This is a genomic window from Dermacoccus sp. PAMC28757, from assembly GCF_014302635.1.
GTDB lineage: Bacteria > Actinomycetota > Actinomycetes > Actinomycetales > Dermatophilaceae > Dermacoccus > Dermacoccus abyssi.
Window position 1 is genome coordinate 677,595 of the sequence record NZ_CP060292.1, and the last position, 56,921, is coordinate 734,515.

The 56,921-nt window shown below is 65.1% G+C and carries 53 protein-coding genes, 3 pseudogenes and 1 other annotated feature (2 of these 57 cut by a window edge); of the genes and pseudogenes, 39 read left to right on the forward strand and 17 right to left on the reverse strand.

Annotated features, from left to right (window positions below):
* The 4 genes from H7F30_RS03270 to H7F30_RS03285 all read left to right on the forward strand — a co-directional run.
* Positions 1–38, forward strand: the 3' portion of a protein-coding gene (locus H7F30_RS03270) for a VOC family protein (RefSeq protein ID WP_255464938.1). 442 nt of this gene lie to the left of the window's left edge; the window shows 38 of its 480 coding nt (coding positions 443–480); the start codon falls outside the window, past its left edge; its stop codon occupies positions 36–38.
* 426 nt (positions 39–464) lie between these two features.
* Positions 465–665 carry a hypothetical protein gene (locus H7F30_RS03275; protein ID WP_047310884.1) on the forward strand — a complete coding sequence of 67 codons (201 nt, stop codon included), beginning with the start codon at positions 465–467 and terminating at the stop codon, positions 663–665.
* Positions 662–1,054, forward strand: a complete 393-nt coding sequence (locus tag H7F30_RS03280; protein ID WP_241510981.1) for a type II toxin-antitoxin system death-on-curing family toxin — start codon at positions 662–664, stop codon at positions 1,052–1,054. The genes H7F30_RS03275 and H7F30_RS03280 overlap by 4 nt, the downstream gene beginning before the upstream one ends.
* 159 nt (positions 1,055–1,213) lie before the next feature.
* A complete protein-coding gene (locus H7F30_RS03285) occupies positions 1,214–2,260 on the forward strand; it encodes an NAD(P)-dependent alcohol dehydrogenase (protein ID WP_187036679.1) in 1,047 nt (348 codons plus the stop codon).
* Between the two features lie 301 nt (positions 2,261–2,561).
* On the opposite strand, the gene H7F30_RS03290 is transcribed toward H7F30_RS03285, so the two are convergent.
* Positions 2,562–3,542 (reverse strand): GTP pyrophosphokinase family protein, encoded by a 981-nt coding sequence (locus H7F30_RS03290; RefSeq protein ID WP_118913975.1) that lies wholly within the window; start codon positions 3,540–3,542, stop codon positions 2,562–2,564.
* A 108-nt stretch (positions 3,543–3,650) separates the two neighbouring features.
* On the opposite strand from H7F30_RS03290, the gene H7F30_RS03295 reads away from it, so the two are divergent.
* The 6 genes from H7F30_RS03295 to rplI all read left to right on the forward strand — a co-directional run bounded on the left by H7F30_RS03295 (position 3,651) and on the right by rplI (position 9,391).
* Entirely contained in the window at positions 3,651–6,020 is a 2,370-nt protein-coding gene (locus H7F30_RS03295) for a transglycosylase domain-containing protein (protein WP_187036681.1), read from the forward strand.
* Positions 6,021–6,076: 56 nt separating this feature from the next.
* Positions 6,077–7,357: a hypothetical protein gene (locus tag H7F30_RS03300; protein WP_187036683.1), complete on the forward strand. Its 1,281-nt coding sequence runs from the start codon at positions 6,077–6,079 to the stop codon at positions 7,355–7,357.
* 244 nt (positions 7,358–7,601) lie between these two features.
* Positions 7,602–7,889 carry a 30S ribosomal protein S6 gene (gene rpsF / locus H7F30_RS03305; RefSeq protein WP_187036685.1) on the forward strand — a complete coding sequence of 96 codons (288 nt, stop codon included), beginning with the start codon at positions 7,602–7,604 and terminating at the stop codon, positions 7,887–7,889.
* A 33-nt stretch (positions 7,890–7,922) separates the two neighbouring features.
* The gene (locus tag H7F30_RS03310; protein ID WP_047310888.1) at positions 7,923–8,558 is read left to right on the forward strand and encodes a single-stranded DNA-binding protein; all 636 of its coding nucleotides are present in this window, start codon (positions 7,923–7,925) and stop codon (positions 8,556–8,558) included.
* Between the two features lie 127 nt (positions 8,559–8,685).
* On the forward strand, positions 8,686–8,922 hold the full coding sequence (rpsR, locus tag H7F30_RS03315; RefSeq protein ID WP_006944621.1) for a 30S ribosomal protein S18: 237 nt from the start codon (positions 8,686–8,688) through the stop codon (positions 8,920–8,922).
* 22 nt (positions 8,923–8,944) lie between these two features.
* Positions 8,945–9,391 (forward strand): 50S ribosomal protein L9, encoded by a 447-nt coding sequence (rplI, locus tag H7F30_RS03320; protein ID WP_187036686.1) that lies wholly within the window; start codon positions 8,945–8,947, stop codon positions 9,389–9,391.
* 174 nt (positions 9,392–9,565) lie between these two features.
* On the opposite strand, the gene H7F30_RS03325 is transcribed toward rplI, so the two are convergent.
* Together H7F30_RS03325 and H7F30_RS03330 are read right to left on the reverse strand one after the other, a co-directional pair.
* Complete coding sequence (locus H7F30_RS03325; protein ID WP_187036688.1) at positions 9,566–10,390, reverse strand: serine hydrolase; 825 nt, start codon at positions 10,388–10,390, stop codon at positions 9,566–9,568.
* Between the two features lie 83 nt (positions 10,391–10,473).
* Positions 10,474–11,793, reverse strand: a complete 1,320-nt coding sequence (locus tag H7F30_RS03330) for an MATE family efflux transporter (RefSeq protein ID WP_047310890.1) — start codon at positions 11,791–11,793, stop codon at positions 10,474–10,476.
* Positions 11,794–12,148: 355 nt separating this feature from the next.
* On the opposite strand from H7F30_RS03330, the gene H7F30_RS03335 reads away from it, so the two are divergent.
* The 4 genes from H7F30_RS03335 (at position 12,149) to dnaB (ending at position 17,227) form a co-directional block, all read left to right on the forward strand.
* On the forward strand, positions 12,149–13,231 hold the full coding sequence (locus H7F30_RS03335; RefSeq protein ID WP_222617840.1) for a peptidoglycan-binding protein: 1,083 nt from the start codon (positions 12,149–12,151) through the stop codon (positions 13,229–13,231).
* A 391-nt stretch (positions 13,232–13,622) separates the two neighbouring features.
* On the forward strand, positions 13,623–14,768 hold the full coding sequence (locus H7F30_RS03340) for a peptidoglycan DD-metalloendopeptidase family protein (RefSeq protein ID WP_052946857.1): 1,146 nt from the start codon (positions 13,623–13,625) through the stop codon (positions 14,766–14,768).
* Positions 14,769–14,848: 80 nt separating this feature from the next.
* On the forward strand, positions 14,849–15,160 hold the full coding sequence (locus H7F30_RS03345; RefSeq protein ID WP_187036692.1) for a DUF2316 family protein: 312 nt from the start codon (positions 14,849–14,851) through the stop codon (positions 15,158–15,160).
* A 681-nt stretch (positions 15,161–15,841) separates the two neighbouring features.
* Positions 15,842–17,227: a replicative DNA helicase gene (gene dnaB, locus H7F30_RS03350; RefSeq protein WP_187036694.1), complete on the forward strand. Its 1,386-nt coding sequence runs from the start codon at positions 15,842–15,844 to the stop codon at positions 17,225–17,227.
* A gap of 402 nt (positions 17,228–17,629) precedes the next feature.
* On the opposite strand, the gene H7F30_RS03355 is transcribed toward dnaB, so the two are convergent.
* Positions 17,630–18,415, reverse strand: a complete 786-nt coding sequence (locus H7F30_RS03355; protein WP_187036696.1) for a helix-turn-helix domain-containing protein — start codon at positions 18,413–18,415, stop codon at positions 17,630–17,632.
* 50 nt (positions 18,416–18,465) lie between these two features.
* Here H7F30_RS03355 and H7F30_RS03360 point away from each other — a divergent pair, with 50 nt between their 5' ends.
* The 3 genes from H7F30_RS03360 to H7F30_RS03370 all read left to right on the forward strand — a co-directional run bounded on the left by H7F30_RS03360 (position 18,466) and on the right by H7F30_RS03370 (position 20,458).
* Positions 18,466–18,981 (forward strand): glyoxalase/bleomycin resistance/extradiol dioxygenase family protein, encoded by a 516-nt coding sequence (locus H7F30_RS03360; RefSeq protein ID WP_144933180.1) that lies wholly within the window; start codon positions 18,466–18,468, stop codon positions 18,979–18,981.
* 86 nt (positions 18,982–19,067) lie between these two features.
* Complete coding sequence (locus H7F30_RS03365; RefSeq protein ID WP_187036698.1) at positions 19,068–20,054, forward strand: IS481 family transposase; 987 nt, start codon at positions 19,068–19,070, stop codon at positions 20,052–20,054.
* A 173-nt stretch (positions 20,055–20,227) separates the two neighbouring features.
* The gene (locus tag H7F30_RS03370; protein ID WP_187036700.1) at positions 20,228–20,458 is read left to right on the forward strand and encodes a hypothetical protein; all 231 of its coding nucleotides are present in this window, start codon (positions 20,228–20,230) and stop codon (positions 20,456–20,458) included.
* Here the strand turns inward: H7F30_RS03370 and H7F30_RS03375 are convergent.
* Positions 20,455–20,760: a hypothetical protein gene (locus tag H7F30_RS03375; protein ID WP_187036702.1), complete on the reverse strand. Its 306-nt coding sequence runs from the start codon at positions 20,758–20,760 to the stop codon at positions 20,455–20,457. The genes H7F30_RS03370 and H7F30_RS03375 overlap by 4 nt on opposite strands.
* A gap of 545 nt (positions 20,761–21,305) precedes the next feature.
* Here H7F30_RS03375 and H7F30_RS15065 point away from each other — a divergent pair.
* The 5 genes and pseudogenes from H7F30_RS15065 to H7F30_RS15070 all read left to right on the forward strand — a co-directional run.
* Positions 21,306–22,049 carry a TnsA-like heteromeric transposase endonuclease subunit gene (locus tag H7F30_RS15065; RefSeq protein ID WP_370562911.1) on the forward strand — a complete coding sequence of 248 codons (744 nt, stop codon included), beginning with the start codon at positions 21,306–21,308 and terminating at the stop codon, positions 22,047–22,049.
* On the forward strand, positions 22,042–24,318 hold the full coding sequence (locus H7F30_RS03385; RefSeq protein ID WP_187036707.1) for a Mu transposase C-terminal domain-containing protein: 2,277 nt from the start codon (positions 22,042–22,044) through the stop codon (positions 24,316–24,318). Before H7F30_RS15065 ends, H7F30_RS03385 begins: the two co-directional genes overlap by 8 nt.
* Before the next feature lie 87 nt (positions 24,319–24,405).
* On the forward strand, positions 24,406–25,329 hold the full coding sequence (locus H7F30_RS03390; protein WP_187036710.1) for a TniB family NTP-binding protein: 924 nt from the start codon (positions 24,406–24,408) through the stop codon (positions 25,327–25,329).
* Positions 25,326–26,789, forward strand: coding sequence for a hypothetical protein (locus H7F30_RS03395; RefSeq protein WP_187036711.1), 1,464 nt, complete (start codon positions 25,326–25,328; stop codon positions 26,787–26,789). The genes H7F30_RS03390 and H7F30_RS03395 overlap by 4 nt, the downstream gene beginning before the upstream one ends.
* Positions 26,786–27,205, forward strand: a pseudogene (locus tag H7F30_RS15070) (TniQ family protein); the annotation flags it as partial. The gene H7F30_RS03395 and the pseudogene H7F30_RS15070, both read left to right, overlap by 4 nt.
* A gap of 369 nt (positions 27,206–27,574) precedes the next feature.
* Here the strand turns inward: H7F30_RS15070 and H7F30_RS14855 are convergent.
* Entirely contained in the window at positions 27,575–27,736 is a 162-nt protein-coding gene (locus H7F30_RS14855) for a hypothetical protein (protein ID WP_255464939.1), read from the reverse strand.
* Between the two features lie 686 nt (positions 27,737–28,422).
* Positions 28,423–28,689 (reverse strand): helix-turn-helix domain-containing protein, encoded by a 267-nt coding sequence (locus tag H7F30_RS15075; RefSeq protein WP_370562914.1) that lies wholly within the window; start codon positions 28,687–28,689, stop codon positions 28,423–28,425.
* A gap of 1,252 nt (positions 28,690–29,941) precedes the next feature.
* Here H7F30_RS15075 and H7F30_RS03410 point away from each other — a divergent pair.
* The 6 genes from H7F30_RS03410 to H7F30_RS03435 all read left to right on the forward strand — a co-directional run bounded on the left by H7F30_RS03410 (position 29,942) and on the right by H7F30_RS03435 (position 39,831).
* On the forward strand, positions 29,942–31,888 hold the full coding sequence (locus H7F30_RS03410; RefSeq protein ID WP_187036717.1) for a class I SAM-dependent DNA methyltransferase: 1,947 nt from the start codon (positions 29,942–29,944) through the stop codon (positions 31,886–31,888).
* Positions 31,885–33,111: a hypothetical protein gene (locus H7F30_RS14765; protein WP_222617841.1), complete on the forward strand. Its 1,227-nt coding sequence runs from the start codon at positions 31,885–31,887 to the stop codon at positions 33,109–33,111. The genes H7F30_RS03410 and H7F30_RS14765 overlap by 4 nt, the downstream gene beginning before the upstream one ends.
* Positions 33,108–36,611 (forward strand): type I restriction endonuclease subunit R, encoded by a 3,504-nt coding sequence (locus tag H7F30_RS03420; protein ID WP_187036719.1) that lies wholly within the window; start codon positions 33,108–33,110, stop codon positions 36,609–36,611. Before H7F30_RS14765 ends, H7F30_RS03420 begins: the two co-directional genes overlap by 4 nt.
* Positions 36,604–37,113 carry an endo-1,4-beta-xylanase gene (locus H7F30_RS03425; RefSeq protein ID WP_187036721.1) on the forward strand — a complete coding sequence of 170 codons (510 nt, stop codon included), beginning with the start codon at positions 36,604–36,606 and terminating at the stop codon, positions 37,111–37,113. The genes H7F30_RS03420 and H7F30_RS03425 overlap by 8 nt, the downstream gene beginning before the upstream one ends.
* A 414-nt stretch (positions 37,114–37,527) precedes the next feature.
* A complete protein-coding gene (locus H7F30_RS03430) occupies positions 37,528–38,835 on the forward strand; it encodes an ISL3 family transposase (RefSeq protein ID WP_074045819.1) in 1,308 nt (435 codons plus the stop codon).
* Between the two features lie 285 nt (positions 38,836–39,120).
* Positions 39,121–39,831, forward strand: a complete 711-nt coding sequence (locus H7F30_RS03435; protein ID WP_187036723.1) for a hypothetical protein — start codon at positions 39,121–39,123, stop codon at positions 39,829–39,831.
* A 152-nt stretch (positions 39,832–39,983) separates the two neighbouring features.
* Here the strand turns inward: H7F30_RS03435 and H7F30_RS03440 are convergent.
* From H7F30_RS03440 to H7F30_RS03450, 3 genes and pseudogenes are all read right to left on the reverse strand, one after another.
* Positions 39,984–40,192 (reverse strand): annotated as a pseudogene (locus H7F30_RS03440) (leucine zipper domain-containing protein); the annotation flags it as partial.
* Positions 40,193–40,505: 313 nt separating this feature from the next.
* Positions 40,506–41,045: a TIGR03086 family protein gene (locus H7F30_RS03445; RefSeq protein WP_187036725.1), complete on the reverse strand. Its 540-nt coding sequence runs from the start codon at positions 41,043–41,045 to the stop codon at positions 40,506–40,508.
* Positions 41,046–41,056: 11 nt separating this feature from the next.
* A complete protein-coding gene (locus tag H7F30_RS03450; protein WP_187036727.1) occupies positions 41,057–41,635 on the reverse strand; it encodes a dihydrofolate reductase family protein in 579 nt (192 codons plus the stop codon).
* 93 nt (positions 41,636–41,728) lie between these two features.
* Here H7F30_RS03450 and H7F30_RS03455 point away from each other — a divergent pair, with 93 nt between their 5' ends.
* Positions 41,729–42,142, forward strand: coding sequence for a helix-turn-helix domain-containing protein (locus H7F30_RS03455; protein ID WP_187036729.1), 414 nt, complete (start codon positions 41,729–41,731; stop codon positions 42,140–42,142).
* 460 nt (positions 42,143–42,602) lie between these two features.
* Here the strand turns inward: H7F30_RS03455 and H7F30_RS03460 are convergent, their stop codons facing one another.
* The gene (locus H7F30_RS03460) at positions 42,603–42,854 is read right to left on the reverse strand and encodes a hypothetical protein (protein ID WP_187036731.1); all 252 of its coding nucleotides are present in this window, start codon (positions 42,852–42,854) and stop codon (positions 42,603–42,605) included.
* Positions 42,855–43,077: 223 nt separating this feature from the next.
* On the opposite strand from H7F30_RS03460, the gene H7F30_RS03465 reads away from it, so the two are divergent.
* Positions 43,078–43,629 (forward strand): TetR/AcrR family transcriptional regulator, encoded by a 552-nt coding sequence (locus H7F30_RS03465; RefSeq protein WP_255464940.1) that lies wholly within the window; start codon positions 43,078–43,080, stop codon positions 43,627–43,629.
* Here H7F30_RS03465 and H7F30_RS03470 read toward each other — a convergent pair.
* Positions 43,626–44,294: a helix-turn-helix domain-containing protein gene (locus H7F30_RS03470; protein WP_255464941.1), complete on the reverse strand. Its 669-nt coding sequence runs from the start codon at positions 44,292–44,294 to the stop codon at positions 43,626–43,628. The genes H7F30_RS03465 and H7F30_RS03470 overlap by 4 nt on opposite strands.
* 71 nt (positions 44,295–44,365) lie before the next feature.
* Here H7F30_RS03470 and H7F30_RS03475 point away from each other — a divergent pair, with 71 nt between their 5' ends.
* From H7F30_RS03475 to H7F30_RS03485, 3 genes are all read left to right on the forward strand, one after another.
* The gene (locus H7F30_RS03475) at positions 44,366–44,752 is read left to right on the forward strand and encodes a hypothetical protein (protein ID WP_187036741.1); all 387 of its coding nucleotides are present in this window, start codon (positions 44,366–44,368) and stop codon (positions 44,750–44,752) included.
* A complete protein-coding gene (locus H7F30_RS03480; RefSeq protein WP_187036743.1) occupies positions 44,749–45,081 on the forward strand; it encodes a TfoX/Sxy family protein in 333 nt (110 codons plus the stop codon). Before H7F30_RS03475 ends, H7F30_RS03480 begins: the two co-directional genes overlap by 4 nt.
* 63 nt (positions 45,082–45,144) lie before the next feature.
* A complete protein-coding gene (locus H7F30_RS03485; RefSeq protein ID WP_255464942.1) occupies positions 45,145–46,209 on the forward strand; it encodes an IS481 family transposase in 1,065 nt (354 codons plus the stop codon).
* Here the strand turns inward: H7F30_RS03485 and H7F30_RS15080 are convergent.
* A complete protein-coding gene (locus tag H7F30_RS15080) occupies positions 46,101–47,024 on the reverse strand; it encodes an NAD-dependent epimerase/dehydratase family protein (RefSeq protein WP_187036746.1) in 924 nt (307 codons plus the stop codon). The genes H7F30_RS03485 and H7F30_RS15080 overlap by 109 nt on opposite strands.
* Positions 47,025–47,134: 110 nt before the next feature.
* On the opposite strand from H7F30_RS15080, the gene H7F30_RS03495 reads away from it, so the two are divergent.
* Positions 47,135–47,833 carry a TetR/AcrR family transcriptional regulator gene (locus H7F30_RS03495; RefSeq protein ID WP_187036748.1) on the forward strand — a complete coding sequence of 233 codons (699 nt, stop codon included), beginning with the start codon at positions 47,135–47,137 and terminating at the stop codon, positions 47,831–47,833.
* Between the two features lie 471 nt (positions 47,834–48,304).
* Here the strand turns inward: H7F30_RS03495 and H7F30_RS03500 are convergent, their stop codons facing one another.
* A complete protein-coding gene (locus H7F30_RS03500; RefSeq protein ID WP_187036129.1) occupies positions 48,305–49,447 on the reverse strand; it encodes an IS30 family transposase in 1,143 nt (380 codons plus the stop codon).
* A 492-nt stretch (positions 49,448–49,939) separates the two neighbouring features.
* Here H7F30_RS03500 and H7F30_RS15085 point away from each other — a divergent pair, with 492 nt between their 5' ends.
* The gene (locus H7F30_RS15085) at positions 49,940–50,425 is read left to right on the forward strand and encodes a DUF1203 domain-containing protein (RefSeq protein ID WP_187036750.1); all 486 of its coding nucleotides are present in this window, start codon (positions 49,940–49,942) and stop codon (positions 50,423–50,425) included.
* Positions 50,426–50,431: 6 nt separating this feature from the next.
* Here H7F30_RS15085 and H7F30_RS03510 read toward each other — a convergent pair.
* Together H7F30_RS03510 and H7F30_RS03515 are read right to left on the reverse strand one after the other, a co-directional pair.
* Positions 50,432–51,364: pseudogene (locus H7F30_RS03510) on the reverse strand (transposase); the annotation flags it as partial.
* 74 nt (positions 51,365–51,438) lie between these two features.
* Positions 51,439–52,715 (reverse strand): IS3 family transposase gene (locus tag H7F30_RS03515; RefSeq protein ID WP_255464944.1). Its coding sequence is split into 2 segments (ribosomal slippage): positions 51,439–52,433 and positions 52,433–52,715, totalling 1,278 coding nucleotides; the frame shifts between segments, so codons are not numbered across the junction.
* Positions 52,303–52,434: a sequence feature (AL1L pseudoknot), on the reverse strand. (Overlaps the previous gene by 132 nt.)
* A gap of 75 nt (positions 52,716–52,790) precedes the next feature.
* Here H7F30_RS03515 and H7F30_RS03520 point away from each other — a divergent pair.
* A complete protein-coding gene (locus tag H7F30_RS03520; RefSeq protein ID WP_187036751.1) occupies positions 52,791–53,195 on the forward strand; it encodes a VOC family protein in 405 nt (134 codons plus the stop codon).
* 313 nt (positions 53,196–53,508) lie between these two features.
* On the opposite strand, the gene H7F30_RS03525 is transcribed toward H7F30_RS03520, so the two are convergent.
* A complete protein-coding gene (locus tag H7F30_RS03525) occupies positions 53,509–54,609 on the reverse strand; it encodes a YafY family protein (protein WP_304511094.1) in 1,101 nt (366 codons plus the stop codon).
* On the opposite strand from H7F30_RS03525, the gene H7F30_RS03530 reads away from it, so the two are divergent.
* The 3 genes from H7F30_RS03530 to H7F30_RS03540 form a co-directional block, all read left to right on the forward strand.
* The gene (locus H7F30_RS03530) at positions 54,599–54,994 is read left to right on the forward strand and encodes a RidA family protein (protein ID WP_012832594.1); all 396 of its coding nucleotides are present in this window, start codon (positions 54,599–54,601) and stop codon (positions 54,992–54,994) included. The genes H7F30_RS03525 and H7F30_RS03530 overlap by 11 nt on opposite strands.
* A gap of 79 nt (positions 54,995–55,073) precedes the next feature.
* The gene (locus H7F30_RS03535; protein ID WP_187036753.1) at positions 55,074–56,060 is read left to right on the forward strand and encodes an IS481 family transposase; all 987 of its coding nucleotides are present in this window, start codon (positions 55,074–55,076) and stop codon (positions 56,058–56,060) included.
* A gap of 79 nt (positions 56,061–56,139) precedes the next feature.
* Positions 56,140–56,921, forward strand: partial view of an SDR family NAD(P)-dependent oxidoreductase gene (locus H7F30_RS03540; protein WP_187036755.1) — the 5' portion only. 7 nt of this gene lie beyond the right edge of the window; only the first 782 of its 789 coding nucleotides appear in the window; its start codon is at positions 56,140–56,142; the stop codon falls past the right edge of the window.

Sequence of the window (56,921 nt, forward strand, 5' to 3'; positions counted from 1 at the left end):
GCAACGAGTTCTGCATCGTGAGCTATGCCGAACGGTGACGTGAGTCGGTCGACCCCGACAGCGGAAAGTGCTTCGACGAGGAGGTGCCTCGGGGATCGTTTCAGAAGTGGGCGCCGCCGAGTTCATGCGGATGAGGTACGGCGGCTACTCGCGCTGCCGGATCCGTGGTCGGCAGCACTCCCGCAGGAAGCGAGTTCCGGGGCCAGGGCGAGCCGGTGACGACCGGACCTGCTTTCCCAGGGCTTGGGGGCATGGCAGATGGCTGTGAATCGACTGAACCACTGGCCGCGCTGACGGTCCGCAAGCGGCACGAGCGCTGACCAACCCTCTCAACCGCCAGAAGGTGTGAGATCCTCCCTTCCGGCGCCCAAGCCCCGTGCTTGCGTGCAAGCGGAATCCTTCCGTTGAAGCGGCCATGGCGGCGCACTCTTCTCAGCGTGGTATCACGGCGATACCATCAGGACATGGCTATGACACTGCGGTTGACCGATGAACAGACCGAGGCTCTTCGTGCTGCCGCGGACCAGGACGGTCTCTCGATGCAGGCCGCCGCTGTGCGGGCGGTCGAGGAGTACTCCTTGCGTCGTCGCGAGCAGCGCGATCGTTTGCTGGAGCAGTTCTCCCGCGAGAACCGTGCCGTGCTCGACCGTCTGCGCGACTCGTGAGCGGCTTTCGCTTCCTCTCGATGGACGACTTCCTCGCCGCCAGCGAGGTAGCTCTCGAAGCCGTGCCTCAGATCCGCGACTGGGGGCTGGTGGACTCAGCGTTGAATCGACCGCGGGCCATTGTCTTCGGTGAAGACGTCTACCCCGGCCTGTTCTCGAAGGCCGCTGCGCTCTTGCACTCCCTCGTGACGAACCACGCGCTGGTCGACGGAAACAAGCGTTCGTCGCTCGGTGCGGTGTGGTTGTTCCTTGCCTTCAACGGTCAGCATCTCCAAGGAACCGACGACGACAGGTATCGACTCATCCTCGACGTCGCCGAGGGGCACCTGCGCGAGCTTGCCGACATCGCCGAGCGCCTCCAAGGCCTCTGTTCCCCTCTGAACGAGTAGAACTCCCGACGTCGGGAGTTCTGCCGCTGATCCCCTCCCACGGGGCTGCAAAACTCCCGACGTCGGGACTTCCGGCCGGAACCCCACGCCTGACCGCGCGAGGAACACGCACCGCTGATGGGAATGCTTCTCACCCCCGGTCGGCGTAGCGTAGCAAGCATGACGAACACCGTTGCCTGCTACCAGGCCGTTGCCGCCGACGCTCCTCTCGAGAAGGGCTCGCTCGAGCGCCGAGACCTGCGTCCCGACGACGTCCGCATCGAAATCGAGTTCGCCGGAATCTGCCACTCCGACATCCACACCGTGCGCGAGGAGTGGGGCAAGATCACCTTCCCGATGGTGACCGGCCACGAGATCATCGGTCGCGTCACCGAGGTCGGCTCCGACGTCACGAAGTTCACCGTCGGCGAGCGCGCCGGCGTCGGCTGCCTCGTCGACTCCTGCCGCGAGTGCGAGTGGTGCCTCGCCGGCGAGGAGAACAACTGCCCGAACTCCGTCGGCACCTACAACGGCATCGACCGCTTCGACGGCACGCCCACCGCCGGCGGCTACTCGACGCAGATCGTCGTCTCCGAAGCCTTCGCCATCCACATCCCCGAAAGCCTCGACGCCGCAGCCGCCACCCCGCTGCTGTGCGCCGGCATCACCACCTATTCGCCGCTTCGCACCTGGGGCGTCAAGGAAGGCTCCAAGGTCGCCGTCGTCGGGATGGGCGGGCTCGGCCACGTCGCCGTCAAGCTCGCCAAGGCCATGGGCGCCGACGTCACCGTCATCTCCCAGACCCGCTCCAAGGAAGAGGACGGACGCCGCTACGGCGCCACCGACTGGATCGCGACGACCGAAGACCCCGACGCCGTCAAGAAGCGTCGCGGCGAATTCGATGTCATCCTCAACACCGTGTCCGCACCCATCAACGTGCGCCACTACCTCGCCGCGCTGCGCCCCCACGGCGCCCTCGTCATGCTCGGCCTGCCCATGCACAACCTCGAGTTCAACGCGGCCAACGTCATCCTCGGCCGCAAGTCCGTGACCGGCTCCAACATCGGCGGCATCCGCGAAACGCAGGAAATGATCGACTTCTGCGCCGAGCACGACGTCACCGCCGAAATCGAACTCATCAACGCCGACACCATCAACGAGGCCTACGACCGCGTCGTCGGCTCCGACGTGAAGTACCGGTTCGTGATCGACGCCAAGACGTTTTGATTCTCCCTTGCCCCGTGTTCCGGCGGGCTCACTGACGGCGCTCGTAGGCTCGCGCCGTCAGTGAGCCCGCTCGGTTCGACAGGGCTTCGGGTCGCACGTTCCTCGTCGGTGCGGAGTCCGCTTCCAGCGTGGTGCCGTTGAGGGGGAGTGTTTCGGCTTCTTGACGTGGCCAGGGCGGCTCGGGGTCGGCAAATGGGGCTCCGGCGCCTTATCCGGTTCACTTATGGCGATCTGGCCGCGATATATCGCCGCCAGATCGAGATAACTGCACCGGAAGCGTCGCGGGCCTTCGCCCTCGCCTTTACGACAGGTTGCCCAGGCGCTGCAGGCGGCCGCGCAGCGAATCCTGACGCTCGGCGTTGCCCGGCAGCTCGACGAAGCGCTCCCGGAACCGAGCCAGCAGGTCGTCCTCGAGTCGGCGCACCGCACCGGGCGGGAAGCTGTAGCCCATCGCGCGGGACACCCGCTCGGACGAGACACCCTGCAACTCCACGCGCAGGTCGTGGATCGACTCGACACCGAGTTCCGTCAGCAAGTCGGCCGTGTCGACGTAGTGATCGACACGGGAGAAGCGCGAATCGGCATAGCGGCCCGCGAGGAACGACGCGAGCTCGCGCGGGTCGATGCGCCCACCGGCATCGTCGAAGTCGCGCTCACGCACCCCCGACGCCAAGGTGTCGCGGATGACCGAGAACTCCCGGTCGGCCAACTCGATGAGCCCTGCCGCCAGTGTGAAGCGGCGGTCCAGCTCCGAAGCGTGCTCGCTCGGCACCTCACCCTTGTACCGCGCGTCGTGCTCGAACTCGGCCCACGCGTGCTGCAGCACCGTGCGCAACTGCACCGAGACGCACTTCGACGCCTCGTACCCCGTCGCGTCGGTGTCGGTCGAGATCAGCATGTGACGACTCGCGTACCCGAACCGTCCCTCGCTCGCGGTTTCGCGTCCCATGTCGCGATCTTCGAGGACGGTGTAGTGGTCGCCGAGCAACTGGGCGACCGGCTCGATGTCGCTGAGCGTGTACGTCACGATGCGCACGCCCACCTGGTCGGTGATCTCGACGAGCGGGTCGAAATCGGTGTGACCCAGCTGCTCCGCGCGGCGAACCACCTTGGCGGAGAAGGACGCAGGAGATTTCGCGCGACCCGTCACCGACAGGTAGTTGATGCCGGCGTCGTCGACGATCGCGCGGATGCGGCGCACCGTTTCGTCGGTGCGCCGCACGGTACGAGGGTGACGGGACGCGTACGTCGCGTTCGCTCGCTGCAGTGACTTGCGGCTCATGGGGGAATCCAAACAGAAACGACCGACGGCTGTCGGGAGGTGCGGGTTTCGAATCGGTGGGAAGGCGATGTCGGAGACGGTCGGTACCCTGGAAGGTAATATCCGCGCGTGCTCCGAGGCTCGCGCCGCACGAAGCGAGGCAAGTACGTGGTCAATGAGTCGGGCCAGGGGCGCGGTAACGCGGGTGGTCGCCCCGCCGCCGGAGGCAGGAAGCCGCAGGCTTCTTCGAAGGGTTCCTCGAAGAGCGCTGCGGCCGGGTGGATCGCCTCCCGCCGCGCCAAGGCGTCCAAGCGCTCGATGCCGGTGCGCATCCTGCGCGGCGCTCTCATCGGCTTCGCCAGCCTGTTCCTGCTCGCCGTCCTGGCTTTCGTCGTTCTCTACATGGCCATCGACATTCCCAAGGCCAACGCGCAGGCCACCCAGTCCGTCTCTGTCGTCTACTACGCCGACGGCAAGACGGAGATGGGTCGTTTCACCACGACGAACCGCGATCCCGTTGCCATCGAGAAGGTGCCCGAGCACGTCCAGCGCGCCTTCATCGCTGCGGAGGACCGCAGCTTCTATTCGAACCGAGGCATCTCACCGAAGGGCATCGCCCGAGCGTTCATCAACAACTTCAAGGGTGAGGGAAGCGGCAGTCAGGGTGGTTCGACCCTGACGCAGCAGTACGTCAAGAACTACTTCCTCACCCAGGACAAGACGATTACCCGCAAGGTCAAAGAGGTCGTCATCAGCCTCAAGGTCGACCAGGAGATGAGCAAGAACCAGATCCTGGAGGCCTACCTCAACAACGTCTACTTCGGACGTGGCGCGTACGGCGTCCAGGCTGCGGCCAAGTCCTACTTCCACAAGGACGTCTCGAAGCTGACGCCGGTCGAGGGCGCCTTCCTCGCGTCGGTGGTCAACAACCCGGAGAACATGGATCCGACGGTCGGTCCCAACTCCGAGAAGCGCGCCAACGCGCGTATGGCGTACACGCTCAACGGCATGGTGAGCATGGGGTGGCTCTCGGAGGCGGAGCGCTCCAAGGCGACGATGCCCACGTTCTACAAGCGTGAGCCCGTCAAGTACGCCGACGGACCCGAGGGGTACGTCGTCGCATCGGTGCGTCAGGAGCTGTCGCGCAAGCTCAAGCTCTCGACCACCGACATCGACCGTGGCGGTCTGCGCATCACGACGACGATCGACAAGCGCACCCAGGACGCCGCCGTCCGCGCCGTCGAGGCCCACACGCCTGTCGTGTTGCAGGGCAAGTTGCACACGGGTCTCGTCGCGGAGAAGGCGAACAACGGTGCCGTCGTCGCCATGTACGGCGGAGCCGACTACGACCCCGTCAAGGCGCCCTACTCCGACGCCGACCGCTCGATGCTGCAGAGTGCCTCGACGATGAAGATCTACGCAGCCATCGCTGCGCTGCGCGACGGCAAGACCATCGACACGCGGTACAACGGCAACAACTACATGCGGCTCGGGCCGAACTCGTTCGTGCAGAACGACCACAACAAGTCGTACGGCTTCCAGCCGATCACGAACATGCTCGCGTACTCGATCAACACGGCGTTCGTGCGGCTCAACCAGGACATCGGCCCGGAGAAGACCCTCAAGGCCGCACAGGATTCGGGCATGCCTAAGACCCTCGGTGGCATGAACGACACCAAGGAGATCCTCAACGTCCTCGGTACCGGTGACAGCCGCGTCGTCGACCAGGCCACGGGCTACAACACGCTCAACTCCGGCGGAAAGCGCTACGACCGCTACCTCATCTCGAAGGTGCGTACGTACGACGAGAGCTACAGCTACGACGTGAAGGTCGAGGGCGAGCAGGCCTATGACAAGGGCATCGCCGACGACGTCACGTGGGCTCTGGGCAAGACCGGCGTCTACGGAACGGCCGCCGGCACGCAGTACCAGCTGAACCGTCCGTTGGCCGCGAAGACGGGTACCGCGACGGGTAACAAGTACATCTGGTTCAACGGATTCACGCCGGGCCAGCTCACGACCTCCGTCGGGATGTACTACAGCGAGGACGGACGCACGGCGAAGCCGATGCAGAACCTGCCCGGCATCCCGTCGGCGGACGTCTACGGCGCCGGCCTGCCTCGCAAGGTGTGGGTCGACTTCATGAAGGCCGCGCTCCAGGGCCAGGAGGTCACGAAGCTGCCGGAGCGCTCGTACTACAACCAAAACAAGCCGCAGACCCAGGATCCTCTGCCGAGCAGCACCTACGTGCCCCCGTCAACGGCACCGACGCCCTACCCGGAGCGCAGCACGTCCTCGACGTCGTCGCCCTCGCCGGAGACGAGCGACTCCCCGGAGTCGTCCTCGAGCAGCTCGAGCAAGCTGCCCAGTTCGTCGAGTTCGTCCCCGAGCCGTTCCTCGAGTACGTCGAGTCCCAGGCCGTCGACGCCGCGGCCAACGTCGAGTTCTCCGCCGAGCCCGACGCCGACACCGAGTGGTTCCCTCACCTCGGCTCCGTGACCTAGCGGCCACGCTCTAGGGTTGGGCCCATGAGTTCAGGTGCGCAGAGGAAGAGCATGCGTCCTCAGCGTGTGCCGCGGCGCGCCGCGATGCCCTCGCGCACCGACTCCGTCGTCGCAGCGGCTTCGCACGTCATCGGAGGCCCGCTCGGGCGTCACGCCGTGCCGGGGGTGCGCGGATGGCGGCCCGCTGCGGCGGTTCTGTCGGCCCTCAGCTCGGTCTTCGTCGCGCTGGGCGTGCTCCAGAAGAACCACTGTGTCTCGACGGGCTGGGCCACGCCCGGATCGTTGTGGCGCGCCTGTTACTCGGATCTCCCCGTGGCCGTTGCGGGTGACGCAGGCAGCACGCCGTGGTCGTCACCGGGGAGTGCGGGGCAGCCACCGCTGACCGCGGCCATCACCTGGATCGTGAGGATCCTCGTGCCCGGTGGTTCGCAGCTGCGTCTGCAGCAGGGCATGTTCGCCTGGGGCGCAGCGCTCATCGCCCTGCTCATCGCCCTCGCCGTCTGCTTCACCGCGGCGTCGCTGCCGAAGGGACCGTGGGCTGCTGCGCACGTTGCCCTCTCGCCCGTCCTCATCACGACGGCTCTCATCTCGTTCGACGCGTTCGCCGTGCTGCTCGTTGCGGCCGGGCTGTGGGCCTGGAGCCGCAACCGGGCGGCGCTGAGTGGCGGGTTGCTCGCCGCAGCGCTTCTCACCAGGCCCGCGTTGGGCACCGTGTTGCTCGCCGTCATCCTCGTGGCTCTGGCTCGTCGGCGCACCCGCGATCTGGCCGGCGTTGCTCTCGGCGCAGCCGTGACGTTCGCCGTCGTCGGGGGTCTCATGCTGATCTCCGGAGCCAACCCGTTCGCGTCCTTCACGACGTGGAAGGCGCAGGGCGCGTCGTACGGCTCGCTGTGGCAGATCTTCTCGTTCGCAGGCTTCACACTCTCGCCCACGTCCCTGACGGCGCTCGCTGTCACCGGCTGGATCCTCGCCATCGGTCTCGGCTGGCTTCTCGCGAGCCGCGACGAGACGATGACGCCCGCGGCCGTCGCGCTGCTCATGCTCGTCGTCGTCATGCTCACCTCGCGGGCGCTGCCGGTGCAGGCTGCTCTGTGGGTGCTTCCGCTCGTCGCCCTGTGCGCGATTCGTTGGCGCGACCACCTCGCGTGGGCGGGAGCAGAGTTCGCCTACTTCGTCGTCGTGTGGGGTTTCATCGCGCGTTCCTCGAACTCGGCCAAGGCGCTGCCGCAGGAGTGGTTCGCGGTCTTCGTCGCCGTGCGGCTCATCGCCGTTCTCTTCCTCGTGCGAGCCTGCATCGACTCCGTGGCCGGCCCCGCCCGCCGGGCGAAGTGATCGCCGCCCGAGCCGACGCACCGACTCATGGGCAGTCGTCCACAGATTTCGTCCGTCGTGACGGCAACGGGTAGTCTTGAGAGGCTTACGCCCTCTTGTCCACAACCCGTGGACGCCACTTTCTTCCCGAAAGCGCTCACGACGAGCACGATCGGGCCAGGAGGCGGTGAGGGCGAGCAACGCTGCAACCCTCCTGTCACGGAGAGACCGTGACCGCTTTAGACCAAAGGAGGTGGGTTACCGCATGCGTCACTACGAGATGATGATCATCCTCGACGGCGAGCTCGACGAGCGTACGGTCCAGCCCTCGCTGGAGAAGTTCCTCACCGTCGTCACGAAGGACGGTGGCACCGTCGACAACGTCGACACCTGGGGCCGTCGTCGCATGGCGTACGACATCAAGAAGAAGTCCGAAGGCATCTACGTCGTGGTCGACTTCACGTCCACCCCGGCCACCGCCGCAGAGCTTGACCGCCAGCTGGGCCTCAACGAGTCCATCCTGCGCACCAAGGTCCTGCGCAAGGACGCCTGAGAACTCCCCACACTTAAGTAGGAGGAACCACCCATGGCTGCAGGCGACGTCAACATCACCGTGATCGGCAACCTCACCGCCGACCCCGAGCTTCGGTACACGCCGAACGGGGCAGCGGTCGCCAACTTCACCGTGGCCTCGACCCCCCGCCAGTTCGACCGTCAGTCGAACGAGTGGAAGGACGGCGAGACCCTCTTCATGCGTTGCTCCATCTGGCGTGAAGCGGCGGAGAACGTCTCCGAGTCCCTGCAGCGCGGCACTCGGGTCGTCGTCACCGGCCGACTGAAGTCTCGTTCGTACGAGACGAAGGAAGGCGAGAAGCGCACGACGACCGAGCTCGAGGTCGACGAGATCGGCCCCTCGCTGCGTTACGCCACGGCGAAGGTCAACAAGACCCAGCGCTCCGGTGGCCCCGGCGGCGGCTTCGGAGGAGGCCAGGGGGGCGGCAACGTCTCCCAGGGCAACTTCGGCGGCCAGCAGGGCGGCAACGGTGGTGGTTTCGGTGGCGGCCAGCAGGGCGGCAACTTCGGTGGCAGCCCCAACGACGACCCGTGGGCAACCGGTGGCAACACCGGCGGCCAGCAGGGTGGTCAGGGCAACGCCGGCGGTCAGCAGGGCGGCAATGGTGGCTGGTCCACCGGCCCGTCCTACGACGAGCCCCCGTTCTGATCGGCTCCTCCTCACACCGGTCGTGATTCGTCACGACCCACCTCGCACCGGCCGACGGCCGAGGCGAAACAAGACACTCGCTATCCCGAGTCACCCACTCGGGCTCTCATAGAAGGAGAGCACCACGATGGCAAAGCCCGTTGTGCGTAAGCCCAAGAAGAAGGCCAACCCGCTGAAGGCGGCGAAGGTCGAGAACATCGACTACAAGGACGCAGCCCTGCTGCGCAAGTTCATCTCCGACCGCGGCAAGATCCGTGCGCGTCGCGTCACGGGCGTCTCCGTCCAGGAGCAGCGCCTCATCGCCAACGCCGTCAAGAACGCCCGCGAGATGGCCCTGCTGCCGTACTCGAGCTCGGCTCGCTGATCAGGCGGAAAGGAACACCATCATGAAGGTCATCCTGACGCACGAGGTTTCCAAGCTCGGCACGGCCGGTGACGTCGTCGACGTCAAGCCCGGCTTCGCCCGCAACTACCTCCTGCCGAACAACCTCGCCACCGATTGGACGAAGGGCGGCCAGAAGCAGGTCGACTCCATCCAGAAGGCTCGCGAGTCCCGCGCCGTCAAGACGCTCGAAGAGGCTCAGTCCATCAAGGGCAACCTCGAGAACGCCAAGGTGACGCTGAAGGCGCGCTCCGGTGAGAACGGTCGCCTCTTCGGCGCCGTGACCACGCACGAGATCGCCGACGCCATCAAGGAAGCCGGCGCCGGCTCCGTCGACAAGCGCAAGATCGAGATCACCACCCCGATCCGCTCGCTCGGCGACCACAGCGTCCTCGTCCGCCTCCACCCGGAGGTTCAGGCGACGGTCAAGCTGAACGTCGCGCGCGCCTGACGCGTTCGCGTAGACCACGCAGAAGCTCCCACCCTCCTTGAGAGGGTGGGAGCTTCCGCATGTCGTGGGGAGAACTGTCCTCGACGAGGTTCGATCTGGCGGACGCATGACGAAGGCCCCGGTACATCCTCCTCGGATGTCCACGGGGCCTTCGCCGTCACACTTCGAGGGCTGTCACAGGGGCGTCGCGAGGTGATCCCACATCGTCTTCGCGACGCGGTTGGCCACGCTCGTACCGATGGCCATCGTGGGGGTGCGCTGCAGGATGGCGAGCGTGTGGTTGCGTCCGTAGCCACCGACGTGGCCGACGCTGTTGATGCGCCACTGACCGTTGTAGGGCAGCCACCCGTTCTTGACCTGGGAGGTGCCGTACGTGCCGACACCCCAGCGCTGGCCGGAGGTCACCTGACCCATGAGCGTGCTGATGTAGCCGCGGTTGGTGCTGTTGAGCACCCGACCGAACCAGAAGATCTCGTCCATGAGCACCATCTGGTCGTAGGCGGACGTCGTCGTCAGGCCCCAGGCCTTGTTCGTCACCGTCTGGTACATGCGCAGCTTCGTGGCCATGGCCTGAACGGCCGGCGCGCCGCCGACGCTCTTCCACAGATTCGTCGCAGCGTTGTTGTCGCTGTAGCGGATCATGATGCTCGCCTGCGACTTCTCCCACGCCGTCAGGGCACGCCCGAGGCGCTGAGCGCGGTCACACACCGTGGCGAGGATGAGCACCTTGACGATGCTGGCGCACTCGTTGCGCACTCCCGCGCTGTACTGCCAGAACCGGCCGGAGCGGCGGTCGTAGACGGCGACCGACAGGGTTCCGGTCGTCGCCGCATCGATGGCGTAGATCTTGTCGCGAAGGCCCACGGTGGTGGCAGAGGCCTCAGCTGCGCCGACGAGACTCGGCAGCGCGAGAGCCGTGCCGACGCCACCGGCGCCCAGGACGACGCCTCGTCGAGTGTACCCCTTGGGGGTTTCATGATGCTTTCCGACGCGAGCCATGTGGCCTCCCGAACTTCTGTGGTGTGGCCCTCAGGGTACGTGCAGGCAAGCGTCGTTCTGTCGACTTCGGCATGTCGATTCGGTTACGGAACAGCCAGTTCCATCCACGCGTCCACGCGGCGGCGACGATCCAGCACGACGCAGCGAGCCGTCAGGTAGAGCGAGTAGCAAACCCACAGAGCGGTCAGCGGGGCCGCGACGTCCAGCCCCTCGAGCCACTCGTCGGCGAGCATGAGCACGCCCAGGGCCGGGAGGTAGGCGAGCAGGAGGGCGACCTGTGCCTTGGCGAGGAATGGGCCGTCTCCGGCCCCCATGAGGACGCCGTCGAGGACGAAGAGGACCCCCGCGACCGGTTGGACGAGGGCGATGACGACCAGGGCGCCCGTGGTCGCGCGCAACACCGAGGGGTCGTCGGAGAACAGGTGGGGCAGGGGCCACGCGGCGGCGAGTGTCAGCAGGCCCGCTGCGGCACCGCTGTACCAGCCCCAGCGGGTGATGACGGCCGAGAGCTCGCGCGTCTCGTCGTGGTCGCCGCGCCCGAGCGACTCCCCGATGAGTGCCTGCGCGGCGATGGCAATGGCATCGAGGGCGAAGGTGAGGAAGGTGAAGATCGTCATCGCGACCTGGTGCGCGGCCAGCGTCGTGGCACCGAACGTGCCGGCCGCCGCCGTCGTCAGCAGCAGGACGGCGCGCAGCGCCACCGTGCGCACGAGCAGCGGCGCGCCGAAGCGGGCAGCCGCCAGGACGCGGGCGGGATGGGGACGCAGGTCGAGGTGGCGGGTGCGGCGCACGATGGAGACAAGTAGCGCCAGGGCCATGAGCCACTGTGCGACCACCGTTCCCACGGCGGCACCGGCCAGCCCCCAGCCGACCACGAGGACGAGAAAGGCGTTGAGAGCGGCGTTGACCGCAAAACCGATGCCTGTCACCCACAGAGGCGTCTTCGTGTCCTGGAGGCCCCGGAGAAGGCCCTGTGCCGCGAGGGCGATGAGCATGGCCGGGATGCCGACGGAGCTGATCTGGAGGTAGGTCGTGGCTTGGTCGACCACGTCGGCCCCACCCGAGCCACTCATGGCGCGTGCTGCGGGACGGGCGAGGACTGCGGTGACGGCGGACAGCGGCAGGCCGAGAGCGAGGGCCAACCAGACACCGTCGAGGCCGGCCTGGACGGCGTCGTCCTGGTGGCCGCGGCCGAGGTGTCGTGCCACGACGGCGGTCGTCGCATAGGCGAGGAAGACGAAGATGCCGGTGGCGGTGAGGAGGATCGCGCTCGCGGCTCCGAGCGCGGCGAGCGCCGACGTTCCGAGGCGCCCCACGACGACCGAATCGGTGAGGAGAAACAGGGGCTCGGCGATCAGGGTGAAGAACGCAGGCACCGCGAGTCGAGCGATGGGGTGCGTCACACGGCTCCTAACGTCTCACGATGCGAGATGCACCACACATTTTTTCGCGGCGTGTCGGCGCGCCTTCCATGACGTTCGACCTGTATCTGATATTGGCCGAAATTCTGCAGAACCACGCACGATCGGGTGATTCACAGCGTCGTGCTTTTACGCGCATCCTGCTCGACGAGTCAAGCATTCACCCCTGCGTGTCGGCAACTTTCACTTTCTTCACAGGGTCCGGTCAGGCACAGTAAACGAGCACCTTTGCGAGCGGGGGCTGGCAGGGGTGTGGCAGTGACGTGCGCACGCACCCGACGTCCGAGACGTCGGGGGTGTGCACGTCGTGACGACTTCACCTAGGAAGGCTGCTCATTTGAGTACCCACGTTCCCTTGCACATGAGGCGGCGCCAACGCTCTACCTCTGCGCTGCCGCGCCTGACGGTCAAGCAAGCCGTCGGCGCCGGTGTTGCGCTCGCCATTCCGACGGGTGGCACGCTGATGGCGGCCGCGCCGGCGCTCGCCGCGCCCGGTGACGACACCACCAACGGCTCCGCCTCCACCCCCCGCCCGACGCTCTCGTACGGCTCGCGCGGCGCCGCCGTCAAGATCGTTCAGGCCCGCGTCGGTGTCACCGCCGACGGCATCTTCGGCCCCGCCACGCTGAGCGCGGTCAAGACGTTCCAGCGCGCCAACGGCCTCGTGCCGGACGGCATCGTGGGAGCGCGCACCTGGGCCAAGGTGGGCGGCTCGGCCGTCACGCCGACGCGTCCGACGACACCGACGCGCCCGACGACGCCCACCACGGGCACGACGACGCCCACGGTGCCGACGACCACGACCCCGGCCTGCTCGCCGACGTCGACGACGTTGCGCATGGGCAACTCGGGCCAGCTCGTCAAGGTGCTGCAGGACCGTCTCGGCCTGCCCACGGACGGTTGGTTCGGTGCCAACACGAAGGCCAAGGTGCTCGCCTTCCAGCGCGCAACCGGTCTGTACGCGGACGGCATCGTCGGCCCGCGCACGTGGACGAAGCTCGGATGCGTCGGCCCGAACGCCCCGCAGCCGACGACGCCGCCGGTGTCGACGCCGTCCGTGCCGAGTACTCCGGCCACGGGTACCGCGGCGCAGGTCATCGCCTTCGCCCAGACGTTCGCGGGAACGCCGTACGTGTGGGGCGGTTCGTCGCCTGCCGGCTTCGACTGCTCCGGTCTGACGAGCTACGTGTTCAAGAACTTCGGCTACTACATGCCGCGTACCGCGGCTCAGCAGCAGGCGTACTTCCCGCGTGTCTCCGACCCGCAGCCCGGTGACCTCGTCTTCTGGGGTTACCCGGCGTACCACGTCGGTATCTACGTGGGGAACGGCATGATGATCGACTCGCCGCAGCCGGGCGTTCCGGTTGCGATGCGCAAGGTCTACAGATCGCCGTCGGGGTACGCGCGCGTCATCAAGTAGGGATCACCAAAGCCTCCGCGGTGTGACGGGGATGGCGCTCGGATCGGTTCGGTACCGGCAGTGGGGAAGCTGACACGGTCGACGAGCTGAGCGCCGTCCCACATCGTGGACAAAATTGAAGAAGAAATTTTCTGTCGAACATTTTTTCGAAGAGCGAAAGGATGTTCGATTCGTGCTGCCCGAAAACGCGCACAATTCGCCCGAATTTCCCGTCATCACGGGCAGATCACGGCGGCTCTGAACGACACGCGTGTAATTTTTTCGGTGCTTTGAAGCGCTCATTCGGTGGGGCATCCTCGGTCATGTCACGCATTCAGCGTGGCCTCAGATCCCTGTGAGCGCGTTGTCGGCTTCGCCCGTGCGCTCCACGAACTCACGGAGTGCAGAAGCCATGACGAAGTACGTGCCCAAGCATCTCTCCTCGCATGCCGGCTACCTCGACTCGGCTCGTGTCGGTGCCGCAGCTGCGCGCAGTGGTCGTTCCGCCGTCGCGCTCGGTGTGAGTGCGGCCCTTCCGACCGGTGCGGCAGCCCTCATGGCGGCCCCCGCTCTCGCCGTCGAAGGCGACAAGGCCGCCGAGGCAGCTGCCGGTGACACCCCCAAGACGGTGGCGTTCGGCGCTCGTGGTGGTGACGTGACGCAGGTCCAGGCCCGCCTGGCGCTCGTGCGTGACGGCATCTACGGCCCCATCACGACCGCCGCGGTCAAGGACTTCCAGCGCGCCAACAACCTTTCCGTCGACGGTGTCGTCGGATCGAAGACCTGGTCCGTTCTCAACGCCACGTCGACGAAGCCCGCCTCGAAGCCGGGTTCGAAGGACTCGGTCGTCAACATCGGCGACGAGGGCGCCGTCGTGCGCGCGGTGCAGAAGAAGCTCGGCATCACGGCCGACGGTGTCTTCGGCCCGAAGACGCTCACCGCCGTCAAGGCGTTCCAGACCGACAAGGGCCTCGCCGTCGACGGCATTGTCGGCGTCCGCACGACCTACGCGCTCGCCAAGACGGATGCTGCTTCCGCCAAGAAGAGCACGCCCAAGAGCTCGTCGAAGAAGGTGGCCCGCAAGGCTGCTCGTCCGACGCTCGTGAGCCCGAACGCCCCCTACGAACTGCCGTTCCCGAGCGGTTACGCGGCGCCGATCTCGCAGGGCCCGTACGGCTCGGCCAGCCACTACAAGTGGAACGACAAGCACCACGTCGACTTCGCGGTGCCCGCAGGGACGCCCGTCGTCGCGTCGGCCTCCGGCGTCGTCATCATGGCGGAGTACAACACCGGCGGCGGCAACACCATCCTCATCCGCGACGCCTCCGGTCACGCGATGGAGTACGCGCACCTGTCGTCCATGAACGTCGTTCCCGGTCAGCGTGTCGTCCAGGGTCAGCAGATCGCTCGCTCGGGCAACACGGGCAACTCCACCGGCCCGCACCTGCACTGGGGCATCGTGGACGGACGCAACTTCGTGAGCATCAAGATCGCGGAGTCGAAGGAGCTCGGTACGTCGTACGTGCCCGGCACACTCGCGATGTCGCGCAACGGCTGACCCGCCGTGTGCTCACCGACGGGCGCCTCTTCCGACTGGGAGAGGCGCCCGTCGGCGTTCGCGAGCGTAGGGGTCGGGGCGTGTCGTTGAACAGTCGTGAACGTGAAGTCACCGGTGAGCAGTTGCGTCGTCACGTCGAGGTGCTCGGGGTGAGCGAGCAGGCGCTGGCAGCCTGGCTTGACCTCGAACCGCAGGCGGTGGAGGACACCGTTGCCATGCGGGGTGCGGATCCTGTCGTCGTGTGGCTCATGCGGGACGGGCTGGACGCGCTGGCGCGTCACCGCGGCGTGGACGCAGGTGGGTGGACGGTGTTGACGGACTCGTCCCGGCAAGCCGCGCAGCGCTGGTTCCGTCTGCGGGCGGTTCCACCGGTGGAGTCCTTCAAGGGGTGACGAAGGCCGCCGCAGCTTTACCGGTGGCCGGCTCCGACCCGGTGCTCCGAGCGCAGCGGCGTCGCCTCGGATTTCGGTCTGTGCCGGGTGGTTGCGTGTCGAAGCGTGCTGCACGGTCGGTTTCTTGATTTGGTGAGGGTGGCGTCTCGGTTCGTCAGCCCCCAACCGCTCGTCGCCGAAGGACGCAGGCTCGCTTCGCGGGTCGGCGTCCGGGTTCGGCGGCGAGCACCATCGCGAGCCGGGACGCCACCACGTCGCCTTCGCGTCCGGCAGGCCGATTTCACGTCGTGATTTCGCCCAGCCAGGTCGGGCGGACGGGGCCCGAACGGCTGTTGATCGTACGGTGAACGATCCCAACGCCTGTGGACGGCAATATTTCTTGTCGCACAGGACGGAAGAAATTTTCGTCCCCAGGCTGGGGACGAAGAATGCGCCGTCATGATGGGGTTTTCGTGAGGGTCGGTTCAATTCGTCCACAGGCTTGTCCCCGTGTTTCCCACAGGGGTGGACGGCGTTTCCAACACGTTGTGCACAACGTTGTCCACAGGCCGGTTGGTGAACGGACGGGGTTGCTCCGTACGGTTGTCGGTGCTGAGTGAGATGGTGCCTTCTGTGCCGCTCGAGGTGGCACCGACGGGCAGTGCGACGCGGCGAGTTCGCGCCGGGATGAGGAGTGGCGGCATGGCCGAGTTGGAGCCGTACGAGGCGCCGCCGGAGTTCGACGCACCCGGCGATGCGATGCCGCCCGGCAAGCTGCCGCCGCAGGATCTGCAGGCCGAGCAGAGCGTCATCGGCGGCATGATGTTGAGCAAGGACGCCATCGCCGACGTCATTGCAGAGGTAAAGGGCGTCGACTTCTACCGTCCGGCGCACGAGGTCGTCTTCGACGCCATCACCGACCTGTACGGGCGCGGCGAGCCGGTGGACGCCATCACCGTCGCCGACGAGCTGACGAAGCGCGGCGAACTCGGGCGCATCGGTGGGCAGGCGTACCTGCACCAGCTCATCTCGAGCGTGCCGACCGCGGCGAACGCCGGGTACTACGCGCAGATCGTCGCGGAGCGAGCGGTGCTGCGTCGCCTCGTCGACGCGGGTACGCGCATCGTGCAGATGGGCTATGGCGATGACGGCGGGGATGTCGAGGACATCGTCAACGCGGCGCAGGCAGAAGTTTATGCGGTCGCCGACAAGCGTGGCGGTGAGGACTACGTCCAGCTCGGTGACGTGCTGGAGCTGACGGTCGACGAGATCGAGCAGATTCAGGGTGGCGGGCAGGCGGCCGGCATCCTCACGGGCTTCGCCGACTTCGACGAACTGACGAACGGTCTGCACGCGGGCCAGATGATCGTCATCGCGGCGCGACCGGCGATGGGTAAGTCGACGTTGGGTATGGATTTCATCCGCAACGCGGCCATCCAGCACGGGCACTGCGCGGCGTTCTTCTCCCTGGAAATGGGGCGCACGGAGATCACCATGCGCATCCTGGCCGCCGAGGCGGGCATCCAGATGCAGAACATGCGCAAGGGCACGATGACCGACGACGAGTGGGTGAAGATCGCCACGACGATGGGGCGCATCAACGAGGCGCCGCTGTTCATCGACGACTCGCCGAACATGTCGCTCATGGAGATTCGCGCGAAGGCGCGCCGCCTCAAGCAGCGGCACAACCTGAAGATCCTGGCTATCGACTACCTGCAGCTCATGAGTTCGGGCAAGCGCGTCGAGTCGCGTCAGCAGGAGGTGTCGGAGTTCTCGCGTGCGCTCAAGCTGCTCGCGAAGGAGCTCGAGGTTCCGGTCATCGCGATTTCGCAGCTGAACCGTGGTCCGGAGCAGCGCACCGACAAGCGTCCACAGATGTCGGACCTGCGTGAATCGGGTTCGATCGAGCAGGACGCCGACATGGTCATCCTGCTCCACCGAGACGACTACTTCGACAAGGAATCGCAGCGCCCCGGCGAGGCCGACATCATCGTCGCCAAGCACCGTGCCGGCGCAACGAAGGACATCACCGTCGCCTTCCAGGGCCACCTGTCGCGCTTCAAGGACATGGGCGGCCAGAACTTCTGATTGTGTACGCCTACGACCAGACCTGTCGAGATGCAGCGAACATTGCACGGATGACCGACTTGCGCAATGTTCGGCCCTCTAGGACCGTTGGATCTCACGATACGAGCGTCGTAGTGAATCAATTCGTCACTGAGAACGGTTCTCCCTGCGCGTTTTTACGCGGTCGGTATTCAGAATCGCGCGGGATCACAGAGGGGCCGTGAGAACAGTTCTCAGCGCATGGGTTACTGGCCAGTGTTTGCTGTGGGTGGGCCAACCCTGTACCTGACCCCTCCGCTTCACGAGCTGAGACGTCGTGCTGGTTCACCTCCCGCGGGATCGACAGGATGCTGAGCAGATCCCCTTCACTCGCGGTGCCTAGCTGTACTGACCGGACACGTTGATCGAGACAGGCGGGTTTCGTCACTCTCTGATCGCGCGCGAGCGGTAGTGCGTGAGGGTCAGTCCGAGAAGGGCGCGTGCTTCACGGCTCAGGTGTGCTTGGTCGACGAAGCCGTAACGGACTGCGATATCGGCCAGTGCTTCATCCGGGTTCTCGCGGATCCATTCGGCCGCTTCTTGGAGGCGTCGGCGGCGGATCATGGTGTAGGGCGAGAGGCCCACGTACTTGGTGGTGAGGCGATTGACCGTCCGCGTCGAAACCCCCATGGCGCCAGCGAGGTCGTCCACCGTGGCGATGTGGGAGTCGGTGATGGCGAGGTCGGCCAGGCGGTTGGCTTGGTGAGCCTCATCGGTCAGCGGGCCCACGTGGCTCGTTAGCCACATCTCGACCGTTTCGATGACATTGGCGAGGTTGCCGTCTGACGCCTGGACTGCTTCATGGAGTTCGAGGGCGGCGACAGGGATGGAGTCGTCTCGGCAGGCGGCCGGCTGCCGAGTGAAGGCGGGCACTGCAGCCGGGCGTAGCAGGGCACCGAGCACCCAGCCCTGCCCAACCAGGACCTGTGTGGAGCCCCGCGTAGTGGGCCCCCAGAAGCGCACCTGATCCTTTTCGAAGGCGAGGTTGCTCGCGGGAAACGCCAGGAGCTCTTGCGATGAGTGTTGCCCCGGTGGGAGATCCCATGTGCTGGTCCACCACCAGACGACCAAGTCCTTGGCTGCTGGACCCGGTGGGATCCGGGTGAAATCGCGGGGAAGTTCCGCTGGAAACAACGGGCCCCGTCCACTGACGTCAGACGAGGCGGTCATGGCAGGAATCTACAAGACCACGCGCGTCAGCAGTCCCTAGCGTGCAGGTCATGACGACTGAACCAGTTGCCCCTGCCCATGGCGAGTACACCGACAACGGGCGCCCGAAGGGCTTCTCCAGCTTGACTCCGTTCATTGCGCTCGAGGATCCGAGGGCGGCGTTGGCGTTCTACACGGACGTGTTCGGCGCGCGCGTAGTGAGCTCGACCGAGATGGAGGGGGCAATCGTCCATGCCGAGCTCGACTTCGGTTGCGGTCGCCTCCAGGTGGGGGCCGCGCAGGAGGCCTATCACCTGCTGGCCCTGGACGCGGAGAGCGAAGACGCGCAGTTCTCCCTCGGCATCTATGTCGCTAACGTTGACAGCGTCGTCGAGACAGCAGTCGCCCGTGGCGCTGTGCTGCGCGAAGCTGTCGTGGGCTTCGTCTCCGGCGACCGCTACGGGAGCATCCGCGATCCGTTCGGGGTCCGATGGTCGGTGATGACGCGCGTCGAGGACCTCAGTGATGAGGAATCAGCTCGCCGGGTCGAGGCCTGGGCCGCGGAAATGAGCAACGAGAACAACTGATACCCCTGGCGGGTTGCTCCGCGGCTAGGAGCTTGCGATGGGCGGTCACCGCGAGGTGGCCGCCCATCACACCTTGGAGGACGTCGATGTCTCATCCCAACGCTGCGCTGACCCCGCGCCACCGTCTGCTCGTTGCCCGTTTGGTCGTCGATGACGGCTGGCCGATCAGTGAGGTCGCCGCCCGATTCCAGGTCTCCTGGCCGACCGTGAAACGCTGGACAGACCGCTACCGCACCGGCCAGTCGATGCAGGACCGCTCCTCGCGCCCACATCGCTCGCCGAACAAGACCAACGCGAAGACCACGAGGCGCTGTATCCAGCTCCGGTTACGCCTTCGCGAAGGCCCTGTGCAGTTGGCCTGCCGGCTGGGGATCGCGCCGTCCACGGTCCACCGGATCCTGGTCGACGCCCACCTGAACCGGCTGTCCCATGTCGACCGGGCCACCGGTGAGCCCATTCGCCGGTATGAGCACGATCATCCCGGGGCGATGCTGCACGTCGACGTGAAGAAGCTCGGCAACATCCCCGACGGCGGCGGCTGGCGCTACGTCGGCCGCCAGCAAGGTGACAAGAACCGCTCAGCCACACCGGGCAAGCCCAGGAACAAGTACCGGGACCCGTTGATGGGCAAGGCGTTCGTCCACACCGTCATCGACGACCACTCCCGCGTCGCCTACGCCGAGATCCACGACGACGAAACCGCCCTCACCGCGACGGCTGTCCTGGTTCGGGCCGTTGAGTGGTTCAACGCCCGTGGCGTGACCATCGAGAGGGTCCTGTCGGACAACGGCGGCGCTTACCGCTCACACCTGTGGCGAGACACCTGCGCCGAGCTCGGAATCACGCACAAGCGCACCAGGCCGTATCGTCCGCAGACCAACGGCAAGATCGAGAGATTCCACCGGACCCTGGCCGACGGCTGGGCCTACGCCCGCTGCTACACCTCCGAAGCCGAACGACGCGGCGAACTCGACGGCTGGCTGCACTACTACAACCACCACCGGCCACACACCGCCTGCGGCAACCAGCCGCCCTTCTCACGATTGACCAACGTGTCCGGTCAGTACAGCTAGCGAGCCCGCCTGAGCAACTGCTTTTCCACACCTACTACAGCCGGTTCAAAGACGACCCGGACGTGGTCGCGCTCGTGCCACAGGTTTACCTCCACTATGACCCGCACCACCAGACAACTCGGCGCGCAACGTCGCAGGGGGCGCCTCTGGCGCGGCAGCGGATGGACTTTCTGATGCTCTTCAGCGACCGAAAGCGTGTTGTGATTGAGGTCGACGGGAAGCATCACTACTCCGTCGGCACAACCGCCAGCCCCCGGCTCTACTCTGAGATGGCCGCCGAGGACCGACGACTCAAACTTGCGGGGTACCACGTGTTCCGGTTCGGCGGCTATGAGCTTTCTCAGCCGGGGGCTGCGTCGATGCTCGCTGGATTCTTCGATGAGATCTACTCGCGGATGAGCTAACCGGAGGATTGCGGGCGGGTAGGTGAGTGACACTGCCACCACCCATCGGTGCAGAAGTCCCGGGTTCCCAGGTGGCGTCGTAGGTACTTGCCGGTGTGAGTGTCTGTGGCGATGAGGTCCGTGACGTTGCCGGCGAACTGCACGAGGCCGCCGTTGTGACGGGCGTCGGGCCCGATGTCGATGACGTGGTCGGCGGCCGCGATGACGTCGAGGCCGTGCTCGATGAGGATCAGGGTGCGGCCCTCGTCGACGAGGCGGTGAAGCAGCTTGAGGAGTCGGCCGGGGCCCCGGCTCAGCGACATGCTCGGTGACAACGATCTGCCCGTCTCCAACCGCGTAGGCCAGAGCTTCGCCCACACCGGCGACCCCCGGGGTTCTGCACCCGCGTAGTCGAGAGCATCATCGGCGACCTCGAACGGCGACTCGCCGACAATCGCTGACCGGCCAGCTCACGTCCGCCCCCGGTTGTTCTCTAGGCGCAGGGGCCGTCCGCTTCCAATAAATACGGAATTCCTCCATGAAAAATTTGCTACGGCAAATATTTACGCCGAATGTTTGCTGGGGGAAACTTTCGTCTCGCGAGGGCCCGCAGGCCGCGCGGGCTCACTTTTTAGAGGCTGGCATTTGAGATAGTTTCGTCTGTGCGAAAGGTGGTGGTGGTTTAACTGACTCACTGACGGGCGGCTCTGGAGCCCGAGATCCCCAGGCATGCGAAAAGCCGGGCTGGAACCCGGCTTAAGCATGGGACAAGCACTGTTAGCGCAGTGCTCAGAACTTGTGACGCAAACCCCAAGGAGGTTTTGCTATGCCAGCATGCCCAAATGGTCCTGCATATGTCAACATCCCGATGCCTGACCGGCCCAGAAAAAGGTCCGGTGAGACAGCTCGGTGGTCCTTTGCTCTGGGCAGGGGAGAGCATCCTGTGGAGTGGGATTGGCTGCAGGGCCCGCCGAATGTGTTCGGCCTTGGCAGTGTTCGACGCCCGCAGTCGCACTCGCGTGCTCGGCATGTGCCGGTTCGGGCCTATTCGGTCACCACAGGTACACACTTGGAGGTGGAGTCCGGGCTTGAGCACGACCTCGTACGGGTCCTTGACCGTAGATCGGAGGTCACGTGGTTGGTCGCCCAGCCATGCCGGATCCTTTTTCCTCTTGACGTGGGCAGGCGAACACACGTTCCTGATTTGCTCAGTCTCTCGACGGGCGGGCGGGTCACGTTATGGGATGTGCGGCCTAACGCACGCGCCGACGAATTGTTCTGGCGTCAGGTGGCGATGACACAGCGGGCATGTGCCGACGTTGGTTGGGGTCACGAGGTCTTCCACGGTCTCGATGAGGTCGAGCGCCTTAATCTCCTGTGGCTTCAAGGGTTTCGTCACGAGATGCCCTGGCACGAGCGGCATGTAGAGCGCCTCACGGAAAGCGTGCGCTCCGGCGAGACAACGATCCAGGACCTCATTGACCTTGACGACGGAAGTGGCGAGGTGATTGCCACGATGTGGCACCTGATGTGGTGTGGCCAGTTGAAGGTCGTGACGAGGACCCGCCTGACGGAGACGTCCCCAGTGAGCGTAGGTGGAGCGGATGCATAAGGCACGCGGACGGGTCCGACTGGTCGCCGGCCAGAGCCGAGTGCTGACCGACAACGAGATCTACCTTGTGCAGCAGCTCTTGCCGTCCGGGGTCGTGCTGGCGCCTGCGCATGGCGGCGGCACCGTTACAAAGCGCTTCGACGAGCTCAGCACCGTCCAGGACGCCACCGACGGCCGGACGGACGCAATCTTCGGAGCGTTGAGTCCGCGTTGGGAATCGCTGAGCGCCAGCGCGCAGCGGACGGCCACCGGCCGCCTCGAAGTGGTCTTGGAGATCCTCACGGGGTATCGCTACGGATTTGCGGCCCTCGCGTGTTCGGGCGAACCGCGAGAGGCGTTTTCACCGACACGAACACTCACCCAACGAGCCACGTCCATGGCGCACCAGCTCCGCCTCGAGAAGGACCTCGATCGCGACCATGTCATCCGAGTGGCCAGAGGTGAGCTTCTTGACCGTTCACCGGGAGTGACGACGCTACTCAACTGGGTGCGCGCCTACCGCGCTGAGGGCCTGTGGGGCCTCGTTGACTCGCGCGCCACGCGCGTTTCAGCAGGGGACGCCGCGCTGCCTGACCTGTTCAAAGAGCTGGCCAACGCGGAGTTTCGTCTCCTCGACGGTGACATCTCCACTGTGAACGTTCGCACGATGGAGGAGCGCATCCAGCGCCGCGCTCAAGCCCAGGGCAAGACGTTGGATTACCCGCAACGACGCGGGAAGAAATACCTATCCGCCTTGATGAGTGAACGAGGGCGGGGAACCCGCGCTCAACGGTCACGGTCGATGCGCGACACCGCCGGGTATCAGCACTACCCGGCTATGCGCCCAGGCCAAGTCGTCGCTATTGACGCCACTCGCGCCGACGTTCTGGTGTGGGACGACCTGCACGAACGCTCCTTTTCCGTCGAGATCCTGACGGCCCTCGATGTCGCGACCCGGTGCGTCCTGGGCCTGCGTGTAGTGCCTAAGTCCGCATCCGCCATAGACGCCAGCCTTCTGCTCTACGACGTCATGAGGCCCTTTCAACTCCACGTGGACGGTTCCACGATCACCGACTGGCGATGGGCAGGTATTCCCGAGGCGGTTGACTTCAACTGCGAGGGGCTACATGAGGCCCCCCTCGATGGCACTCACTCCATTCCGTCGGTACACCCTGACGCCATCCGCTGCGATCACGGCACGATCTTTGTCGGGGAGCACTTCACGCGTCTGCTCAACGACCTGGGCATTGACCTCATGCTCTCGCGCGGCACGAGACCAACGGACAACACCCACGTCGAGCGTTGGCACGAGACCCTCCAGCGTGCCTTGCAAGACCTGCCCGGCTACAAGGGGCGTAGCCCCTTCGAGCGAGGCCGCCTCGTCGGCCGAAGTGACAATGAGCGGGGCCAAAAACTTTTGACTGCAACGGAACTGGAGAGATTCCTGCGTGCGTGGGTGGCCTTGGACTACCACCGGACTCCACATTCGGGCCTCGTCATCAGCGGGGCTACAAATGCTCGCCACACCCCGCTGAGCATGTTCGACGCCCTGACGTCGATCACCGGCCGCCTTGACGTGGCACAGTCACCCGACCTCGTCTACCAATTCCTCCCTATCCGATGGGCGACCATTCGCCATGACGGCGTGCGCATCGCGAACCTGACCTACGACGACGCCGTCCTCAACGAATTCCGACACCTTCAACCGGGCGCCTTCCGGAACGAAGATCGGGCTGCACCCTTCTTCGTAGATCCCCGTGACCTCTCACGTGTGTGGTTCCGACACCCGGCCACCGGGCAGGTTCACCCCATCAACTGGCGAGGTGCGTGGCGTCTGAATGCGCCATTGACGCAAACCGTCCTCCAACGTGTGCGCGAGCAGGTGCGAGCGCGGGGCGGAAACGCTGCTCTAGGCCGACGGGGGGCCACAGATGAGATCATTCGCAGCCTCAACAGCCTCATGGCAGCCCAGGCTTCCGTGGCCGACAAGGCAATGTGGTCGGCAGCTCGCGTGCGAGTCGATGCGTCCCAGCGCGACCATCTCGAAGCACAACTCGCCTTGTACAGCCGTGAACGCGTCACCGCCCAAATGCCCGAATCACCGCCTCCTGCGAGTGAGTCAGTGACCGTGGTGGAGCAGCCCGCACCTGAGGAAAGCCCCATCGCCATCCGCAGCGAAAACAATGACGCTGGATCAGCTGTGCTCGCGACCGCGTGGGCTCAGCTCAACGGCTTATCTGCAGCCGCCCCTGGTCCGGATGAGTCTTCCGACCAAGCGGCCGGTTGGTGACGCGGCATGGACAGACATCAATTTCACGAACAGGCCCTGGCGACAGCGCAGAGCCCGCCACGCCTCGCCGCTGGAGCGTTGACCAGCATGAGCGATACAGAACTGAGAGAGCACATCCACAAGGTGAGTCAGTGGCTCGGTACGCACTACTTCGTGACTCCCTCAGCCCGTGCTCTGAGCCCACGGCTCGACATGACCATCGCGTTCAACGAGACGTCCCTGCCGGGCGCGAAAACGATCACGGCGATCAGCGGCGCCAACGGCGTCGGCAAATCAACGTTTGCCCACTCGTGGGCCCACGCGTACCACCGCCGGAAAGTTGCTGGGCTCAAACTGCGAAACGGTTTTCCGCAGCTGGACGTGCGCGGTGGCATGGCGGACGCGGTGCCTGTCGTCTGGCTCAACCTGCAGGCACAAGCCAAGATCGCCGAACTCGATGTGCAGATCCTCAACTACCTAGGACGCGGACTGTCGGGCACGATTCGCGACATGACGCTACGCGCGGTGCGTGCCCTCGAGGATCACCGCGTCAGCGTGCTCGTGATCGACGACGTGCACCTGCTGAAGCTGTCCAAGTCATCGGGACGAGACGTGCTCGACCATCTCAAGCACCTCAACACCGAGCTCGGTGAGGTCGGAGGATCGATGGTTCTGATCGGCGCCAATCTCGAAAGCACGGACTTGGTCTACGACCCGCAGATCACAGCACGTCTCCAACTCCACAACCTACAGCCGCTCGGTGCAACCACTGCTCAAGGGCGTTCTCGGTGGAAGGACACAGTTGCCGACATGGAAGCGGACCTGCTCCCGCTCCTACCTCACGCGAAAGCAGGCCAACTGACACAGAATGCGGGCGCGCTGCACGATCTCACTGGCGGCTACGTGGGAGAACTGGCGACCATGCTCAAACAGGCCACAGTGGCGGCACTCCTCAGCCGGACAGGCCTGATCGATCTCGACCTCCTCCGTCAGCTACCCGTCTCCTACCGCGCTGAACGGGCGACGACATGACGCGCAAGACCCGCGTGACCACCGCTGCCGAGGGACCCCCTCACCTGGCGGTCTGGGAACAGTGGGACGGCGAGGAACCGCTACGGGCCTTCGCCTCGCGTGTCGCCGCGTCGAACGACCTCACGATCGCGCAATTGGTCGGAGCAACATACACACCACACCAGTGGCGAATCGGGCACCCACCGATCCTCCGAGGGTTGGGACGCCACGGCCTCCTCGACCCCGTCTCGGCCGGTACAACAATGCCGTATCGGTTCCCTAGAGGGATCCAGAAAGCGTGGCTGTCAGGTTTCATCGACCCCAGACAGGTCGGTCACGCCATGGTGATCGATCTGCTCCGTCCCCATGACGAGCAACACCTCCTCATCGACTCCCTCATACGAGCCCAGCGGGTCGGCCCGCGCATGGCTTTGATTGAAGAAGTCGCCGCGGCGTTCATTCCGCGCGCCACCCTCGACTGGCCGCCCCTGGCCAGCTTCAAACATCCGTTACAGTCACGCGCCCTCGATGATCCTTCACGGATGCGGCCCATGCAGTCCTGGACTCCCACCGTGCGCGCGTACGCCCTGGCAGCACTGTGGGAGCACACGCACATGGAAGAGGTCACCCGTGTCATCCCAGTGAGCCGTAATCGCCGCAAGATTGGCTACCTCCGTTACTTCCCGCGTATCGCGCGAGACCTGCGAACGGCCGCGCGGTGGCTCACAGCGGCGAGCGACCTGCGCGAAATCAACCCGGCGCTCTCCACGAGCCTCGAGCAAGCTGGCTTGGCCTGCCTCGACCACCATCCGCCCCCTATCGAGGAACCCATTGCACGCCAGATCGAGGAAGAAGGACTCCTGTCCCTACACGTGCTACGCACCCACAGCCCGCAAGTCGTTGAACTCGCCAGCGCTGCGAGTATTGCGACGCGATCTCTGCGAACATCCGCGGGGCACCTGACTGCATCGATGACACGCCCAGCGCTCATGAACGCCCTCAGTGAACTCGGACCGCACCCGCTCAAGGCACCGTGGGAACCACGCCCTTTCGAACCCCCTGAGCCGCCCCCGCATGTCACCGAAGCCGCCAGACTCCTCGCCATACCCGCCGGACTAGCCGTGCTCGAGGCTCTCACCGAGGCAGCGGACGAGCCACCATTACGAGTCGAGGACCTACAGCCATGGTGGGCCGAGATGCGCGCCGCCCCGCGGTGTGCGACCCAGTCGATCGCCCCCTCCACGGCCGCCTCTTCGGCCTTGACTCGCGAACTCATCTGGGTTGACCTCGCCGGAACGCTGCCGAGCCCTCCCCTCACTGAGGCTCTGGCCAAAGCAGCACGTCACACGCTCCCCGAGGCTGCCATGGACTTCAGAGAATGGGCTGAAACCCTCATCGACCATGCCTGGATCGATGATCCCCGCGTCGGATCTGCCACGTCGAGGCGGGCAGCAACCAGCGATCAATGTGACGCCCCATGAGCATCGCCTTACCCGTCTCCCCACAGCCTCGCAAGGGAGAAGCGCTGGACTCCTACCTCGAGCGAGCTCTCAGTCTCAATGGTCACTCGCGCGCGGCGTTTGATCGCTTGATCACCCTTTCGGGAGGCACGGGAGCGTGCCTGCCGTTCATGGTGAACGAGACCACCGCAGGACATCTCGGTGCGCTGACAGGACTGCCTACGGTCGAGATACACCGCATGACGCTGGCCGGCCTCGGCGAGGGCAGGCCCTACACCTGGGCGGGCTTCGACCCCATACGCGCGGCGACCTCGCTACGGGCACTGTCATCACAGGGATGGTTCCCCGCTAAGGGAAGCCAGTACTGCCCTCACTGCCTCGGCGCGGGCCGCGGGTGGCAACTGATCTGGCGATTGCCGTACGCCACTGTCTGTTTGGACCACGAGTCCTACCTGACGCAAGCATGCCCCCGGTGTCGCCGCCCGCCGCGCCTGGTGCGCTCCAGCCCGTTCAAAGGGTTCCCGGACCGCCCCTACCTGTGCGGCAACCCGACGGGAACGCTACAGCCCTGCCCGGGTGACCTTCGCGCGCCACACAGCCCGCCTGCGCCTGCGGATCACTCCAGCGTGCAGAGACGTCTCGAGGCAGCCCTAGCAGGTGCGGCACCCCCCGTGGTCGGTCAACTCTTCACGGCTGAGGAGTACCTCTCTAGCCTGCACTCGCTCGGTGTTCTCATGCTCTACCTGGCGCGGGAAGGACGAAGCCCGCAGCGTGAACCGGTCACTGAGGTCCGGGGCCACGAAGAGTCAGAGATCGTCGACGGTGGACGGTGGTATCTCAAGCCGCCCACGGACCCCGCTGCCCGCGCCGAGGCCGTCAGCGCGGCGGAGGCGATCCTCACCCAAGACACGCTCGATGACGCTGCCCGTCTGCTTGCGGTTCGGCTCGAGGTGGTGCGGGACGTTCACGAAGGACGTCTCCGTTGGGTCCGCGAACACTCTCGCCTCACGCCCCTCGTTGAGGCCATCAGCGTACGAGCCCTACGTGGGCGGCTGTCGCACCAACTCGACGCCGAACGGGTAGGCGAGTACTTACCGCTGCACAGCATTCCTCAGCAGTTGCCCATGGACCTCTACCGGCGCACCCTTGAACCGTTGCTGGCCGTCACCCCACCAGTGGGACGCGTCTTCGGGGCGCTCATGGTGGCCCGCGCTCACCCGCACGTGAACTCTTGGAGCCAGGCAGCCCGCGGGTTGAACCTCCCACCAGAGCATGGCCCACGGACAGCACGAACCGTGCACCAACGCTTGCCCACAACGTCCTGGCGACTGCAGCGCGTGACACACGAGATCAGTGATGCCCTCGATGCCACCGTCGACTGGCGAGCACGTGAAGCCGCTGTACGCGAACTACATGAGGACCCCAAACCCTGGCTAGGGGAGTGGCTCCGTCACAACGTTCCCGGAGCCCGCGAGAGCAGCTTCCCGTACGCAGTCACCTACCGGTGGATCCACGAGGCCGGCGGAATCATGGCTACCTCACCCGCGTGGGCGCATCCGCCGTCAGCAGCCACCAGAGATCACTACCGCAGATTCGAGAAACGAGTGCTGGCGCGGCGCGCGAGTCAACACGTCCTGTTCTGACTCCACTCGTCTCACTCGCCACTGGTCGGCCGGAAGAACTCATCGACCCCGGCCTCAAGGACATCAGCGAGGTCAACGAGCCGCTCGAACATCAGCCCGCGACGTCCGTGCTCTACCTCGATTAGTTGGTTGCGGCTGAGTCCGCTTTCCAGGGCCAGGGCCTCCTGAGTCAAGCCACGGGACAGGCGTAGTCGGCGAATGTTTGACCCGACCACGAGGCGAGTGTGCTGCCAACGGAGCTGGCGAGCTTCATCTGCGAGGTCACGTCGGGCGGGCACCCCTAGATGTCATGTTAGTAAGGCCTCTATGTCTGCCCCACTAATTGGGCATACGCTGGGAGTGTGACATCGCGTGGTGTAGTTCATCGGGGTATTGAGGCGCGTTTTCCGGGCGTGTGCGACCTGTGCGGCGAGCGTTTCCCTGCAGGGAGGCGGATTTATCGGCTGCCTGAGAAGCGCACCGGTAGCCAGGGTGGGTGGGTGTGTGTGCAATGCCGATACCCCAGCCCAGAGCGCACCATCACACAAGAGTTTGTCCTGCGAAAGGCCTCTCATCGGCTGGCGATCGGGAAGCGTTACACGCCGACGCTCGAAGAAGTGACCGTCCTGGTGGCGATGTTGGAAACGCGCCCGCCGACTAACGAAACAGCGACGCTGGTCGAACAGCTGCAATCAGCGTTGCGTGAACGTCGGGCCCCGACCCTAGGGCGTGCCCGTGTGGCTTCGATCCTTCAGGAGCTAACGAGCGCCCAGGCGATAGCTGAAAATTAGGCAATCGTTGAACCATGAACGGGGCAGTACGGCGACCGCGGTCTCACCGTCAAGTCTGCCGACACCTGACCTGCTATGCCCGGGGAGAAGGCGCTGGCACCGTGTCCGCCTTGACTGGGGGCTGTCAGGGAACGACCCCACACCGCCTGCGTTTAAGCGAGTAACGCTGGCTGTGGCCGCTGTCCCCCAGGAGCGACTTCGTTGGAATCACCCTGGGGTCGTTCCATTCTCGGCCTTCGTGCACCGATGAAGCATGCGGATGCGTGGGTGAAGTCTGCAGATTGGGCGAAGAACTTAGCATCGGTTGGTGACCCCGCCGAGGCTGACGACCTCGGCTTATCTCGCCCCCGGTTGCGCGGCCGGTGCTTGATCGCGGGCCATGACATAGGCACTGCGGTTCGAGCATCGGGTGGCCCGGTTGTAGCTCGCGCAGAACTTACTGTGGAGGGACGCATCGAAGCCGAGGAGCTACAGGCGCCTCTAGCACCAGAGTGCGGTGTGGCTGGGTGCCGAGCTCCCACATTAGAGATCGCCCCGTGGCCCAGCTTCAACCCTGACGGTATATGACTGCCGACCGTCGCGTACGGGTGTGCTCCATGCAATGGACGGACGGTGCAGCAACCGCGCGCCGGACGCCGCCGAGCGGGGAGCGTAGATGGCTTGAGCTCGAGTTAGACCGCGGCGAGGCAAGGCGAGCATCGATGCGATGCGCGGTAACGTTCCTGCCAGAACAACAAAGTCGAGTGAGGAACGAGCACGTATGGCCGAGTCGGCAGAGGCATCCAGGACGACCACAGCGAGGATCGTCTGGGACACGGCGGACAAGTACCTGCGCAACATCGTTGACGAGGAGGACTACGGCGACTACATCCTGCCGTTCACCGTGCTCCGCCGGCTGGAGTGCATGCTCGCCGACAGCAAGGACGACGTCATCAAGTACGTCGACGCCTTCGCTGACATGCCGCAGCACCTCATCGACATCGCCGTCAAGGAACGGTTCGGCCTGGGCTTCTACAACGTCTCGCCGCTCGACCTCGCGACGATCGCGTCGGTCGACGACAACGTGGACAAGTCGCTCAAGAGCTACATCGACGGATTCTCGAACAACATCGCCGACATTTGGGTCTCGTTCGACTTCAACCGACGCGCGAGGGTTCTCGCCGACGCCAACCGCTTGCACGCCGTCGTCAAACACTTCTCCACGTTCGACCTCAGCCCGGCCAGCCTCACCGACACGAGCATGGGTGACGTCTTCGAAGACGTCATGTACCGGGCCTTTAACAAGAAGGGCAAGGCGGCGGGCAACTTCTACACCCCGCGCGATGCTATCCGGCTAATGGTCGACGTGCTCATCAGCAACGACGACGACACCATCGCCTCCGACCACGCCGCGCGCTCGGTCTACGACCCGACGGCTGGTTCCGGCGGCATGCTTCTCATCGCCCAGGAGGCGCTGAAGCGGACAAATGAGAAGGTCGATGTCACTCTTTACGGTCAGGAGTTGATGCCGTCAGCCTTCGCGCTCGGCAAGGCTGACCTACTGATCCAGGGAGGCCGCCCCGACGCGATCAAGAAGGGCAACACCCTCGACGAGGACCTCTACGAGGGGCAGACCTTCGACTACGTGCTCTCGAACCCTCCGTTCGGGGTCGACTGGGAGGTCGAGGAGAAGTCGGTGCGCGAGCAGGCGAAGATCCCGGGCTCGCGCTTCAGCCATGGCCTCCCCAGCACCTCAGACGGTCAGATGCTCTTCCTCGCGCACTGCGCGTCGAAGCTCAGCCCAGCGGGTAAGGACGGCCAAGGTGGCCGTGCAGCGGTCGTATCGAACCAGTCGCCGCTGTTCAACAGCGACAACGGACCGAACTCGATCCGCAAGTGGCTCCTCGAGGAGGACCTCATCGACGCCATCATCGCGCTGCCCACGAGTATGTTCTACGGCACCGGCATTGCGACCTACGTCTGGATCATAGACGCGAGCAAGGACGCTGAGCGCAAGGGTAAGATCCAGCTCATCGACGGCACAGGGCAGTGGGAGTCGCTACGGAAGCCGATGGGCGAGAAGCGCCGCAAGGTCGGAAAGGATCACCGAGCCAACCTGCTGGAGGCCTACAAGGCGTTCGAGCACGCGGATCCGACGATCTCGCGGGTAATGACGCCGGAGGACTTCATGTTCCGCGACGTGCCCGTGTACAAGCAGGCGCGGTTCGCGACGCGCTTTAGCGAAGAGGCGGCCGAGGCCGTCCGCGGCCGACGTGACTTCACCGAAGAGCACGAAGCGGTCATGCGCTCTCTGGACGGCGCCGTGTGGAACGACCTCCCGAAAGCGTTCCATCTGGCCGCGAAGGCCGCTGGGCTGAAGGCCCCGTTGGGGATGACCGACGCGGTCATGAAGGCGATGGCAACGCCGGACGACTCAGCGCCTCTGGCCGTGGACCGGAAGGGCAAGCCCGTGATCGTCCCGGGCTGGAAGCTCACGGAGCGAGTTCCACTGAGCGAGGACCTGACCGAACACATGGAGCGCGAGGTGCTGCCATACGCGCCCGGAGCTCAATGGGACGAGAGCAAGGCCAAGTACGGCACCGATATCCCGTTCACACGGATCTTCTATGTGCCGGAAGAGCCCCGAAATCTCGTCGAGATCGACGCGGATGTCAAGAAGCTGATGAGTGAGCTGGCTACGGCGTTCACGGCGGTGAGCGAGGAATGATCGTTGAGACCCGGCCGCTCTGGACCCTCACATCGCTGAACGACGAGTCGTTGCCGGACACCACACCCGGCGGGTACACGTTCGACTACGTCGACATCTCGAACGTGACAGAGGGCCACATCTCTGACGAATTGGAGGCCTATGCCTTCCGCGACGCCCCGTCCAGAGCACGGAGGGTCGCGCGCCCGGACGACGTGATCATCTCGACCGTGCGGACGTATCTCAGGGCGATCGCGCGCGTCGGTGAGACCAACGGACCCACCGTTTACTCGACGGGATTTGCTGTGCTCAGGCCCGATCGAGAACTGGTGGATCCCCGCTACATCTCGTTTGTCCTCTCATCGCGCCACGTCATGGATGAGATCATCGCGACGTCCGTCGGTGTCAGCTATCCGGCGATCCAAGGCAGCGCCCTTCATCGCATGCGGGTGCCGTATTGCTCACGAGAGAAGCAGGCGGCCATCGTTAGCTACCTCGAGCGCGAGACCGCTGAGATGGATTCGGTACTGGCGAAGATGGATCTTCTGGGCGAGGCGCTGCGCGAGCGCGCCCGCAGCGTCCAAACGAGCGTCGTCTTCGGCCTCGCAGCAGGACAGCGCCACAGCGCTGCCGACGCCCACTCGCCACTGTCCGGCATCCCCGAGCATTGGGATCGCACGAAGTTCGGCTACGACTTCACCGAGAGCACAGAGCGAAACGGAGACGACCCGCCGGGGCCGCTGCTCTCTATCTCCGAGTATCGGGGTGTAGAGCTGAACACCCGCACAGATGGGCAGCAGGCATCCCTTGACGTCTCGAAGTACCGGGTGGTGCGGCCCGGCCAGCTCGCGGCCAACATGATGTGGCTCAACCACGGCGGGCTCGGTGTCTCGTCCCTCACCGGGTACATCAGCCCGGACTACAAGGCGTTCTGGATCTCGGACCAATTCGAGCCCCGCTACGTCCACCACCTTTTCCGGAGTTCTCGGTACATTGACTACTTCGCTGCGATCGCCACCGGCGTACGCCCGAATGCCCAGCGCGTGACCAAGACGGTGCTGGACGCGACCCCGGTGCCACTGCCGCCCCTTGACGAGCAGATAAGGATCGCCGACGAGCTCGACGAGGCGACCGCGCGCGTCAACGCCATGCTAGCGAAGGTCGCCGACCTCAAGTCCCTGCTCCTCGAGCGCCGTGCGGCGCTCATCACAGACGTCGTCACCGGCAAGAAGGAAGTCGCATGAGCCACGCGCAGCTGATGGAACGAGAGTTCGAGGAGAACCTCTGCTCCGAGCTGGCCGAGCGCGGCTGGCTGTACGAGGGCGACGGAAAGCCGACCGGCTGGGACGTCGGCCTGGCGATGATGCCTGCCGACGTGCTGCACTGGCTGGCCACGCAGTACCCGGACGAATACGAAAAGGCCGTCCCCGAGGACCTAGTCGGCGAGCAGAAGGCAGACGCCGAGCGAAAACTCCTCGAGCACATCACTGAGGAGCTCGCCAAGGCGACGCGGATGGACCCGACTACCGGTCACCCCGTTGGCGGCTTGCTCGGTGTGCTGCGCAGGGGCTTCTCATACGCGCAGATTGGCCGTCCGGCCGCAAGGTTCGGTCCGATGATGGCCTTCCCGCCGGCAAACCCGAACCTGACCGAGGTCGTCGAGGCGGCTGCGTCGGCGCGGCTCAGGGTTCTGCGTCAGGTGCGCTTCGACACGAAGACGAACGAGAGCATCGATGTTGTGCTCCTGGCCAACGGGTTGCCGGTGGTGACGATGGAGCTCAAGACAGACAACACGCAGACCGTGAACCACGCGATCCGTCAGTACAAGGAGGACCGCAAGCCGCGCAGGAGCCGGCCTCTTCTTGCTCCGGGTCGGGCGTTGGTTCATTTCGCGGTGTCTAACGATCTCGTCTACATGACGACCAAGCTCCAGGGCGGGGACACGGTCTTCCTGCCGTTCAACCAGGGCGACGATGGACACGAGGGGAATCCGCCGTCGAAGACTGGCTCGTCGACGAACTACTTGTGGCGCGAGATCCTGGCTCGCCCAAGCTTTATGCGCATTCTCAAGGACTTCGCGCTCTTCGAGCCGGACAAGTCCGGGAAGCTGGGCGACGGCCGACTGGTCTTCCCGCGCTTCCATCAGCTGCGGGCCGTCGAGCGCGTGATCGCCGACATCGAGGCGAACGGGCCCGGCAAGCGGTACCTGGTCTGGCACTCCGCTGGCTCCGGCAAGACGAAGACGATCGCCTGGCTCAGCCATCGCTTGATCCGGCACATGAGCGCCGACTCGAAGTCGACGTTCGACTCAGTCATCGTCGTTACCGACCGCACGGTCCTGGACGAGAACATTCGCGACGATATGAACCTGGTGCAGTCGAGCAGGGGCCTCGTTGTGGCCGTGGGCGAGAAGTCGGGCGCGAAGTCGCCGCAGCTGATGAAGGCGCTCGTCGAAGGCGACCACATCATCACCTGCACCTTGCAGACCTTCCCCGAGGTCATGAAACTCATCGAGGACACCGAGGAGCTGCGGGGCCGGCGTTGGGCCGTGGTCGCTGACGAGGCCCATTCGTCGCAGTCTGGATCCGCGGCCAAGCAGCTCAAGGAACTGCTCGTCGATGTCGATGTCGACCCCGGCGAGGAGATCAGCGCCGATGACCTTCTAGTCGCCAAAGACTCGGCCATCGCAGCGTCGGCCAACATCACCTTCGTCGCCCTCACCGCTACGCCGAAAGCGAAGACCCTGCGCCTATTCGGCACGCAGGTCGGGGACCGGTGGGAGGCGTTCGATACGTACACGATGGCGCAGGCGATCGAGGAAGGCTTCATCCTCGACGTCCTCACCAACTACTCGACGTACGACATGTTTCTCCGCGTCAAGAGCACGCTCGAGAGGGAGGAGTCCGAACGCGAGATCCACGTCAACACGGCTGAAGCCGTCTCAAGCATCGTCCGCTACGCCCGCCTCCACCCCACCGCAATCGCGCAGAAGGTCCGGGTCGTCGTCGAGCACTTCAGACGGAACGTGCAGCCGCTCCTCGACGGCCAAGCACGCGCCATGGTGGTTACAAGCTCGCGCAGTGAGGCTTACGACTGGTCGCGCAAGATGGACGCCTACATCGCAGAGAAGGGCTACGACCTCCATACGCTCGCGGCGTTCTCGGGCTCGCTTACGGGGGAGGACGGGGAGAGCGTCACCGAGGTGTCAGTGAACGGTGTGACCGATGTCGGCACGGCTTTCCGCGGGGAGGGCGTCTACCGTGTCCTCATCGTCGCGAACAAGTTCCAGACCGGCTTCGACGAGCCGCGTCTGATGGCGATGTACGTCGACAAGAAGCTCTCAGGGGTTGCCACCGTCCAGACACTATCCCGGCTGAATCGGATCTACCCGGGTAAGACCGCTCCGATGGTCGTTGACTTCCGTAACACTCCCGCGAGCGTCCAGAAAGACTTCGGACTCTACTACTCCGACGCATACGTTGAAGGGGACGTCGACCCCAACGCCCTGATCACGGTGGGGGAGCGGCTTGATACCGCTGGGCTCTACACCAGCGAGGAGATGGACGCCGTCGCAGACGCCTTCCTTCAGAACGCGGGGGGCGAGGCGATCGCCAAGGCGCTGTCGCCCATTAAGAACCGCTGGAGCAGGCAGTTGCGTGAGGCCGTGCTGTCGAAGGACAAAAAGGCGAAGGAAGAACTTGAGTTATTCCGCGCCGATGTGCTGAAGTACCGCAGAGCTTGGCAGTTTCTCAGCCAAATCGTCGACTACCACGACCCAGAAATCCACCGTCGAGCTATCCTAGCGACGCTGCTCGGTCGCAACCTCCACATCGACGGCGGCGACCGTGACGACAGCCTTCTCGAAGGCGTACAGCTTTCGGGTGTGAAACTCGTCCCGTCTGCGATCGAGGAGAACCATTCGCTCAGTCCTGGCGACGACGAGAAGATCGAGATCCCCAGCCTCGGCGGTCGGCGAGAGACCATCGCCTGGTTGAAACGCGGTGGCAAGGACACGGTTCAAGTAAGCTCCCTCGACGAGGTCATCGCGAAGGTCAACGAGATCTTTATGGCGAGAAAAGCTGACGTTAGCCCTGAGGGCGTTTCCGGTTTTATTACTACGTTGTGGGGCTTTCTCGGTGCTGACGAAGAGGCTGTCGCGATGGCGAAAAACAATTCGGTCGCCCAGCTTAGAGCTTCTCAGGGCTTCAGCGATGCTGTGGGCCTAGCGGTGCTGAGGACGGTGAACGAATCCAGGGAGATCCAGACGTATGTGTCCGACCCCACATTTATTCACACCATCACCGAAATCGCGGCTGACGCAATCCACGCAGAGTATCGCAGGCCTATTAGTGCCGTGGCTAATAATGTGAAATCTGCGGAAAGTCAGGCGGCATGCATGGCTCTCGGAGCGTTGGCCGACCTCACCGAGGGGTGGGTCGATGGTGACACGGGAGAGCCGGTTGCCACAACGGCACTCCTTCGCGCTGTTGAAGTTATTGATGTGATGGAACACTTCGAAAGCATGGCGACAGCCGTTTTTGCAACGGAGCAAGGGGGCGTGTGTTTCTATTGGCCCGAAGCCGTGAACCAGTTGACAATTGAAGTTGATCCTTCAGGGTCGCTCTACATTCATTCCGCTGATGTACAGGGGGGTACGTTCAAAGATGAAACCGTGCCCGAGGGTGCTCATCTAAAGAAACGACTTGCGGCCTGGCTAGTTGAAGAGGGGGCCCACCATGAGTGAAGCGAGTGGATCGAGGCGCGAGCGGCTGGCGGAGGGTCATATCGAGCTCTTGCGCGTTATTAGCAATGGCTGGGTCGATGTGCACGGTGTAGTGAGTCCGGCCGCGTTTAATCTCAGTGCGGCCGATCGTAACGACCTCAATCGCCTGTCCATTGCGCGTGAGGTTGCGGTGACGCCAGAGCAGGTGTACGCAGATCGCGCCGCACAAATAGAAGCTCGGTGTAAAGCCAATGGAAAGAAATTCACTCCGCCAGCTGGCGTTATGGTCGTAACGGTGGGGGATGTTGAGTCCGCACAAATCGATACTGCTCAAAGTTGTAGAACCCCTCTTACCGCCTGGGATGACTCAATGAACAGTAATCGCTCCAGATATCATGGGCACATCGACTTCAACGAGGTGCCCGCGGACGACAGAGGCCTCTGCCTGTTCGCCGCGAAGGCGCTGCTGAGTGCAGCAAAGGTCCGAGGCTGGAAGTTCCTCCCTGCGCAGGGTGCGGAATAGACGTGGTCGATTGATGTAATGCGTTCCTCGTTCTGCCGAGGCCTGCGGCCCTAACGCGGCCTGGGAAGTGGCCGACCTGTGTGGACGACACGCTTGAGCTGCGCCTAATGATGAGTATGCGGAACTGCGGTGGAAGGGTTCTTCGCGGGAACGGGCGAGGTTTACGCTGTGGGCCATCGAGGTCGCGGCAAGCCTCTCCACGTTCGGGGGTCGGCCTGGCGGCAACGCGCGACTGGCCAGTCAGATCGCGTCAACAGGCCCTGTCAGAGGCCGCGTTCGTCGTCGGGTTCGCGGAGTTGAGTGGCTCTTCACAGATGAGGGTGTAGTCGGCGCTGGCGCGTCGGTCCGGAGGTAGGTGTCGAGGTCTTCCGAAGATGGAGGTTCCTACACGCAGCCATCCGAAAGACCTCGACGTTGCCTGACGCTACCTTCACGTGCCCTGACCTGACCACCTTCACGCGCGTTGACGACCTTGGCCTGGAGATCACCGGGCAACTTCTCGAGCCGGATCGTGCGGTGCTGGCCTGCCGGGTCGTCGAACCGGACGACTGGTGCCGCCGGTGTGGCTGCCGAGGGGTATCCCGGGACACCGTGACCCGGGAGCTGGCGCACGAGCCGTTCGGGTGGCGCCCCACGACCTTGCTGGTCACCGTGCGCCGGTACCGGTGTGCCGAGTGCGCTCACGTGTGGCGTCAGGACACCACCGCCGCGGCCGAGCCGCGGGCGAAGATCTCCCGCGCCGGGCTGCGTTGGGGCCTGGTCGCGATCGTGGTCCAGCACCTGTCCATGGCCCGCGTCGCCGAAGGACTCGCGGTGTCGTGGAATACCGCCAACGACGCTGTTCTGGCCGAAGGTCAACGCCTGCTGATCGATAACCCGTCCCGCTTGGACGGCGTCCGCGTGGTCGGGGTCGACGAGCATGTCTGGCGGCACACGAGGAAGGGCGACAAGTACGTCACTGTGATCATCGACCTCACCCCGGTGCGCGACGGCACCGGCCCCTCCCGCCTGCTGGCGATGCTCGATGGCCGTTCGAAGAAGGCGTTCCAGGACTGGCTCGCCGAGCGGGACCAAGCCTGGCGGAGGGGTATCGAGGTCGTCGCGATGGATGGCTTCTTCGGGTTCAAGACCGCCACCACCGAAGAGCTGCCGGACGCCGTCTGCGTGATGGACCCCTTCCACGTGGTCCGCCTGGCCGGCGACGCCCTCGACGATTGCCGCCGCCGGGTCCAGCAAGAGCTCCACGGACACCGCGGACGCAAGGGCGACCCGCTCTACACCGCGCGGCGGACTCTGCACACCGGTGCCGACCTGGTCACCGGCCGCCAACACGAGCGCCTCGAGTCGCTCTTCGCCGACGAACGCCACATCCAGGTCGAGTGCACCTGGGGGATCTATCAGCGCATGATCTCCGCCTACCGTCACCACGACCGGAGCGTCGGCCGCGTCGAGATGAGCTCCGTGATCGACGCCCTCGCCGATGGTGTGCCCACGGCGTTGGTCGAGCTGCGCAAGCTGGGCCGCACCCTGGCCAGACGCGTCTGTGACGTCCTGGCCTACTTCGACCGGCCGCGCACCAGCAACGGACCCACCGAAGCCGTGAACGGACGCCTTGAGCACCTACGCGGGCTCGCCCTCGGCTTCCGCAACCTCACCCACTACATCGCCCGAGCACTCCTGGAAGCCGGGGGATTCAGACCCCAACTACACCCTCATCTGTGAAGAGCCAGTTGAGTTTAGGCTCGGTACGAGGGTTCTGTCTGGAGTTTGACCTTTGATTCCGCTCGATGCCGGTGCACTGCGGCCAGCATGCCGCATCTGAATCGAGACGAGCGGCCCTCTGGCGGTGGCACGGCGCCAGGACAGGATCGGCATCGACCTCGAGACCTCTTGCCGGAGCCGTCGACAGATGCCGCAGTCGTGTCCATATGGCTTATGGGGTGCGCAGGGGAAGGATTGCCGCTTCTACCGATCCCGGACGTTTTGGTCCGACGCTATGGTGTGGCTATGCAGGCGGTCAGTGACGACGAGATTCGTCGGTGTGTGGAGCATTTCCTGGGACGCCCGGGCGCGGTGGGGGAGGACGATTACTCCCATGCCCGTGAGCACAGTTTTGACTTCGCCTACAACTACTTCTCGGAGTTCGACCACCCCACCGAGGACATGCAGGCCAGCTGCATGCAGCTGGGCTACTACCTCGCCAGCTGGGGGATGCTGCGTGGCTCGTCCTGGTTGTTCAAGCACACCAATGCCAGCCACTACAAGGGCGCGATCGAAGTCATCGAACAGTACAACCCGCGCATGCGGGGTATCGACGCGAACCGGTGGCATGAGGAAGAGACCCTCTCCCTGCTTCAGGGGTGTTACGCCGATCTGAGTGCCGCGTTGTTGCCGGGGGGCCGTACGGCCACCACGTTGGTCACTAAGGTGATGCTCGGCGTGTGGGCGTGTGTCCCGGCCTACGACACGTACTTCCAGAAGACCTTCCGTCATCTCTTTGCTGAGTCCAAAGACGAAAGCGCGTTCAACACCTTCAGCGCTCGATCACTGGGTCTGCTGTCGGACTTCTACATCGAGCACCAGACTGTCATCGACGAACTCGCCTCGACCACGTACACGTTGGACTTCGACACTCTGAAGCCGACGGGTCGAACGCTGACCCGGGCAAAGATCATAGACATGGTCGGGTTTCAGTACACCCTGTTACCACCCGCGTAATCGGAGAAGGGGCCGAGCGGTTCCCCCGGAGGTGTCGACGCCGCGAGGGGTCCGAGGAGCAGTTCGTCCGCAACGCGACGGTGTGCTGCGCCTGTTCGAGTTGCTTGTGCGCGTTCTCAAGGTGCCCCGGCGCGCAAGTAGGCGTCAGTGGGTCTAGTCGCCTTGTTCGGTGAGCTCCGCGGTGGCGAGGATCGATCCTGCATCGACTCGCCGGCACGGTAGCGGTCGCCCCATCGCTTCACGGCCGGCCAAGAGACCTGGAACCGGGCAGCGTCCTCACTGATTGGCCACCCGTCGTCGACGACAAGACGGGCCACCCTGAGCCGGTAACGAGGGTGAGGGCAGCGGTGGAATGTGACATGGGGGTCCTCGATTATGAAAGGAGCCCACCCCGCCGGGGTGGGCTCCGGGCGGCGCCTGATCGGGGCGGGATGAGGGAGGGGATCTCCGACATTCCAGCAAGTCAATCTTGCAACCGCGTCGAGAGAGTACTTGTGGGGCTTCGCAAAAACTCGCAGTCGGGCCAGTAGACCGTCGTTTACCAAGCGCCAGTACTGCGATGATCAGCGGGTCTACGTGCGTGCGAGGAGGGTCTCAGTCGCTGGCGGGCCCTCCTCGTCGCTCATCGGCGCGGCGTGCTGACTAGGTGACAAGTCGTCCCGAATCCGCCATCGTCAGGGGTGGCGGCCGATGAAGGCCATCAACTGATCAACGGGGTCGGCGCTGTCGGTGGAGACGGGCGCCCCGTACTGCCCAGACTCACGCAGGATGTTCTCGATGGGTCGCATGCCGTCCAGAGCTTCCTGGGCGTAGGCGGGGTCGAGGGTGACGGGGGTGTGGTTCGCTCGGGCGAGGTCCCACGTGTGCATATAGATGTCGGCCGTGTAGATGCGGTCGATGACCAAGGCCAGGGGCTGGCCGTCGAAGGGGCCGTCTTGGACGGGGCGACCACTGAGATCGGGGTCATCGAGAAGGGCTTGGACAGCGGCAGTGCGATGGGCCCATCTCTGGCTGGGGGAGTCCCCCTGGGCGTCGGGGAGATCGACGTCTGCCCAGGCTGACAGGACGGGCGGGAGCCAGTCGAGGAGGTGGTCAACGATGTCTCGTGCGGACCACTCCTTCACAGGGCTGGGCGCGTCCCAGTCGGTGGTCTCGTCCACAACGTGCTGGAAGGTGGCCGCGAAGTCACGGTGGCGGTCAGCTGGAGTGGTCATGTTCGGTGCTCCTATCGGCGGGTGCGGGTATAGCGGGCTTGGATGGCGTCGGTGTCGGTGATGACCGGCGGCCGGGATAAGGCCCACTCGGTCGCGGGAAGCGGCCGGGTGAACAGTTGACGGCCTTCGCCGGCAATGACTGGTGCGAAGGTGATCTCTAGGACATCGATCTCGTCGCCGGCGAGGAGTTCGGTGATCAGCGACGCGCTGCTGAGGACCCTGATGTCACCGGTGCCGTGCTTGCGCAACGTGCGCACCACCTCGACAGGCGCGCTAGCGACCGCGATCGATGACGACCAGGCGAGAGGCCCAGCCTGGTGGGTGAAGACAAGCTTCTCCACGCTGTTGAGCCATCGGGCGAACTCGCGGTCTCGTGGATCGGCGGTGGGGTCAGCGGCTACCGCCGGCCAGTACCCCTGGAAGCCCTCGTAATTCACGCGACCCAAGATGGCCGTGGTGGCCCTGGTCATCATGGACAGGGCGGCGCGGCCCTGTGGACTCGCGCCGTGCGGTGCGATGTGCCGCATGTCGTACGGGCCGTCGGGCCCGCTGATGCGGCCGTCAAGGGTGAGAACGATGTTGGCGATCACCCGCCGAGCCATGATGCCCCTAGTGGTTAACGATTGATACCACTCGACCGTAGCGATAGTAGTATCAATAGGCAACCGGCTTGGAGGTGAGCGGTGACGGCGCAACGTCGTTCAGACTGTCCGATCAACCGGGGGGTAGAACTCCTCGGGGACAACTGGAGCTTGGTGATCATTCGGGACATCGCATTTTGCGACCACCGCAGCTTCCGTGAACTTCTGACAGGGTCGCGGGAAGGTATCAGCCCTCCGATGCTGTCGCGCCGCCTGACCCATCTCGTCGAAGTCGGGCTGCTGACCAAGGAGCCCGCTCCGCGCGGCGTTCAGGGGCGGTACTCCCTCACAGAAGCAGGTATTCAACTGGTCCCACTCCTGTTCGAACTGGCCAGGGTCGGGGGCCTGATCGACCCCACCACGTCCACCACTGAGCCTCGCTTCGACGGTTGGTGCGGGGACCAGGACAAGATCAACGCCTTCATGGACGAGTTGCGACAGGGCCACCTGGACTAAGGTGGGGTGCCGCCCCGACGGGGCGGGAATCCCAGACTGGCCATCGGAGGCAGGCGCAGTGCGCCACTCTTAGGTTGTGGACACGGCCAGTAGGTGGCGTGCCACATCGGGGGCGAGGGTGGCGCTTGGATAACTGACGGCCTGCGGGGCCCCACCTTCCGCACCAGCCTCAAGCAATCATGGGGCTTGCGCGCGCTGCGGCCGCCGTCACCAAGAACCGTCGACGGCAAACCCGGACGCTTGGGCCATAACTGAGCCCGCGTCGAGGGCCACCCGGTCAACAAGGGTACGAGGGCCGCCTGGTTCACGCCGACCTCGTTCGCCACGCGCGCCGGCGACCTTCAATCAGACCGGTGACGATGTCGGCGACAAAGGTCGACATGCGAATGGAGAAGTACAGTGGCGCGCGGCGAGCCATACCCAAAAAGCGGCCCTTGACCGACACGCCCTCCCGTATCAACTAGTCAGTCATGGGATCCGTGAGGCACCGAGTTTCGCAGGCTGCGATGAACGTTGAGAGCTTCTGACCGTGCACGGCCGCGATCTGTTGCAGTTGCTCAAGGGTCGGCTCCAGCTGCCCACCCTCGAACGCGCGCAACTCGTCGGCGCGTATCTCTGCGAGCACCTCGAGCGTTTCGAAGGGCATGCGTGCTCCAACACGTTCGGCGCAGAGTTGAGCGGCGACCGCGGCTGAGAGGGTCATGTCGGCCACGATAGGGCTCATTGTGGGTCGCGCGGGCCAATGCGGCTGATCCGGGCCCGCTCGACGATGAGGTCGACGCCTGGCAGAAGGTAGGCGGCGTGGTCAATAGTCGTTCGAGCCCGAGGTTCTTCAGCGCATCAGCCTTACTGGGATTTTGATTCCAAAATTGAGCTGCAGTGCTCTTATGGGACGTCCTCGGCAGTTCGACGACGAGGTTGTGCTCAACCGTGCCATGGAGACGTTCTGGACGCATGGGTATGCGGCGACTACACCGGCCCAGCTGGCCGAGGCCACGGGCGTCGGGACGAGCAGTCTGTACAACGCGTTTCACAGCAAGAGGGAGCTGTTCGATCTCTGCCTTGACCTGTACCAGACGCAGGTGGACGCGATGGCGCATTCTTTGCTCGAGCAGCCGGGCACGACGCTTGAGTGCATCCGTGCGGCTTTCCGCGCCGTGGTGGACGACGATCTGGCCCAAGGGCAGCGCCGGGGATGTCTGATTGGGAACACGATCGTGGAGTTAGCCGGCGCCGACCCAGATCTGGCCGCACGACTGAAGAAGATGCAGGACGCCTCGATCCAGTGGATCGCGGACCGCATCCGCCGAGGCCAAGTCGAGGGCGATGTCGCCTCGGACAAGGGGCGAGTCGCCTCGGACAAGGACTCGGAGGTGATCGCCGAGCACTTGGCCACGACGCTGGCCGGGTTGCGAGTCATGGGCGTCCTTCATGATCGCGCGACGCTGTACCGCGTCATCGACTCCGCTCTGACGATCCTCGCCTAGTTGTACTGACCGGGGACGTTGATTGAGTCGGGGGCGGGCGGCAGGACTCGGGTCAGTGCGCTGGCATCGCCGTCGATGCGAACACCATTGGTGAGTGCGAGCTCCAGGGGGATGGCTCCTTGCAGGAGCGCGACTAGGACGGGGCCTGGCCCGATGACGCCGACGTTGGGCTTCGTATCGCTTGCGCAGGGCCGAACCGCCACGGTTCCCTTCGCTGCGGTGAGGTCGAAGCCGTCGTCGAGGGTGCCGAAGCGGATGATGGCTGCTGGTTCGCTCGGCCGGTGGTCCTTCAGCAGGAATCGGGCCGGCTGACTGAGCCAGTGCATCTGGAAGATCGCCTCGGGCGGGGCCTGTGGAACCGTGGGTGCGCCCCACTTCAAGAGTTCGCGCAACACTCCGTCCAGGGCCATTCCGCGCTCGGTGAGCCGGTATATCGGGGCGCCCGTTGCGCTCGGGGCCGGTTCGCGTATGACCACCCCGTTCGCCTCAAGGTCGCGCAGGCGCTGCGTGAGAAGGTTCGTCGCGATCCCCGGCAGGCCGCGCTGTATCTCTCCGAAGCGCGATGGCCCCAGGATCAACAGCTCGCGCACGATCAGAAGAGTCCAACGGTCGCCGACCACATCCAGGGCGCGGGCGATCGAGCACAACTGTCCATAGGACCTCACCGAAAAACCCCTTGACTTTCTCAAGTGACTACTTGAAAGTTTCAAGCACATTGTCACACCAAGGGAGAGTCATGCCCGCCGTCCTGTCGTCCGACGCCCCGCAGGTCCTCAGGGACTACTACCGGATCCTTGAATCCGGCACCGACGCTTACCAGGACGGGGCCACCCTTCGGCCGCTCCTGAGTGACCACCTCGACTTCACCGGCCCGCTTGCCGGCCACCGCCCCGATGCCACTGACGGCTTCCTGCATGGGGTTGCCGGATTCATCGCGACGGTCACACGGATCGATGTCGTCCAGGACGTGCACGCTCCCAGTGGCTCGGCAGTGCTGTACACGGCGACCATGCCCGGCGGCCCCATGACCTTCGCGGAGTTCTTCACCTTGGACGACGGGGTCATCACGTCCCTGAACCTGCATTACAACGGCCCCGAGTACCTCGAGAAGGGCGGCCGATGACGCTTCAGCAGGATCTCGTCGAACGGGTGCGTCAGGCTCTGCGCGATCGCAGCCCTCGTGAGGTACCGATGTTCGGTGGCGTGTCCTTCATGGTGGACGGCCGCATGGTCGCCGCTGCGCGCCGCGAGGGGGAACTCTTGCTGCGCATCGATCCCGAAGACGCGGCAGACCTGCTCAGCCGCACTGGTTCTCGCCGCGCGCTCATGGGAGCGGACCGCACGATGGGTGACGGCTGGATCAGCGTCGCCCCGTCCGCGCTCGAAGGCCCTGGGCTCGACACCTGGCTCGCGCCCGCTCTGGCCTTCCACGCCTCGCAGGGCGCCAAGTAGCACGTCCCCCCACGGTGGCCGGTCGGGTCAGCGACCGGCCACCGATCTATGTCAGGAGGAATCTTGAGTCATCCCAATGCTGCGCTAACCCCGCGTCATCGCCTCAAGGTCGCCCGTCTCGTCATCGAGGACGGCTGGCCGATCAGTGAAGTCGCGGCCCGGTTTCAGGTGTCCTGGCCGACGGTGAAGCGCTGGGTCGACCGCTACCTCACCGGTGAGCCCATGCACGATCGGTCGTCGCGCCCAAAGACGTCCCCGAACAAGACCGGGCCGGCGGTGACGAAACGGTGCGTCAGCCTGCGAATGCGGTTGCGGGAGGGGCCGGTTCAGCTCGCAGCCCGGCTACACATCGCACCCTCCACCGTGCATCGCATCCTCACGGCGGCCCGCCTCAACCGCCTCTGCTACGTCGACCGGGCCACTGGCGAGCCGATCCGTCGGTACGAGCACCCCCACCCTGGGTCGTTGGTGCACGTGGACGTGAAGAAGCTCGGGAATATCCCCGACGGCGGAGGCTGGCGGTACGTCGGCCGCCGCCAAGGCGAACGCAACCGCGCCGCCACACCGAACAAGCCCAAGAGCAAGTGGCACAACCCCAAGCTCGGCTACGCCTTCGTCCACACCGTCATCGACGACCACTCCCGAGTCGCCTACACCGAGGTCCACGACGACGAGACCGCCGTCACTGCCGTCGCAGTCCTGCACCGCGCCGTCAACTGGTTCGCCGAACGCGGCGTCACGATCGAGCGCGTCTTGTCGGACAACGGCGGCGCCTACCGCTCGCATCTGTGGCGTGACACGTGCGAGGCGCTTTCGATCAGCCCAAAGCGCACGCGCCCGTATCGGCCGCAGACCAACGGGAAGGTCGAACGGTTCCACCGGACCATAGCCGACGGGTGGGCCTACGCCCGGTGCTACACCAGCGAGAAAGAACGCCGCGACGCCCTGCCGGACTGGCTGCATCAGTACAACCAGCACCGCCCGCACACGGCTTGCGGCTGGTTCCCGCTAGCTTTTCCTCATAGGGCGCTCAGGGATTCCTCGAGCGATACGGGCCACGGGGTTGGGGCCAACCCGGCCTCACTGAGCGCCCCAGGGCGCAGCACCGCCCGTTCTCGCCACAGATAGCGCTGCGCATGTACCTCGCGTGCTGTTGCATCGAAGCGGGCAGCGACAGCCAGCGGCCAAACGGGGATGCTGCCGATCCGCGCGGGTTGGTGCAAGTGCGCCGCCGCATCCGTTGCCAACTGGCGACATGACCGAGGTTCTGCAGTCGGAGCGTGTACGACCAGATCGCTGGCGCCATTCATTGAGGCGCTGAGTTCAGGTTGGTGGGTTGCCGCGTAGATCATGGCCTTCGCGAGGTCGGGTAGATACGTCCAGGAGTGCGGCGCACCGAGATTCGCTGGCACCCACGCCCGTCGCCCGCGGCTCAGGGGGCGAAAGATCATCAACGTCGCTACCGACCCCTCGTTCGCCGTGGGCCCGAACAAGTCAGAGGCCACGACGCTCGCTGTTCGCGCTTCGTGACGGGCTCGAGCAGCGAGGAGGTCGGCGCGGACGTGTCCAAGTGGGGTACACGGTGCCACGCCGACTCCCTCATGGAGGGAGGTCGCCTGGTGACCGTAGGCGTAGACCGATTCCGGGAAAACCACAGGCACCCCAGCACGCGCCGCTGCGTCCATGACGGCTACCTCGCGTTGGGGTAGGTCCCTGCGCCACGCGCGGTGGTCGTAAGGGGCGTGAATGCAGTGGTAGACGGCCCCTGCCGATGCGAGTTCTTCCGACAACACATCAGTGTTGAGGACATCGTTCACAACGACCCGCGCCCCTGCCACAGGGGTCTCGGACCGCCGGATCACCACGACCTCTTCCCCTCGCGCAGCGAGTTCACGTGTCAGTGCCGATCCGATCTGCCCTGCTCCGATGACGACGTGTTTCATGACCTACCTCTCCAAAGCGAGAGCACCGCTCTCTATTGTGGTAAAGGTAGGCGACTGCACGCCATGAAAGCAAGAGCAGCGCTCTCCCTTACTGGTGCGAAGATGGGTCAATGGCCCAGCAACACCCCGGTAAACGCGCCGAAGCACGAGCCTCGATGAAGGCAGCGATTCTCGAGGCGGGGCGCCGTCAACTCGTTCAACGGGGGGCGGCCGCCTTGTCGCTGCGCGAAGTGGCGCGCTCGATCGGCGTCGTCAGCTCCGCCGTCTACCGGTACGTCGAAAGTCGTGACGCCCTGTTGACCCTGCTCGTCGCTGACGCCTACACCCAGCTGGGTAACGTGGTGGAGGAAAGCCTGCGCGCCCGTGCGGGTGAGGGGTGGCAGAGCCGCTTGCGCACCCTTGCCTTCACGATGCGCGATTGGGCGATGGCCCACCCTGAGCAATGGGGTCTGCTTTATGGCGCGCCTGTGCCGGGGTATGAGGCTCCCGCTGACGTCACGACCGAGCCAGGCGTGCGGGTGATGGCGCAGCTACTCGACGTCATGAGTAGCGCTGATTGGGGTGGGTCTACCCCGTCAGGGGAACTGCGCGTTTTCCTCCAAGCCGGTAGCGCCGACCTCGACCGGGCAGCATCCCCCGAGCAGTCTCTCCTCGCCGTGCAGGCGTGGTGCACGATCGTTGGGACTATCAGCATGGAAGTCTTCGGCCAACTCGGCCCCGAGCCGCGGGCGAACCCCTTGATCGGACAAGGCATCCTCGAGGCGCAGCTACACCTCCTCGGCGGGCCTCTCTCACCCCAGAGGGACTGACCGCGCCGTAGTGTGCAACCTTCGCGTGCGCTACAGGTTCCGCCCTGCGAGCAGCGCAGTGCTCCAGCAGTCGAGCCTCTGGCGTAGCTGCTCGGCAGCGAGGTGGACAAGACCGATTCCGTGGTAGTTCGGCAGCCAGGACTCCACGACTGGGTCGGCCTGTGCAGCGGCCTGCAGCACCGGGGCAATCAGATGAGGAGGATATCTCTCGTGTTGGCCAGCGGGACTCAGCGAGGCGAGTGGGAACGGTGCTGTGGCGGTGTAGCCAGTCCTCGAGGCCAGCGCCGGTGTAGCCGGCGAGGTTGAGCAGGGTGCTGTGCGCCTGGGTCCCCGATAGGCGCTCGGTGGTCCCGTCGGCGTGTTTGGTGCCGGGATGGGTACACGCCCCACTCGCGGTGAGTGTGCATGCACACCAACCACCCCAGATGCATGCCACGGCACGGGGTGGATGGTGCACAAACCTTGGCGAGTTCAACCGGTCAACGCACCATTGATGGTGTTCAGGCTATCGGTGAAGGCGTCGTGGGATGAGGCCCAGCCGAGGACCTTGCGGGGCCGTTCGTTGATGCGCGTCGCGATGGTGTCGAGGTCGGTCTGGGTGAAGGAGCGTAGGTCGGCGTTCTTCGCGAGGTACTGACGCAGCAGGCGGTTCGTGTTTTCGTTCGTGCCGCGCTGCCATGGCGAACGGGCGTCACAGAAGAACACTTGCATGCCCAGGGCGTGCGTCACCTGGTCGTGGAAGGCCATTTCCCTGCCGCGATCCCACGTCAACGACCGACGAAACTGCGGCGGCATGTCGGCGAGATTCTCGATGAGAGCGTCCCTGACGGCGTCAGCCTTGTACCCGTTTGGCAGGGCGACGACGCGCACCAGGCGGGTGGAGCGTTCGACGAGGGTGGCCACGGCTGATGGGCGCTGGCCCATGATGAGGTCACCTTCCCAATGGCCGACTTCGGCCCGGTCTTCGACGCTGGCGGGTCGATCGTGGATGGAGGTCATGTTCCGCAACACGCCGCGGCGTTGTCGGGGTTTCGCGACGCGCGCATGGCGCAGGGATCGCCCTGATCGCAGGAGGCTTCCCTGTCGTGGCGCACGGATCTGGCCGGTGTACAGGGCGTGGTAGATCGACTCGTGCGACAACGAATCCTGCTGTTCGCGCCGTAGCCAGTGGGCGATCTGGGTGGGTGACCACCCTCGTTCCAGCTTCGCCGCGACTAGGCTCGACAGCGCCGGGTCGCGGTGAAGACGTGAGGGTTTCGGGCGGCGCGCGTTGCGCCACGCGCCCGCGTCAGCGCTGGCCGCGCGATAGGTGCCGGGGCCGCCGTGGCGGGCGACTTCGCGGCTGATGCTCGTGTGATGCCGTCCCAGCCGAGCGGCGATGACACGGCACGACAAGCCGGCGGCGAGGCCGCGGGAGATCTCTTCACGTTCACTCAGCGACAGGTGCCGCCGGTTCCGGGCGCGCGGCGGCGGTTTCACTCCGCCATGGCGGCGCAGCAGCGTCCGGACTGGGGTTTGGCTGACGCCGATCGTGCGGGCGATGAGCCTGATCGACTCACCCTTCGCCCACAACGCCCAGACGTTCTCCTGCTGCTCGTTCGACAACCCGGCCATGACACCCACGATCCCCTATCGGTGGTGGTGCGTTGACCGGTTGAACTCGCCTTCGTTTGAGCTACACCGTCACGCGCGCCGGAGGCGGGATTCAAGGGCTCCCAAGTAGCTAGTCCTCATGGGTCGAGTCTTGACCGGGCATGCCCCGCCGACGGTGCTCCGTGAACTGCCAAGCGATAACGCTGAGCCCAAACTGAAGCGTGAGCAGCAGTGGTAGCCCGATGACTAGGTACATCCACAGGGAATCCTGTGCGTACTCGTTCGCCACCACAATCGACACCATCATCGCGACAAGCAAAACCGTCGAGTAGGTGCCACCGTACGCCTTGGTCCACTCTCGAAACGTCACCTGCCACCTCCGTGCGATCTTCCGTCCCAGTCTGTCACTGTCGAAGCGGTGCAGAACCGTTCGTTTGAGCTACCACGGACTGTCGATGGCGACGGCGGTCACCACGGACCTCACACATCGCTTCGCTCGTACGACTACAGAGCATGATCACCTACCTAGGCATCACAGCTCGCGACCTGGAAGCACTTCTCGCCCGGGGCGTCGACGACGCCGGAGCTCCGATCGAAGGATTTCAAGACGCAGAAGGCGGTTGGCCGTTGAGGTGCTGTCTATCCGACTCGGTGCCCGGCGACGCGATCGCCATCGTCGGGCACTCGCCGTTCCCCTGGGTCAGCCCCTACAGAGAGACCGGTCCTATCGTCGTTCACACCAAGAACTGCCCTGGGCCTTCAGAGGGGTTCCCGCATCAATTTGAAGCACGTGCCCAGGTCGTCAAGGCTTTCGGCCGCGATGCGGGACGAACTCGAACCCAGGTTTACGACCTCAACGCGCTTGTCGAGCCAGGGCAAGGTCTGGAGCACCGTATCGGCTTGATCTTGCAGGACCCCCGCGTGGAGGAGGTTCATGTCCACAACCTGGTGTCGCAGTGCTTCAACTTCAAGGCGTTCGACACTTTCGCTGGCGAATAGAGCGAAATCGGCGCCGGCGCGCAGGATGGTCTGGATTCCGAACAGGGGGTCGCCCTTGCGGCCGCGGTGCCCGGTGGTGTCCTGCTGGACTCGGCGGCGTACCTCGTCGACGACCTGCGTGCCGAGCTTGACGACGTGGAACGCGTCCAGGACGGCGGTGGCGTCGGCGAGCTCGGCGTCGATCGCGGACTTGTAGCCACCGAACGGGTCCAGGGCAGCGACCTCGATCCGCGCGCGGAAGTCGACGCCGCGGTCGAGCAGCCAGTCGGTGTAGGCCTTCTTCGAGCGGCCGGGCACCAAGTCCAGGAGCCGGGCGTGCACGCGTCCGGCCTGGTCACGGGTCAGGTCGACCATCCCGGTCAACTCCTTCGGGCCGCGCTCACGCACGTCACCGTGGTGCCAGATGTGCTCATCGACCCCCAGGGACGTCACACCGGCGAACCTGGTCGGGTCACCGGCCAGACATTCGAGCTCGGGCTTGACCGCGCGCCACAGCGTCGCCCAGCCGACCCCCAACCGGCGGGCGAGCCCAGCGATCGTGGCGTGCTCGCGGCGCAGCTGCCCGACCGCCCACCACACCGCGCGGCGGGTCAGGACGCCGCGAGCGGCGACCAGGGTCGGGACCTGCTCGGCGAACGTCCCCCGCGGGCACTCGACCTCGCCGCAGCGCCAACGTCGTTGCCGCCAGACGATCTGGACCCGAACGTCGCCGTGCGGCACGTCGCGCAGCACCCGCACCCGCCGGCCGCGGCTGAGCGCGACGACCCCGCAGTCCGGGCAGCCCGCCAGCTGCCAGGGCGTCGAGACCGTCACCCGCATGGTGATCGGGTCGCGATCAACCCGCTCGACTCGAACGCCATCGAGCCCGAACAGAAGATCGCAGCGAGCGCAGGGATCGGTGGTCGTGCGCGCGTCGGCGCACCCCGTAGCGTGAGACACGTCGAGGTCCTCGAGAACGAATCGGGCAGCTTGGTCGCTCCTGATCCTCGGGGACCTCGACCCCTACCCGCCGCTCAACCCGCCGAACCCCTCACTCCCCACCGCAACGGTGAAGAGCCGGATTGATCGTAGGACGCTTCGACCTCGACCGGCGTGCGGTAGCCGAGTGCTTCGTGCAGGCGCTGGTGGTTCCACCAGGTCACCCACTCCAATGTCGCCAACTCGACCGCCGATGTCGACGGCCATGTCGTGCGTGAGTAGATCAGTTCGGCCTTGTACAACCCGTTGACCGTCTCAGCCAAGGCGTTGTCGTACGAATCGCCCACTGTCCCCACCGAAGGCGCGACGCCGTGCTCGGCCAGTGTGTCGGTGTAGGCCAGGCCGACGTACTGGACGCCGCGGTCGCTGTGGTGCACGAGCCGCCCACCCTGACGCGCCGCCGGCGTCGTCGCGATGGCCTGCTGCAACGCGATCATCGGCAACGCCTGCGTCGACAGCGACGACGCGACCGACCAGCCGACGATCTTGCGCGTGCACGCATCCGTGATGAACGCCGTGTACGCGAACCCGCTAACGGTGCGCACGTAGGTGATGTCTGCTACCCACAACATGTTCGGCGCCAACGCGTGGAAGTCGCGCTCCACGAGATCCGGGCGGTGGTCGGGCAGCTTCGACGGCACGGTCGTGAACGGGCGGCGCCCACGGCGAACACCGTGCAGCCCAGCCGTTCTCATGAGTCGCGCGGTCTGATCACGCCCGATCATCCAGCCCTCGCGGCGCATCGCGTGCCACATCTTGCGATGGCCGTACACCCCGTAATTCTGGGCGTGGAGGCGTTTCACTTCCTCCACAAGGACGTCGTCACGGATCGCTCGCGCGCAGCGAGGGCGGGCTTTCGCGGCGCGGTAGCCACGGGAGGTGGGGGCACCTCCCGCTTGCGGGGGAATGAACCCACAGTCCGTCGCGCGAAGGGCGCGACAGATCGGCTCGACCCCGAAACGATCACGGTGTTCGTCGATGAACCGGATCATCTCGTCGTGGGGCGGTCGAGTTCCGCTGCGAAAAAAGCCGAGGCCTTCTTCAAGATCTCGTTCGCCCGCCTCGTTTCGGCGAGTTCGCGGCGTAAGCGCCGGTTCTCTTCCTCGAGCGACTCACGCGGCTTCGCCGCGCCAGTCGCCGCTGGCTCTTCGCCGGGGCGGGGCATCCAGTTACGGATCGTGGCCGGCGCTATCCCGAGCGACGCTCCCACAGCGTCCATCGCGACACGCTGCGAGCATCCATCGGCGGCGCGCTTGTCGAGCACCATCCGCACCGCATGCTCACGCAAGTCCTGGTCGTACTTCTTGGGCATGGTCCGATTCTCCTTCAGGAAGGACGGAACCAAACCCAGGGCGCTTCACCTGGGAGTAGGGGCAGACTCGAGGGCATGGATCTGATAAACCCCAACCTGCCGATCCGCATAGCTCGCCCTTCTCGATCCTTAGCGATGGCAGAGAAGTTCTGGACCGACGGTGTCGGCCTGGACGTTCTGTGGCGTACTGGACCCGAGGCTGAGGGTGGCCATCGGCTGCTCATGCTCGGCGTCCCAGGTGCGTCGTGGCACCTCGAACTGGTCGATGACGCCGACGCGTTGAGCGTGAACCCGCCTGGGCCCGAAGATCTCCTCGTCATCTACCGGGGGACGAGACTGAACGCAACAGAGCTTGAGCGATTAGAAGCTGCGGGCGGAACGCGAGTCGCCTCTCGCAACCCCTACTGGGACGAGCATGGGCAGACCATCCTTGACCCGGACGGCTACCTGCTCGTTCTTTCTCACCGCACGTGGGGGTAGCCCCTATGCGCCACAGCTTCCGCGACGACACTATGGGTCGAGCTCCTGGTACGTCTCTGGGAGGTGCGGAACCCTTCGTTTGGGCTACGCCATGGCCGACAATGGGTTGTGCCTGATCTTGTTGAGCCGACGACTGATCTCTACGACGCCTGGCGGGAGTGTCGCCGCGACTGGGGACCCGGCATGCACGAGGACGGTTTCGGTCTGGCAGCTACGGACTCGACCGATGACCCCCAAGGTTTCGCTCGCTGGGTTCGTCGCCTTCGCAAGGCCGCTAGTTGTACTGACCGGACACGTTAGTCGGTACGGATCGTCAGGATCGATATCGTGCCGTCAATGCTTCGGCACGCACGGACATCGCATTGCGGACGGATTCTGGCGCTAGTACTTCGGCGTCCGTATCAAGCCGCCACACTGCCCACACCGCGTGGCGCAGGTCTTCGAAGGTCACGTCGAGGCGGATCCAATCATCCGGCTCCGGTTCCTCGGCACGGACAGCGCTGGCATTCTCCAGCAGTTCCTCACGACGTGAGGTCTTGATGCGGACGACGACGGGGATGTGGTTCTCGGAGAGGAACTGTGCGGTGCGCTCGGCCCAGATGCGGTCGAGGTCGACCTGCGCGGGGCGTTGCGCTGGTTCGGGGAGCGCTTCGGCGCTGAGCATCCGAGACAGACGGTAAGTCCGATCGTCTCCAGACCTCGTCGCCAGCAGGTAGGTGCGCCCGCGGACGGTGACCAGTCCAATCGGATCGACGGTTCGACGACTCGGTGCTTTGCCAGGTGCCGCGTAGTTGAATCGCAGCCGGCGGCCGGTGAGCACCGCGGCTCGGACCTCGCTCATGACGCCGTCGGCCAGGTCTTCGGTGGGGGCACGGCGAGAGAGAAGGTCGGTCTCCGGCTCCACGAGGAACCGTTTGGCCGCATCGCCGAGACTCACCTGGTGCCCCTCGGGCAGCGCGTCGACGACCTTTCGCATCGCCGAGGCTAGCGGTGCGCTGAGGCCGAAGACCTTCTCGCCGCGGGATGATCCGGCGGTGAGCAGCGCGAGTGCCTCGTCATGGTTCAGCCCGATCAGTTCGGTGCGGAAGCCGGGAAGGAGTGAATAGCCGCCGAGTCGACCACGGTTGGAGTAAACGGGGACGCCCGCAGTCGAGAGGGCGTCGATGTCGCGCAACACGGTGCGCGTGGACACTTCGAGCTCACTCGCCAGCTCGTCGGCGGTTATTCGGCCTCGCTGGCGCAGCAGGAGCACCAGCGAGACCAGTCGGTCTGCTCGCATGCATCCATCTTTACCAGAATACACGACATAAGGTGTCGTGATTCGTTGGGAGGCTAGTAGCGCAGCGTCGAGGACGGCGGCCATAGGGCGGCCGGGCGCTGCGGAACGAATGAACGGAGCAGCGATGGAACGCACGGCAGTAAATCCGGTGACTTGGTCGCAGGAGATGGGCTTCAACCAAGGCGAAGTCATCTCAGGGGAGACAAGGACGCTGTACATCTCGGGACAGACAGCGATGAGCAAGGATGGTCGGCCCGAGCATGACGGGGACGTCGAGGCCCAGCTCGCGTTGGCCGTGGCGAACCTCGAGGCCGTGCTCGCCGAGGCCGGTATGTCGATGGAGAACCTGGTCCGCCTCAACGTCTACACCACCGACGTGGACGCGATGTTCCCGCACTACGGCGTGCTCGCCGGGAAGCTCGGAGCGGCAGGAGTCGCCCCGACTACCACGATGCTCGGCGTCACCCGCCTGGCGATCCCCGGCCAGATGGTCGAGCTCGAAGGAACCGCTGTCGCATAACGTTTCCCCCTTTTTGAATCTCATCTCGGACGGTCAGCAGGGTAACCCTGCTGACCGTCCGAGAGTCCTAAGGAGTCCCATGTCCCACGCAAATGCCGCTCTGACTCCCCGCCACCGTTTCAAAGTCGCTAGCCTGGTCGTAGATGACGGCTGGCCGATCAGCGAGGTCGCCGCTCGCTTCCAGGTGTCCTGGCCGACAGTGAAGCGGTGGGTAGATCGCTACGCAAATGGCGAATCGATGCACGACCGGTCCTCGCGGCCGAAGACCTCGCCGCACAAGACGCGCAAGGCGACGACGAAGCGGTGCGTGAGCCTACGCCTGCGACTTCGCGAAGGGCCGGTCCAACTTGCGAGCAGGCTCGGCATCGCGCCGTCCACCGTGCATCGAATCCTCACGACCGCCCGGCTGAACCGGCTCGCATACGTAGACCGCGCCACAGGCGAAGTTGTCCGCCGTTACGAGCATGACTACCCCGGGTCGCTCGTGCACGTGGATGTGAAGAAGCTCGGGAACATCCCCGCCGGAGGCGGCTGGCGTTATGTCGGCCGCCGCCAAGGCGAAAAGAACCGCTCCGCCACCCCGGACAAGCCCCGCAGTAAGTGGCACAACCCCAAGCTGGGGTACGCGTTCGTGCACACCGTCATCGACGACCACTCCCGCGTCGCGTACACCGAGGTCCACGACGACGAAACTGCCATCACCGCAGTCGCCGTCCTGCACCGGGCAGTCGACTGGTTCGCCAATCGCGGCGTCACCGTCGAGCGCGTGCTATCGGACAACGGCGGCGCGTACCGCTCGCATCTGTGGCGCAATACCTGCGAGGCCTTGTCGATCACGCCGAAGCGGACGCGCCCGTACCGTCCTCAGACCAACGGCAAGGTTGAGCGCTTTCACCGCACCATGGCTGACGGGTGGGCCTACGCTCGCTGTTACCGCAGCGAGCAGGAACGACGCGATGCCCTCGCCGATTGGATTCACCAGTACAACCAGCACCGTCCGCACACGGCCTGCGGCAACCAGCCGCCGTTCTCACGATTGACCAACGTCCCCGAGCGGTACACCTAGTCGGCACCGCTGACCGGTCAGGGGATGCACGTCCAAGTTGTGTAATTGCGATTCCAAAAGGTGAAGGAAGGCAAGATCTATGGACCTCCAGCTGCAGAACAAGGTCGTGATCGTCACCGGGGCGGGACGCGGCATCGGCCTCGCAACAACTCGGGCCATGGCCGCCGAAGGCGCCCGAGTTGTCGGCGCGACCCGCACGCCCACTCCGGAGCTCGCCGAGGTGGCCAGGGTCGTGGTGCCCGTCGACCTCACCGACTCTGACGCTGCCTCCGTGGTGACCGAGGCTGCGCTCGATCTCGGCGCGGGGATCGACGGCGTCGTGAACTGTGTCGGCGCAGGCGACTTTGGGCCCCAGATCCTTGCCGGATTCCTCGACGTCCCGGACGAGCAGTGGACCGACCTGGTCGAACGAAACCTCTACACCGCCATCCGCATGGCCCGATCCACGTTGCCGCACCTCATCAGCAGCCGCGGTGCGATGGTCAACGTCTCGTCAATCAATGCCGCCATACCCTCCACCGGCCCGGTCGGCTACAGCGAGGCCAAGGCAGCGCTGAATGCGCTGACCAAACGCCTGAGCGAGGAGTTCGGCCCGAAGGGAGTCCGGATCAACACCGTCTCCCCGGGGCCGGCGGGGACGAGGCTGTGGCGCGACCCCGAAGGTTTCGGCGCACTAGTGGCCAGCTCCATGGGCGCGTCGTATAGCGACTTCATGGAAGCCATGCCTGCAGCGTTCGGGCTGACCACCGGCCGCCTCGTCGAGCCAGAAGAAGTGGCCGCCCTCATCACCTTCCTGGTTTCACCCGTCACGGCCGGACTGGTTGGTGCGGAGGTGGTCATCGACTCCGGCGCTTCCAAGGC

Bases quoted from the DNA above. Each gene is read 5' to 3' on its own strand.
- H7F30_RS03370 (WP_187036700.1), top strand. From the start codon at position 20,228: ATGCTCTTCAGCGACCGAAAGCGTGTTGTGATTGAGGTCGACGGGAAG.
- H7F30_RS03475 (WP_187036741.1), top strand. From the start codon at position 44,366: ATGCCCGCCGTCCTGTCGTCCGACGCCCCGCAGGTCCTCAGGGACTAC.
- H7F30_RS03520 (WP_187036751.1), top strand. From the start codon at position 52,791: ATGGATCTGATAAACCCCAACCTGCCGATCCGCATAGCTCGCCCTTCT.
- H7F30_RS15085 (WP_187036750.1), top strand. From the start codon at position 49,940: ATGATCACCTACCTAGGCATCACAGCTCGCGACCTGGAAGCACTTCTC.
- rplI (WP_187036686.1), top strand. From the start codon at position 8,945: ATGAAGGTCATCCTGACGCACGAGGTTTCCAAGCTCGGCACGGCCGGT.
- H7F30_RS15080 (WP_187036746.1), bottom strand. From the start codon at position 47,024: ATGAAACACGTCGTCATCGGAGCAGGGCAGATCGGATCGGCACTGACA.
- H7F30_RS03340 (WP_052946857.1), top strand. From the start codon at position 13,623: ATGACGAAGTACGTGCCCAAGCATCTCTCCTCGCATGCCGGCTACCTC.
- H7F30_RS03275 (WP_047310884.1), top strand. From the start codon at position 465: ATGGCTATGACACTGCGGTTGACCGATGAACAGACCGAGGCTCTTCGT.
- H7F30_RS03285 (WP_187036679.1), top strand. From the start codon at position 1,214: ATGACGAACACCGTTGCCTGCTACCAGGCCGTTGCCGCCGACGCTCCT.
- H7F30_RS03420 (WP_187036719.1), top strand. From the start codon at position 33,108: ATGAGCCACGCGCAGCTGATGGAACGAGAGTTCGAGGAGAACCTCTGC.
- H7F30_RS03465 (WP_255464940.1), top strand. From the start codon at position 43,078: ATGGAGACGTTCTGGACGCATGGGTATGCGGCGACTACACCGGCCCAG.
- H7F30_RS03290 (WP_118913975.1), bottom strand. From the start codon at position 3,542: ATGAGCCGCAAGTCACTGCAGCGAGCGAACGCGACGTACGCGTCCCGT.
- H7F30_RS03390 (WP_187036710.1), top strand. From the start codon at position 24,406: ATGAGCGATACAGAACTGAGAGAGCACATCCACAAGGTGAGTCAGTGG.
- H7F30_RS03355 (WP_187036696.1), bottom strand. From the start codon at position 18,415: ATGACCGCCTCGTCTGACGTCAGTGGACGGGGCCCGTTGTTTCCAGCG.
- rpsR (WP_006944621.1), top strand. From the start codon at position 8,686: ATGGCAAAGCCCGTTGTGCGTAAGCCCAAGAAGAAGGCCAACCCGCTG.
- H7F30_RS03410 (WP_187036717.1), top strand. From the start codon at position 29,942: ATGGCCGAGTCGGCAGAGGCATCCAGGACGACCACAGCGAGGATCGTC.
- H7F30_RS03395 (WP_187036711.1), top strand. From the start codon at position 25,326: ATGACGCGCAAGACCCGCGTGACCACCGCTGCCGAGGGACCCCCTCAC.
- H7F30_RS03495 (WP_187036748.1), top strand. From the start codon at position 47,135: ATGGCCCAGCAACACCCCGGTAAACGCGCCGAAGCACGAGCCTCGATG.
- H7F30_RS03310 (WP_047310888.1), top strand. From the start codon at position 7,923: ATGGCTGCAGGCGACGTCAACATCACCGTGATCGGCAACCTCACCGCC.
- H7F30_RS14765 (WP_222617841.1), top strand. From the start codon at position 31,885: ATGATCGTTGAGACCCGGCCGCTCTGGACCCTCACATCGCTGAACGAC.
- H7F30_RS03500 (WP_187036129.1), bottom strand. From the start codon at position 49,447: ATGGCCGGGTTGTCGAACGAGCAGCAGGAGAACGTCTGGGCGTTGTGG.
- rpsF (WP_187036685.1), top strand. From the start codon at position 7,602: ATGCGTCACTACGAGATGATGATCATCCTCGACGGCGAGCTCGACGAG.
- H7F30_RS03435 (WP_187036723.1), top strand. From the start codon at position 39,121: ATGCAGGCGGTCAGTGACGACGAGATTCGTCGGTGTGTGGAGCATTTC.
- H7F30_RS03300 (WP_187036683.1), top strand. From the start codon at position 6,077: ATGCGTCCTCAGCGTGTGCCGCGGCGCGCCGCGATGCCCTCGCGCACC.
- H7F30_RS03375 (WP_187036702.1), bottom strand. From the start codon at position 20,760: ATGTCGCTGAGCCGGGGCCCCGGCCGACTCCTCAAGCTGCTTCACCGC.
- H7F30_RS03360 (WP_144933180.1), top strand. From the start codon at position 18,466: ATGACGACTGAACCAGTTGCCCCTGCCCATGGCGAGTACACCGACAAC.
- H7F30_RS03480 (WP_187036743.1), top strand. From the start codon at position 44,749: ATGACGCTTCAGCAGGATCTCGTCGAACGGGTGCGTCAGGCTCTGCGC.
- dnaB (WP_187036694.1), top strand. From the start codon at position 15,842: ATGGCCGAGTTGGAGCCGTACGAGGCGCCGCCGGAGTTCGACGCACCC.
- H7F30_RS03425 (WP_187036721.1), top strand. From the start codon at position 36,604: ATGAGTGAAGCGAGTGGATCGAGGCGCGAGCGGCTGGCGGAGGGTCAT.
- H7F30_RS03385 (WP_187036707.1), top strand. From the start codon at position 22,042: ATGCATAAGGCACGCGGACGGGTCCGACTGGTCGCCGGCCAGAGCCGA.
- H7F30_RS03445 (WP_187036725.1), bottom strand. From the start codon at position 41,045: ATGACCACTCCAGCTGACCGCCACCGTGACTTCGCGGCCACCTTCCAG.
- H7F30_RS03535 (WP_187036753.1), top strand. From the start codon at position 55,074: ATGTCCCACGCAAATGCCGCTCTGACTCCCCGCCACCGTTTCAAAGTC.
- H7F30_RS15065 (WP_370562911.1), top strand. From the start codon at position 21,306: ATGCCTGACCGGCCCAGAAAAAGGTCCGGTGAGACAGCTCGGTGGTCC.
- H7F30_RS03530 (WP_012832594.1), top strand. From the start codon at position 54,599: ATGGAACGCACGGCAGTAAATCCGGTGACTTGGTCGCAGGAGATGGGC.
- H7F30_RS03325 (WP_187036688.1), bottom strand. From the start codon at position 10,390: ATGGCTCGCGTCGGAAAGCATCATGAAACCCCCAAGGGGTACACTCGA.
- H7F30_RS03365 (WP_187036698.1), top strand. From the start codon at position 19,068: ATGTCTCATCCCAACGCTGCGCTGACCCCGCGCCACCGTCTGCTCGTT.